The sequence below is a fragment of the Varibaculum cambriense DSM 15806 genome (assembly GCF_000420065.1).
Lineage (GTDB): Bacteria > Actinomycetota > Actinomycetes > Actinomycetales > Actinomycetaceae > Varibaculum > Varibaculum cambriense.
In genome coordinates this window covers 56286-99167 of record NZ_ATUF01000005.1, presented here as the reverse complement: position 1 = coordinate 99167, position 42882 = coordinate 56286, and the positions used below count along the sequence as shown (strand labels likewise).

Sequence of the window (42882 nt, the reverse complement as noted above, 5' to 3'; positions counted from 1 at the left end):
TCAGTGTCAGCCTTATTCGGGTCGGTACCAAGATCCTTCTTCTCTCGACCATCAGAAACCCCATCACCATCGGTATCAGCCTTCTTCGGGTCAGTACCATCCTTCTTTTCTTGACCATCATTTACCCCGTCACCATCGGTGTCAGGATTCTTCGGGTCAGTACCATTGGTGTTTTCGTCCGCGTCTGGGATGCCATCATTATCATCGTCATCATCAGTCACGTCCGGGATACCATCACCATCAGTATCAAGCTGGAAGACAGCATTGGTCTCATCGGTAACAGCCCCATCCGGGTAAGTAACCACCACCGGAACTTTAACTTCCTCAGCGGTCTGGCCATTGGGCTTCGCGGGTGCCTTAGCGGTTACCGCCCCAGAAGCCTCATCAATACTTACCGTCCAGCCCTCAGGAACAGTCCAACCATCCTCAATCTTATAGATGGTGCCCAAAGGAGGCACCGCACCGGCATAAACCGGCGAGGCAGTCTTAGACTCATCAGGCTTGACAATAACCGCATTACCATAGCCAGGGTTGTAATCCTTCACACCAGGCTTGGTAACAGTCACCTTGGAATCATCCAGTTTATTACCATCTTTATCCTTAACCGTCACCTTAATAACCGTATCCGGCTTAGCATCGCCAGGAACAGTGACCGTAATATTACCGTCCGTCCCAACCTTGCAAGTAGCACCCGCAGGATCAGTGGTACAAACCGTGCCCTCAGGCAACGGGCCATTATCCTTATCCTTGGTCAGCGTCACATCCGTACCCGGAGCGCCACTACCGTCACCCCAAGCCGGACATCCCTTATTAGAGGACGGACCAGCAATCTTCGGACACTTATCCTTAGAATCAGCAACCCCATCATTATCGCCATCAGCTTCAGCGCCAATAGTTGCTTTAGCAGAGCCAGTAACATCTCCGCCCTTATGCTGGTCAGTCTTATCGACGGGCTCATAGCTGACCTTAACAGTTACCTTTTGATCCTTGGCTTCCTCACTAGGAGTACCAGTAATCACGCAACCATCTTTTTGCTCATTCAAAGCAATAGCCAAACCAGCCGGCAAACCCTCAGCACTACAAGCAGTCAGTTTAGCCTTACCAGGATTATCCACCGGAACATTCACCGGAGTAATTTCCTTACCAACCTGACCAGTAATATCAGGAACCTTACCTACCGTAGGCGCAACCGAGCAGCCATTCTTGTCTACCTTCGCGTCCTTAGGAGTACCAGCACACTTATCCTTAGAATCAGCAACCCCATCATTATCAGCATCCGGCTCTTTGACGGTAACCGGAGCCAGAATCACCCTCTCAAAGGCGTCTTTCCCTTTTCCATATGTCAACTTGACCGGAATCAGGTAGCTACCTGGGGTCACGCTGCCAGTCGTCGGATTCAGAGCAATGGTGCCATCAGAGTTAACCTTCGCCCAGGGCTGAGCAGCCACTGTAACCTTAGTCTGATCCACTCCGTTAAGCAGGGAGGCAGGAACGTCACTGGCAGCAGCAGCCGCATAAGTCGTATCTGCAGGAGGCGTAGTGCCATTCTCCTTGTTAATCGGTGCCGCTACCGTGGCTGTCTTATCCAAATCGATGGTCGTTGCTTTATATTCAGGCGTAACTTTAGCAGCGAAACTGTCTTTCGCGATCGCCCGGTCACGGGTTTTCTCCGGGTAGATAGACGCCGTATAAATCTGATCTTTGTCAAGATTAGCCGGAACCGTTAACGAACAAGATTCCACAACCCCGAGGTTTGATGCCTGTGCTGTACAAGTCTTTACCTCTTTACCATCACCATCAGTCCAAACAATGTCATAAGTATTATTCGGAACGAACCCGGTAGCCTTGGTAGGAGCGGTATCGCCCGGTTTTGCCGGATTTGTGGTCTGGTCGTAGGTTTCAATATGGAAGTCTCGTTCCTCAATCCGGAGAGCAAGGTTCACGTTTTCAACGTTTGAAACCGAACCAGTAGTCGCATTTGGAGTCCAGTTCAAACCGTTTTGGTACATATTGTCGCGGAAGTTGTTGAGAGCACCCCCAACACCATCCGGGAGTACCGGAGCCACATACATATATTCTGTGTTTACGTGGCGACTGAGCAGGTTCGCCTTAGCCCAAGAAGCATTTGCACCCTCGGGAACCAACTCTCCCCAGGTACCGGCATTCATAATTCCTTTGGCACTGTAGCTATTTCCCCACAGCCCCTGGAACTGCAGATGATATTTACCATTTGCATCTGTGGTGTCATATACGGTTTCAGCAATCGCGGATTTTCCAGTTTCAGTCTCATAGGCTTTCATAATCTCGCGTTGCGCTTGCCGGAACTCCTCACGCTTATAGTTCTTATGGTCTTTTTTCCACGCGTCGAAACGGCGGGCAACTTCATCCTGAACATAAGCGCCAACTACCTTAACCCCAGGAACCATCACTTCACCGAAGGAAGGCCTAAACGTTGGAACGGCTTCAGAATTTCCTAAAGGTTCCCGCTCTTCATACCAGACTTTACCGACAACGTCGCCGCCTCCCCCTTTGCGGCTACTCTGCTTCCAGGTGTTTTCAGGCGGAAACATCTGCGCAAGCTGGGGACGTTCTTGGAAAGCGATATTGTAGTTTTCAACTAGATTAGCCCCAACCGCTCCATTCCAAGTACCCCGATAGCGATCCTTCGGACCGCCAAAGGTGGAATCGCCTTCGACAAAGGCAAGGGTGTACTTGCTGGGATCGGGATTACCTGCCCAAATCCGCAGCGTTTGACCCGACGTAGCCTCCCACTTGTGAACCGTCCCAAATGCATCTGTCCAATCTGGCAACTGAATAACGTAGGTACCGTCAGGACGAGCCTGGCTGTAGTAAACCGGCGACAATGCGCCCTTCTGCCTTCGATTGTTGTAATCAGTCCATTGCGCATAGACCTTAGCTCCGCCAAGACCTATGTCGCCATCGGAAGCGCCCTGTTTATCATCTGACTCCATGAATGAGCGGCTACCGCTGCGATCGAGGTAGACCCTACCGCTGACACTCTTTTTTTCTCCCAGGGCGTTGCCAGGGGAATAAATCGGGGCATCCGCGTGAGCGGTGCTGGGCGTCAACGCGGGCAAAAATACAATTACCAACGCCACAGCCGCTAAAATCGCACCAAATGTTTTCTGGAACCTAAGCGACCAGCTGGCCGCCTTCGAAGTGCTAACTTTTATCATTGCTTCTCCGTAACTCAGGTTTGTGCGTAAAGAAGCGACTCAACCAGCCTTTATTCAGCGGCAAGGACGCCCCCCCACGGTCTTTTTCCTAGCGTCAATTACGTACCATTATCAGCACGGTATTGACAGACAAAATGATTTCCCCGTTCCTACTTGCCACCCCTGCGCTAGGTCAGGCGGCGGGTTATGGTGGAGGGCAATAACCTTCCCTCCTACAAGGAGCAGCGATGACCCAGGTAAAAGCCTATGCGATAGATTCGGCCACCTCGCCCTTCCACCCCGTGACCTTAGAGCGGCGCGAACCAGAACCCACCGAAATCTACTTCGAGATCAAATACGCCGGGATCTGTCACTCTGATATTCACACCGGACGCGCGGAATGGGGAGAGGTAATCTATCCCCTCACCCCCGGTCATGAAATCGCCGGAATCGTCACCAAAATTGGCTCGAAAGTAACCAAGTTTGCCCTCGGTGACCGGGTAGGGGTCGGCTGTTTCGTGGACTCCTGCGGCAAATGCGAGGCGTGCCAGGCAGGAACCGAACAATTCTGTAATGGCGAGGGCGGGACTATCTGGACTTATAACTGCATGGGGCGCGACGGCGTTCCCACAGCCGGCGGTTATTCCACCGGGATCACCGTGGAACAAGACTACGTATGCCGGATTCCGGACGCGATTCCTCTGGAAAAAGCCGCCCCCATCATGTGTGCCGGGGTGACCTTATATTCCCCGCTCAAACGGCTCGGGGCAGACCCGGGCAAGAAAGTAGCCATCGTGGGCATGGGCGGGCTCGGTCATATGGGGGTACAGATTGCCGCCGCCCTGGGAGCCGAAACCCACGTCATTTCCCGCACTCGCGCCAAAGAAGAGGACGCCAAGCGATTTGGGGCAGTTGCGCTGCACCCCACTTCCGAGAACGGGTCTTGGGAAGGCCTGTACTCCCAGTTTGATCTGGTGGTATCCACCCTGTCTGACGGAGTGGAAATCGATCAGTTGCTAGATTGCGTAAAACCCGAAGGGATCGTAGGGATTGTGGGGCTACCCGAGAACCGTCAGTCCTTCGCCATGGGTAAGTTGGTGGGCAGCCAAAAGATGCTGGCCGGCTCTAATATCGGTGGCATCGCCCTCACTCAGGAAGTATTGGACTTTTGCGCCGAAAAAAATATCGCTCCGCAGATAGAGATCATTTCCGGTGAGCAAATCAATGAGGCCTGGGACAACGTGGTTGCCACTAAGGTGCGCTACCGCTACGTAATCGACACCGCTACCTTCTAAGGGTTATAGCTGTGTCGCTCTCAGGCGCGGCACAGGACGCCAGCAGCACACCCCTCGGATACTGATAGATCCCGCATTCAACAGCAGTAAATTTACCGACTCTTTGGGGGCCATAGAAAATACCAAAGCAAGACAATAAGCCAACATCAGAAACTTAAATAGCACCGGGTAAGGGATCCAAGTAGGAACGTACAGAAATATCCTGGCTGGTGTACTGATGATAAAATCTGTAATTAGATTCTGGATGCACTGGAGTCGTCCCCCAACCTGTTTCATCAAAGGCGTTGAAACTCAAGGAGTTTACAAATGACATATCTTGTTAATAACGAAGAAGAATTTGCAAAAGAGGCCATCGAAGGGTTCGCCGCAGCTTACGAGAGTTATGTTCAACCCGTGCATGGTGGGGTGGTACGCGCAACAACCAGTCCAGATAAAGAAGTCAGCATTGTTGTTGGAGGGGGTTCCGGTCATTACCCTGCCTTCGCCGGCTGGGTAGGGCCGGGAATGGCTCACGGTTCTGTGTGCGGTAATATTTTTTCTTCACCCTCGGCTTCACAGGCAAAGTCAGTTTGTAAAGCAGCCTCCAATGGTGGTGGCACCCTGATCCTTTTCGGTAACTACGCTGGCGACGTCCTCCATTTCGGTAATGCCGCTCAGCAACTTAGCGCCGAGGGCGATGACGTACGCATATTTGCGATTACTGATGACATTGCCTCCAGAAAACCTGAGAACCACCTCGAACGCCGCGGTATAGCGGGAGACCTGTTTATAGTTAAAATCGCGGGAGCAGCCGCCGCAGCGGGGATGAATCTTGATCAAGTCGAAGAAGTGGCTCGGCATGCCAACGACCGCACTCGCACCCTCGGGGTGGCTTTCACCGGCTGCACCTTCCCGGGCGCTAAAGAACCTCTTTTTGAGGTAGAACCGGGAACCTTCGGACTTGGGCTAGGTATTCATGGGGAACAGGGCATCTCTAGCCACGAGATGATGAGCTGTGATGAGATAGCTGAAATGCTTGTTAGCAAGCTGCTGGAAGAAGAACCGGAACGCAGTGAGGGTTACGAAGGACGAGTAGGCGTGCTGGTAAACGGCTTGGGTGCAACCAAATACGAAGAAATGTTCGTCTTCTATAGAGCAGTAAAGAAACTATTGGAGGGCCGCGATCTTGAAATCGTTGCCCCAGTGGTCGACGAGCAAGTCACCTCCTTAGACATGGCAGGCCTGTCGCTAACTCTGTGCTTCCTAGATGAAAAGCTGGAACAGCTCTGGTTAGCCCCTGCAGATACTCCAGCTTTTAAAGTGGGAAATGTGCAGGCATCAGGTGAAAAGCGCATGGTGGAAGCGGATGAAGAGAACACCATTACCGCAGGTAGCAAGGAATCAGCCACTCAAGCGAAGGTAGCTTCGCAAATCTTCGCTGCGTTTGAAAAGAAAGCTCGAGAGGCTGAAAAAGAGCTAGGAAAAATGGATGCGGTAGCTGGTGATGGTGACCACGGCCAAGGGATGGTATTGGGGACAACGGCGGCAGCTAAAGCCGCTGCCGAATGCGTGAAAGCCGGAGCCGGTTTGCGCACTACTCTCGCGCGCGCAGCTGCTGCCTGGTCAGAAGGTGCAGGCGGTACCGCAGGTGCGCTCTGGGGTGGAGCGATCGCTAAGGCGGCCAGCGAACTATCTGACACTGAAGTTGCGCGCGAAGAAGACATTGCCCGCGCCGCTGTTATTGCTGCCCGCACCTTCCAAACTATGGGTGAGGCAAAAGTTGGCGATAAGACAATCGTTGACGCAGCTACGCCCTTTGCCGAAAGCATGGAAACTGCAAAATCACAGTTAGCACTCGCTTGGAAGAAAGCCGCAGAAATGGCAGCCGGCGGTGCAGCCAAGACAGCAGATTTTGTTGCTAGAAAGGGTCGGGCACACAACCACGGAGAAGCATCCCTGGGAACCCCTGATCCAGGCGCTACTTCCTTCGCGTTACTAATGGGCACGGTTCCGGAATTTCTTTAAGGAAAGGAGAAATCATGCGGGCAGCTACTTTAAATGCACCTGAAGACCTACGGCTGGTCGAGAAAGACAAACCCACGCCAGGTAAAAATGAGGTCTTACTGAAAATCGAAGCCAACACGATGTGCGGCACCGACTATCGTCTCTATACCGGGGCGAAAACCTCCGGGATTGCCTATGGCACGGTTCCCGGACATGAGATTGCAGGCAGGATTGTAGAAATCGGCGAGGGCGTCGAGCAGATTCAACCCGACTTGCGCACTGGGCAACAGGCGACGGTTTCAATCGTGGTATCGTGCGGTCACTGTTCCAACTGTCTGCAAGACCGCGAGCACCTCTGCTCAAACCTAGAGCTGTTTGGCTACGCCATCGATGGTGGTCTCCAAGAATACATGCTGGTACCAGAACGGGCCCTGCGCAGAGGTAACCTGATCACTACCAGTAAAGAACTAGATCCTAAGGCTCTTTGCCTGGCCGAGCCTATCTCTTGCTGCTTAAACGGCCTCGATCAATTCAAAGTGAACCTGGGAGAGGTAGTGGCTGTTCTAGGAGCCGGCCCAATCGGACTAATCCACGCACAGCTGGCACTGGCCAGCGGGGCTAGACACGTTTTCGTATCTAACCGTTCCCCGCAGCGCCGCCAAGTGGCAGACCGGCTAGGCGCGATTGGGGTCAGCCCCGATGAACTTGAAGATCGGGTCAAGGAAGTAACCAACGGTGCGGGAGCCGACGTGGTGATCGTGTGTATCGGCGCCTCCCAGCTAGCCCAGGATGCCCTAGTGCTCGCCCGGGATGGAGGACGAGTCAACTACTTCGCGGGATTCCCGAAAGGCTCGATGACGCAGATGGAGCCTAACCTGATTCACTATAAAGAATTGCAGGTTACCGGAGGTTCCAATGCTCGCCGTCGGGACGTAGAACGGGCGATTCAAGTGCTGGAATCGGGGGCTATTAATGTGGAGGAAATCGTCACCCACACCTTCCCGCTTTCAAAAGTGCACGAAGCGTATCAGGCGGTACACGATCGGGTTGGCGTAAAAATTGCGGTAATACCCGACTAAATTCGAAGTAGTTTTAGCTCACGCTTCCGAGACTAGGCAGGTTGCTTTAGCGCTTTCGTTGCTGAATCGTCTGGGCCTTGTGGTATATATGGCAAGTGAATTTTTTGAATAGTTTCAAACGCTTGTTGCCCGGAGTAGCCTACGCGTGCCTAGTCGCTGGTATCGCCTGGCTGATTAACCTGTTTGTACCCTTGTTGTCATCAATGCTGGTGGCGATCCTACTGGGGGTAGCAGTCCGCAACACGAAGCTAATTCCGGCTGTCTGCGAACCCGGTATCGCTTTTTCCGCGAAGACTATTCTGCGCTCCGGGGTGGTGCTGCTCGGTTTCCGGCTTTCGCTACCGGCTATTGCCGCGCTCGGTACCGGCACCATCGTGACTATCATCTGCGCGGTGGCGGCCACTATGGTGGCAGGTTATCTGCTGACCTACTTTATGCGAGTCAGTCACGCCACCGGGATCTTAACTACCTCGGGTACGGCTATTTGTGGAGCTTCTGCCGTCGCCGGGATTTCCCCGGTGGTGTCTGCCCGCAACCGCGAGGATGCCGATGATGCGGTCGCGACCGCTATCGCTTGCGTTACCCTATTCGGGACGCTCTCCCTCGTCGCTTTGCCAGCTGCCGCCCACGGGCTACACCTATCCCCCACTCAAGCAGCTGTCTGGCTGGGAGCTTCTATTCACGAGGTCGGCCAGGTAGTGGCGGCCGCTAATATTTATGACCCGGCAATCTCGGATTTGGCCACGGCCACCAAGCTGGGGCGCGTAGCCTGCCTAGCGATCGTAGTGGCGATTGTAGGCATTATCGAGCGGAGAGTAGTGCAAGTACGCCATGAAAAAGCTGAAAAAGCCAGCTCCGGCAAGCGCCCGCCCTTGATCCCGGGATTCGTTGTGGGATTCCTGATCGCAGTAGCGCTGGCCTCCGTCTTTGCCGGAATTTCCACTGTCAATAGCATTTTCAGCACCCTAGGAGGCACGGTAGCTACTTTGCTCTTGACGGTAGCGATGGGCGCGATGGGAGCCGGGGTAAATCTACGCAACGTGATTAAGTCCGGAGGGCGCGCCCTCGTCCTGGGAGTAATCCTTAGTGTCCTAATCGCGGCAGTCTCGTTGGGATCAGTACTCCTTTTAGTTGACTAACATCCGACTGGAAGACAGCACTCATAGTTGCGATCCTCTCAGCTAAAAAATGCCAAAATTTTTGAGATTCACCCATGAAAAACCACTAGATAAGTACAGCAACTGTAGAGGAAAAGTCTTTTCCTGTTCACGATATCCCGGTGAATATTCTTACTCTTTGTTGGTTCGTAGACTATTAGTAAATGAACTCATCTCGTGATATTTCGCGAAGGAGACGCCGATGGTTCCTATCAACCAAACCCAGTATCTAGTCCTTCAATGGCTCTCAACAGGCATAGGCCAACCACCGAATGAAGCCTGGAAGCTATCCGCCAGGGCGCTCGCAAACCGAAAATTGGTCACGATCAGCAGAAAAGCAGGTATATATACCGCCACAGTAACTAATGAAGGAAAGCGGTACCTTCAAAACAATTCCCCTACCTCCTCGAGCCCAAAGTCACCTCGGCAGTCTTCTACTCCGAAAGTTCCAGCGGCCAGAAAATCAGCTAGGGGAAAAGCGCCGACGTCAACGACAATCAAGCGGACGAAGAAGAAATATCACCCTGCAGTGCGTTCGCTGTCGAATCACCGCGGAGCTCTCCCCCGTGACTGCGAAGCTCAACAACGCGCTATCGATGCCGCAGACGCGCTAGTTAAAGCGATAATTGCTGCCGGATTCAAGTTGGAGGGGCATGAGCAGCCAACTAAAAGTCCAATCACTAACCGGGATCCGTTCACGGGGTGCCCGCTTGTGACTATCAAGACCGAACACTTGGAACTCGTGGTTACTGTTGGTGAGCAGTTAAAGCGAATCCCTCATGAACTCACTGCAAAAGAGAAGGCCGATAACGCCAATAAAACGTGGTTCTGGGAACGTTCGTATGACTACATTCGTACGGGAAAAACATTTTTTCGGATCAAAAACTCCTATGATACGAAAAAATATCTTGAGACGGATCGAAAACCATTAGTGGAATACGTGCCAAGGCTACTTTCCTACGTTACAGAAATGGAGACACAGGCTCAAGAGCGCGAGGAGGCCGCAAAACGTGCGGCTATCGAGCGGGCGGAGCGAGAAGAACAGGCGCGGATCCTGAGCTCTCGACGTAAAGCTTACGATGTTTGGGAAAAAGAGTTAGTTAGTGGTTTTGACGATTGGGACAGACTCCAGCGACTACGCCAGTTCATCGACACGCTCGCTGCTGTTAACGATTCGGAGAATGCTCAGAGTTTCATTAAGTGGTCACGCGATTATGCAGATGCTTTAGACCCAGTCAAAAACTTCCAACCTCCCGCGAGTGAGTTGCCAGACTTATCTCATCAAGAACGAGCACGCTACGGGGAGTTTAAGGAGCAAGCCAGCAGATACGGTTACGGGTGGTGACTGCCCCGTCAACCTGCCGTCTGATTTTTAAATAGATCTGCTTCAATGCGTTCTATTAGTTTCGCATTCTCCATACGATAAGCGACCTCTTGGGCATAACCACGAGAGAACATGTCGCGGTGGTGCATCTTGTAAACCACGTAATCATCTGCTTGCTTTCTCGAGCTTATCTAACGACCCATGTGTGCCCCTATGCGACCTGGTCATTCAGGCGGCACCGAATAGGTCGCACTAGCTGGCAGTAATCTCAATCGTTTCCATATGGCGCAGCATTTTTGGTCCCCACTGTGAATAGATTCCAGAAAACGGTAAAGCCAATTCGGGCAGGTAGTATGGGGACATCGCCAAAGGCAGTTCTCCAGATGAAAGAATCGATGCCTGTTTATCTTTGCACGCGTATTTAACTGTTGCGCATTGGGCAATCGGGAGGGGATTATTTTCCCTGTTTTCGGCGATAAATCTTTCAAGATTCGCTTCACCGTTTCCTTTAGTAATCTTCGCCTTAACTGAATAAGGCTCACATACAACAGTTAGCTCCGTAACCGTGCATCTAGCTGTTCTTTTGAGCGTTTCTCCTAGGCACAAGAAAACCGCACTAAACGGGATGGAGGAATCACTGTCGCATAGCAGGTCTAGGCATAAACCTTTAGCTAGAAAATCACCTTCGAGAAGAGAATAGTCGTTGTAGACAAACTGGGTAGCCCATAAACCGGCATAGCTATCTGGGACTCCCTCAAACCCCAAAGAGCGGGAAAGACGGGCAAATTCGTCGGCAATATCCAACTCTTGCCCATCGCTGGCGATACCATCTTGTGCGCTCCCCTTTATCTGGAATTGCAAAGAATGAAAACGCATGAGCTCTCCCTCCCTTAGCCCTTATTTTAATTCCTTAGAAAAACTGTATTAACCTACCGTTGCGACACTCCCAGGTTTTCGAATTCCAGACGCAGATATTTTCCCGCAGACATTCATTTAACTATTGTTACTGCTCTTACCTACATATTTTGACCGCAGCTTTTCCTTTACCTTTGCTGCATCATATGGCTTTTCACTAATACCTATTGAGAGATCTGATCTTTTTTTGTAGCATGAGATCAGATCTCTTATTGCACGGGATCACACCTTAGATAAATACCACCAGTCAATGTCGACAAAGGAAGAAATCATGTTTATCCATCTATCTCACATTATCGATCCAGAAGATGGCGCTTTCCCGGGCGAACCAACCGCGAAAGTCCACGAAGATTCGGTTCACTCTGATACGCAGCCATTCAATTCCTACATGATCGATCTGCCAAACCATTGCGGAACACATATGGACGGCCCCCGTCACTTCAATAGCCACGGCACCAACTTTTCCGAACTGGGTATTGAAAAATTCGCTTTCATGGGCGATGAAATCGTCGTAATCGATCTCCCAGAGATGAACAAAGAAGGTGCAATTGTTAACAAAGCTGCAGTTGAGCCTTTCGCTGATCAGATCAAAGGAAAGCGTCTGCTGATCATCAGAACTGGGTTCGAGGAGCACAAGAAAGGAAACCCAGATCTCTACGAAAACCGCGGCCCTGCGCTGCACCCAGATCTTTGTGAATGGCTCAACAAGGACTTCCCCGAGTTGGATAGCATCGGTATGGACTGGCTTTCGGTAGCCTCCCCGCTTTACGACTTTGGACCGGAAGCCCACCACTGGCTATTGGGCAACTACACTGGTCACACCATCACTGCCATCGAGGACATGAGTCTGAAGGAACTCGGAGATAAAAAGATAAAGGTCTTGACTATGGGGCCGCTACGTATCAAAGGCGTTGACTCTGCACCTGTAAATATCATGGCACTGGTTGAATAAGGCTTAACGGCAAGCTCGGAAGATACTTGGGTTTCGTAAGTGGAGGAAAGATGGCAACAGGTCTAGTCGATCAAGCGGTAAATGACATTCTAGAAAAAATCCTTGATGGAGTGTTCCCGCCTCTATCCTCCATTCCCAAGGAATCTGAGCTTGCCGATTCACTCGGAATCTCTCGTCTTACGCTCCGCGAAGCGGTAAAGATTCTTCGTGATAGGGGGGTCTTGAAAGTAATGCATGGTAAAGGAACATTTGTAGCAGATCCGAACACATGGAACGACATGAGCACCCTTTTGGATTTTAAGTCAAGACGTACCAACCCTAGAGATTTCGGACTCAAGCTACTGGAAATTCGTTGTTTGCTTGAAGTAGGCGCTGCCGAACTGGCCGCCCTCAATCACACTCCAGAAGATCTAACTGCCATGACGGAAAAGCTAGACGCTTATGACCAGGCGATTTCTGAGGGAGACATACTGAAAGCAACGAAAGAAGACATCGAATTCCATAATGCTGTCTTTTCAGCAAGCAAAAATCCTTTCATCAAGGTTATTCTTCAGCCCCTAGAAAAAGCTATGACTCATAACCGCATTGTGACCACCAAAGATGCAGAAACTCAAGCTAAGGCGCGAATGTTTCATCATAAGATTCGAGACTCTATCGCTTCTGGCAACCCTATTTTGGCCAAAAATGCGATGCTTGCTCACATGGAACAGACTCGTGACTCCCTCGAGAAGGTTTAAGTTCACAGCTGACAACTAACTATAGGTACACACAAAGGAGTGTATTCATGGTCATTGACGACTTACTGAAAGGCAAGAAGCCAGAAATTAAAGTTGACCCAAACGAGGTCGTAGCTAAAAACCAACAGGCACCATTTTATGTAGTGCTAGATGATGATCCGACAGGAACTCAATCTATCTCGGATCTACCGGTAATTACCTCTTGGGATAAAGAAGACTTCCAATGGGCCTTTTCAACCGGCAAGCCAGCCGTATATGTCATGACTAACTCGCGTTCTCTTTCAGCTACAGAGGCAAAAAAAGTCAACGCAGAAGTAGTCCGCTCTGCATTATCTGCAGCGCCTAACGATGTATCTGTCTCATTTATTTCTCGATCCGATTCCACGCTTCGCGGACACTATCCTCTAGAACCCGACACAATTGCGGATGAAATCGAAAAGTTTGGCGCAAGTCATATTGACGGATTCGTGATCGTGCCGGCTTTCCCCGACGCAGGGAGAATCACCATAGACTCAACTCACTATGTGAAAGGCTCGGATGACACTTTCGAGCCTGTAGGTAACTCAGAGTTCGCTAAAGACGCGACCTTTGGTTTTGAGTCGTCGAGTTTGCCCGACTGGATCGAAGAAAAAACCCGTGGCAAAGTAGCTGCCTCGGATGTTATAACACTTGATCTGGATACTCTTCGTAGCAACATGGTCAAAAGCGTTAGCGCGCTACTTAAAGCAAAGAACCGTCAACCGATAGTCGTAGACATTGTTACTGAGAATGACCTACGTATACTCGCCTTAGCTTTGGCGGAAGCAGAAACAAAGGGCGCACATTTTGTCTATCGCGTAGGCCCGCCATTCGTCCGCGCCAGATTGGGGCAGGAAGAAAAAACTCCCCTGAGCGCTGAGGAAGTATTTGGAAAAGACGCTACCACGGTTGATGCTAAGGGAGGATTGATTGTTATTGGCTCTCACGTCGATCTGACCACACGACAACTTAATGCACTCAAGGAATCAGTTAACCCGAAGATACTAGAAGTCGACGTTCATCGCTGCCTAGATCCTGAAGAAAGAGATCAGCTGATAGCCGAGATTTGTGAGGAGGCGTGTAAGACGCTTCAAGAAGAAAATGTGGTGATTCAGACGAGCAGGGAGTTGATTAAGACTGATAATCCTGACGAGTCGTTAGAGATTTCTAGAAAAATCTCAGATTGCGTGGTTCAGATAGTTAACCAGATTGTTCGAAAGGTTAAGCCACGCTTTGTGATTGCCAAGGGTGGAATCACCTCCTCGGATGTAGCTTCCAAAGGATTAGAGATGAAGCACGCAACTGTTCTTGGCCCAGCACTGCCTGGAATCGTCTCTGTGTGGCTTGCCGAGGATGGCATCGGCAAAGGGATCCCCTACATAGTTTTCGCCGGAAATGTTGGCGACGAAAAATCTTTAAGCCTGGTAGTAGAAAAACTCTCCTAGAAAAGTTGAAAGGACTTAGATAAATGAAAATCGCTGTAATCGGATTGGGAGCTATGGGCTTGCCTATGGCTTCAAACCTGGCTAAAACGTTTACTGTAACCGGCTTTGATATTTCTCCTGCCCAGATTACAAAAGCCGAATCGCTTAACTGTTCTTGTGTTGGATCTGCTATCGAGTGCGTTGCTGAGGCAGATTGCACGCTCGTAGCAGTAAGAAACCAAGCTCAGTTGGAGAATCTTCTTTTCGGGGAAGCTGGAATTGCTTCAGCGATGAAGAAAGGCTCCGTGCTCTTGCTGACATCTACTATTGGCATTGAAGCCGTAAAAACTGTCGAAAAAATGTTGTTTAGTTACGAGATTGATATCGTGGACGCCCCGGTTTCTGGTGGTCCCGTTCGAGCCGGCGAGGGTGACTTACTTGTAGTTGTGGGCGCCAGTGAGTCTGCGTATGAGAAAGCACTGCCAGTTCTAAATGAAATGGCATCTACTCTAGTTTGGGTTGGTAAGGAAGCTGGACAAGGACAAGCGCTGAAGACAGTTAATCAGCTACTTTGCGGGGTACACATTGCTGCAGCAGGTGAAGCGCTAGCACTAGCCGGCGAGCTTGGTCTCGACCAGGAAGCCACTCTTAAGGCGTTAATGGGGGGAGCTGCCGCATCCTTCATGCTTGGCGATCGAGGCCCGAGGGCAATCGAGGCCTACGAGGGTAAAGACGCCGAGGTTAAGTCTCGTTTAGATATTTTCGTTAAGGACATGAATATCGTCACTACGGCGGCGAAATCCGTTGGTATGGCGGTTCCTTTAGCCGCAGCAGCTGAACAAGAATTCCTCCTCGGTTATGGAAACGGTCAGGGTAGCGCTGACGATTCATCAGTCATCAAAGTTGTTCAACCTAAATAAAATGCGGAGCTTTTAACTGCAGGACCTGATTTTCGGACTTCAAACAACTTTTAGCTATCGACGCGGGTTCGATCCTCGGGCTCGAAACACTGATGCCCCGGCACACGGCCGGGGCATCTTTTCGTGCATGGAGTCCCTGGCGAGATTACGCACGATTTCGTCGTCCTCACTAATAAAAAGCCCGAACGGCTTTTTCACCGTTCGGGTTCACCGTGCTAGCAACACTTCGTGTTGCGCACAACTTCCTCCGATTCACTAATGAAAAAACAAGTTTCTTGACCGTTCATCGTCGTCGTTGTGGAGCTAGCGGGAATCGGCGGCGCTACGCACCAGCAAGGGTTTTCGGAGCACAGCCCCCGAAAACCGGGTTAATACCTGAATCGTATGTATAAATTTGTTGTTTTGGGGGGGTGTTCAGAGGTTCTGGTGCTTTAAATATGCCCTGAAAGCATGGGGATTGAAGAGTTTTTTGACCTACGCCCCTGAGGCGCGGGGAAAGTTCCCCCCCTCCCTTACCATCCCTACGATAGCAATCGCACCCGCCATGACGCACCGCCACCGAAACCATCTAGCGCTAGCAGAGAAACCTTTTTAATTTAATTTTATACTGCGCGTCTAGCAGCCATATCGAAGCCGGAGAGGTGCAGATACCTATTGACTCTGGATTAAATATTAGCCATAATTTTGCTAAGTCAAAAAGGGGAATGTCGATGCCTGCATTTACAATGGGTCTAGCGGAAGCAAAAAATAATTTTTCCCGGGTCACGGCCGAAGTGAACAGGACGGGGAAACCCCTCACTATTTTGAAGAATAACCGGCCGTGGGTAATTATCCAACCGGCACACGGTGCAACCGAAGTAGCCGACGTTGCAGTCGACTTCATGGATGAATATGCCGACGTATTCCAAGAACTGGCCAAATGACCGGATTTGCGTTTTCGCAGCAGGATGTCCTCGCTATTCATGCTGCGGCAATCTCTCGGTTCGGCGGATTAATTTGTCTAATATTCAGATTAACTGCCAGCTAGGGTTCTTCGGCTATTAAACCACCCCACCTTAACCCGAAATTATGCTCTGATTTGTTCGCGGTAGCCCGCGTTCACTACCTCCCCGTAAATTCGTCACCCTCACTTCACCGCCCCGAAAAGTAAGGTTTTCAAAGGGTGGAAAGTGAGCGGTCAGAAAAAGACCGCTGGAGATTCCATGCCCTTCGATGCGTACGCGAGGATTTCCGCTATCTGGGGTGCGGAAGAAGTGAAGACAGAAAACCGCCGCCTGAAACAACACAGAAAACGGCTTCCACGCCGAAACCAGGGGTGCAGCACCAGGAGCTGCCGCCCACCTGCATCAAGTCTCCCCCTGCAGCTTTAGCATTGCTCCCGCTGGTTTACCTCCAACGGTGCTTTGATGACTGAGCATATACATTAGTCAGGGGCGCCGCTTGTGCTCGCACAAGCGGCGCCCCTGTCCCCCTCCAAAAAATCTAAGCGCTGCTACACCGGACTCCCTGAGGTGGGAAGCCAAACGCCGCGCTAGTCGAGATTCAACTCTTTTGCCGTTGCGTAGGACGTTTGCGTACCCCGCTTAGTTACTGCATCGCCCGCATAGATATTAGCCTTGCGAATCGACTCAGCGATGTCACCAGTCTGCGTCCAACAATGGCTAAAGCAACCAATGAAAGCGTCACCCGCCCCGGTAGTGTCAACTGCCCTGGCAGAGGTTCCTTCAATTAACTGTTCTCCGGCTTCACTAATCCACAAGGCGCCCCGTGAACCCAAAGTGACAATCACATTCGGAATTCCCGAGTGAGTGAGCACTTGCCCTGCAGCACGTATATCTTCTTCGGATTCTACCGGCATCCCAGTTAGTAAAGATAGTTCACTCTCATTTGGCACGATGAACTCTACGTTTTTTACCTGCTCTAACGATAGTGAGGGATCGGCTGGAGCTGGGTTCAATAGAATCGGAATACCCAATTCATTGCCTAATCGTATAGTCGCATATACCGTTTCTAACGGAATTTCCAGCTGCATCACGATCAGTTTACATTCGGCAATTTGTGCCTTGGCACGTTCCACATCACCGGGAGTTAACAATGCGTTTGCTCCCTTGACAATTATGATTGAGTTACGGGATTGGGGATCCACAAAAATTGGGGCGACCCCCGAGGTAGCCTCCGTACGCATAACAAATTTGGTGTCGATACCGTTCTCAGCAAAGTTTCTTATGGTGTTGTCTGCAAACATATCGTTGCCTACCCTGGTGACCATCAAAACTTCCGAGCCCATCCGAGAAGCTGCTATGGCCTGGTTTGCACCCTTACCACCACAACCCATTCGAAAATCTGGAGCCTCTACGGTCTCGCCTTCATGGGGCATTCGATTGATATAGGAGATTAAATCGACCATATTCGAGCCAACTACTGCAATATCCATTTCTAGTTCTCCTTAATGCCGGTAGTTACTTGGAAAGTGCGAGCTTCGCCAGGGGCAAGTTCAATTAACGTTCCAGCTTTACGAGCCGCTTCGCGCCCTTCTGGACGTGATGTCCCGGGAAGCGCAAACGCAGCAACTTTTTGATCTTCGTTATGCAATATCCACCGCGTTATCACTGGGAAACTCTCGGTACTAAAACGGGTTTCAAATACCGTTCCGTCCTGGCAGGTCATTTCTAAAATTGCTTCTTCGGTCAGTTTGTCTACTCCATCAGCGAAATACACAATCTCCGGATCGAACTCTTCAGCACCTTCCAAGGAATTCGCGTCCCGATTACCGGCTTTTATCTCTGCGTTCAACTTCAACCATTTTTCAGTTGGCTTAACATGCGCCGGCACAGATTCACGCAATTTGAACGCATCTCCAGGCAAGTTTTGGGTAATTTTTCCGCTTGGTACGAACGCGTAGTTCATATGGCACATATATTGCAGAGGCATAGAAGCGTACTTAGACATGTTTTGCACCCGTAGCTCAATATCGAACATGGATGAATTCTGGTGCAAAGTCACCGAGGGATTGGCTACGTAGTGATCACCAAAACCCTTCAAGTATTCGCGGCAAGAAACTACGCGAATGGCATTGTTTGAAATAATCAATTTCGCCGAGTCCATGGGAGCGCATGCAAATTCACCATGCAACGGATGGTTATCCCCCTCGCCGGGGCAACCAGCGGCAAGCAGCCCCGAATGGAAAGCAAAGCAGCCGTAGGTGTCCTCAATCAAGGTCGCCGGTTTAGGCTCTGAAAACATGTTTTCCATGCGCAGGCTGTGACCGCAAAACTCTGCGTCCCAGATAATTTGCCCCATGAAGGGTAGAACCTCAACATATCCGAGCGAGTTACGGATAGTTAGTGAAGCAACTCCAGATGAGTAAGTTTTCGTGGTTACCGACCACTGCTCTGAATGCAGTATTTCCGTCTCTAACTGCGTAAACAGGGATCTTGGTAAATTCATTTCATATTGCATTAGATTTCACCCTTTGGAGAAGTTTTATAAGAGGAATAGAAGTACATCAATACGGCACCGAAACAAAAGAGATTAACGGCAAAAGAAATCTGCATTGAGCCAGTCAGGTCAGAGACCAGCCCCTGTACTGCAGGAATAACCGCCCCACCAATAATCGACATGACGATTATCGCTCCGCCGGTTTCGGTATAGCGTTTATCTTCGATCGAATCTAGCGTGCGCGAGTAGATAGTTGCCCAACACGGCCCGAACAAAAACGAAACCAACACCGCAGCATAAACTGCTGTCATATTAGGAACCAAGATTACATACGCTAACGCACCCAATCCACAAAGAGAGTAGCCGACGAGGACTAAGTCTTGATTAAACCTGGTCATCAAAAGATTCGCTAGGAACTTTCCTAAAAAGAACCCAATAAACGCAAAGATCATGAAGTTAGAGGCTGTTCTCTCATTGAGAGAGTGATCCAGATTTAGCGCGAGCCTAATCGTAAAGGACCAAACCGCTGTCTGCATGCCAACGTAAAGGAACTGAGTCAGAATACCAGCTTTAAATCTGCGGTTTCCGGCCAAGTATTTTAGGGTCTGGAATATGGTTGCCTTCGTGGTCTCTTTCGCGTTATTTACCACAGGCTTACACTTTGGGAACTGCGTAATCATGACCAGAATTAGGATTACCAGCAAGATTAGAATGATTACCCGGTAGGGATGCAGAGTGCGTTGTAGCATTTCCCGAGCAAACTGTTGCGACTCTGCAGCAGTAAGATTTGCCATCTGCTCATGCAGCGCGGCACCTTCGGAAAATATCAAGTACTTGCCCAGCAAAATTCCCCCGATAGATCCGAGAGGATAGAAAGTTTGGGAGATGTTTAGTCGTAGCGTGGAATATTTTTTCGGTCCAATCATCGACGAGTAAGTGTTACAGGACGTCTCAAGGAATGATAATCCAATTGCAATCGCAAACAGTGAAAACAGGAATACTGAATACGTTGCCATGTGGGAAGCCGGGAAAAACAGTGAGCAGCCGATGATATACACACTCAGACCAACCATGATTCCAACTTTGTAGGAGGTGGAGCGGATTACTCGGGAGGCAGGAATAGCAATAATGAAATACCCACCGTAGAATGCTGACTGCACAAACGCGGAAGCAAAGTCAGAAAGAGTAAAAATTGACTTGAACTGTGTAATCAAGATGTCGTTGAGGCTGGCAGCTATCCCCCACATGGGGAAGCAAATCGACAGTAAGAGATACTGAAAAATAGGGGTTCGCGAAAGGTAACCGTCGGCTAACTGCTGCGTATTATCCTTTATCAACCCTCGGCTGTTATTTACTTGTCCTTCGGGTGTTTTTTGCCCAGGCAATGATTGCTTTGGCAAAGTTTCCACATCTATGCTCATTCGTTCCCCCCCAACAGTTTCATTCCGGCAGAGGCACCAATACGGTTAGCTCCTGCGGCGATCATTTCGTCCATGACGGCAGCGGTTCGAATCCCGCCAGATGCTTTAACTCCCATATTCGAGCCAACAGTTTTACGCATAAGCTCCACCGCATGCGCACTTGCACCTGATTGTGAAAAACCTGTAGAAGTTTTTACAAAATCTGCGCCAGCCCTTTGTGCGCATTCGCACGCATTCACGATTTCTTCATCCGTTAGCAGGCAGGTTTCCAAGATGACCTTCACTAGAACCCCAGTACCAGCTGCTTGGACAACACCAGCAATGTCCAGCTGGACCGCGTCCCAATTTCCATCTTTGACCGCCCCCAGGTCTATTACCATGTCGACCTCTTGCGCTCCGTCTGCTACGGCATGGGCAGTCTCAAATTTTTTTACCTCTGTGCAATGCGCACCAGAAGGAAATCCGATTACTGTACATACCTTAATATCACTACCGGAAAGCTCCCGATTCGCCAGCGAAACCCTATTGGGGCTTACACACACCGACCAGAATCCTGCGGTTTTAGCCTCTTCGCACAGCTTTTTTACCGCTTCAGCTGTTGCATCTGGCGCAAGCAGGGTATGATCAATTAGTTTTGCTTTGTTGGTCATGTCTACGTCTCCTTCGACTTCATGCAAGTCTTGGCTGACTTGTCACTGGTCTCACGCTACTTTGCTACCCCAGCCTACAGAACAAATTTTTGGCACATATGTGCCATTTTGGCTATTTTCCTTGTTTCTTTTTCGTCAAGGCGTGTAGCTTACGTGCCGTTACCGTGTCTATAACTAACCGGTTAGCATAACCACGTAACAATGCCGCATAGACCGCTTGCAGCTTATCGGATCCTCCTGCTACCAGGATCTTTTGCTCGTTATGCCGTAAATCCGGCAAAGAAATTCCCAAAGTGCGGTTGTTAAGATCCGGCAGACAGACCCTGCCGTCTTCATCGATGAAGTGCGCACATATTTCCCCCACCGAATGTTCGATCAAGAATTCTCTTTCGTCCTCATTAATGAGCGGACTATGCAGCAGAGTTGCCACGGAACTAACTGAGCCGACCGAATAAAGCACGATACGTGCTCGGCGCGCAAGTTCCATAACCCTACTTACACTCTCTTCTCGTTCAATCGCTAGCTTCGCACCTGCCGATTCCAACACGATTGGATGCCCTATCATGTGCACCTTAGCCTGCAGAGATTCTCGTAACTCCCGGAAACTGGTTAGAGTGGATAAATCCATGGACGGCATCATTAGATTGCCACCGACCTGGACTACATCGACCCGCTGTAAAGATTGCCGCTGTAAGCTCGCAGTCAATGCTTGAATGGTTCGAGACCAGTAAACTCCAACGGCGTCTCCATCACGCACCATCCCCATAAAAAGGTCTGCCCCCGCCTGTCCCAGAGCCTTGCGAATATCAATGTCGCGTCTTCTAGGTGGAGACACTAAACGTACCTCGTCAAGTGAAAAAGCAGACCGTAAAGAATCGATGAGCTCTCTGTCTTGCTCGCGTGGATCATCTATTCGAATTTTCACGAACCCGCGCGCCTTCGCATGAGTGAGCAATTTGGAAACATTTGGTCGTGAAACATGCAGTATATTAGCGATTTCACTCTGAGATAGGCCGCTATAGTAGAGCTTTGCCACATCCAGGGATTGCTGATCCCTGCGGGTCATTCCCAAGCGATCTTTTTTCACCATGAGACTATCTAATCAGTCTGGAGTCTAGTCTGAGGAAATCTGAAAATCAGCCTTTCAGAAAATACAGTTACAAAGTTTTTAAGAACTAAACGTTACACTCCTCGGAGTGAAGCTATCGTCAGGCGTTGAGCTAATCAGAAATGCTGCAGCAACTACAACACAAGCCGCATTAAACGCTTCGCGGAGGTACCACATACACCCGCCCTACAGCCAAAACCTCATACTCGCGTTACGCCCGGCGCCGTAGCAGCACCAACGCACCTAGAATGCTGCTGGCTCCTGCAAGCAACAGCACCCCTAAGGGCGAGGCGTCGGTATTTACCATTTCTTCTTTGGGGCTAGCTTTCGGCGTAGGAGTATTTTCGGAATCAGCAGGTTTAACCTTGCTGGTGTTAACAGGTTTCTCCCAGGTACCAGTGAAAGTAACTTTCAGCAGATTCAACCTGCCGGCGTACCTCGCTCTTGTTGGCAGTTCACATTGGTGGCACCTCGTTTAAGATGACCACTTGACGGATCCCAGGGGAAACGTCTTTGATCACCACCAGGCGACGCGCAGACGCAGCCATCTTCGCAAGGTGAGTCGAAAGCCTACTATCCTTCTTCGACTATTAATCTCTCCAGTTATTTAAGACTGGAAGGACTATTCACGTGACGGGTAAGGAAGCAATTCACGGTTACTGATAACAGTAGCCGCTACTAGATTCGTGAGACACTAGATTTACGCGGCATGGAGACGCAAAATCCGGGCGCTACTTCCTTCGCGTTACTTATGGGCGCGGTTCCGATATGTCTTTAAGGAGAGGAGAAGCCATGCGGGCAGCTACTTTAAATGCACCGGAAGATCTACGTCTGGTCGAGAAAGACAAACCCACTCCGGGCAAAAATGAGGTCTTACTGAAAATCGAAGCCAACACCATGTGCGGCACCGACTATCGTCTCTATACCGGGGCGAAAACCTCCGGGGTTTCCTACGGTACGGTTCCCGGACATGAGATTGCAGGCAGGATCGTAGAAATCGGCGAGGGCGTCGAACAGATTCAGCCAGGGATCCAGATTGGGCAACAGGCGACAGTTTCGATCGTGGTTTCGTGCGGTGCCTGCCCCAACTGTTTGCAAGACCGCGAACACCTCTGCGCAAATCTAGAGCTGTTTGGCTACGCGATTGATGGGGGTCTCCAAGAGTACATGCTGGTACCGGAACGCGCGCTACGCCGAGGCAATCTGATCACAACCAGCCAAGAGCTTACCCCCAAAGCTCTTTGTCTAGCCGAACCCATCTCTTGCTGCTTAAATGGCCTCGATCAATTCAAAGTTAATCTTGGGGAGGTAGTAGCTGTTCTGGGAGCCGGCCCGATTGGACTAATCCACGCACAGCTAGCACTGGCCAGTGGGGCTAGACAGGTTTTTGTATCTAACCGTTCTCCGGGGCGTCGCCAAGTGGCAGACCGACTGGGCGCAATCGGAGTCAGCCCCGATGAGCTTGAAGATCAAATCAGGGACGCAACCAATGGCGCGGGAGCCGACGTGGTGATCGTGTGTATCGGCGCCTCGGAACTAGCTCAGGATGCCTTAGTATTTGCCCGGGACGGAGGGCGAGTCAACTACTTCGCGGGATTCCCGAAAGGCTCGATGACGCAGATGGAACCTAACCTGATTCACTATAAAGAACTGCAGGTTACTGGGGGTTCCAATGCTCGCCGCCGAGATGTAAAACGAGCCATTCAAGTCCTCGAATCTGGCGCTATCAATGTGGAAGAGATTGTCACTCATACTTTCCCGCTTTCAAAAGTGCACGAAGCTTATCAGGCAGTACACGATCGCATCGGCGTAAAAATTGCGGTAATACCCGACTAAAAAGCAGTTCCGGTTAACCTGTGGGGAACGAGACAGACTTATCTCGTCTTCTTACTGCCGGATCGTTTTTACCTTGTGGTATATATGGCAAGTGATTTCTTTGAATAATTTCAAACGGCTCTTACCGGGAATAGCATATGCGTGCGTGATCGCCGGAATCGCTTGGCTAATAAACCTGTTTCTTCCCCTGCTTTCATCGATGCTGGTGGCAATCCTGCTGGGGGTAGCCGTCCGCAACACGAAGTTAATTCCTGCTGTCTGTGAACCCGGCATCGGTTTTTCGGCAAAGACTATTCTGCGCTTCGGGGTGGTGCTGCTAGGTTTTCGACTGTCGCTACCAGCTATCGCCGCGCTAGGAGCCGGAACCATCGTGACTATCCTCTGCGCGGTTGCGGTCACTATGGTGTCAGGTTACCTGCTTACTTACTTTATGCGAGTCAGTCACGCCACCGGGATCCTCACCACTTCCGGCACCGCAATTTGTGGCGCCTCTGCCGTGGCAGGTATCTCCCCGGTGGTTTCTGCCCGCAGTCGCGAGGACGCCGATGATGCGGTTGCGACTGCTATCGCTTGCGTTACTCTATTCGGGACGCTCTCCCTCGTCGCTTTACCGGCTGCTGCCCACGCCCTAAACCTGTCCCCTACCCAAACTGCTGTCTGGCTGGGGTCTTCTATTCACGAGGTCGGCCAGGTAGTGGCGGCCGCAAACATTTATGATCCGGCAATCTCTGATTTGGCTACCGCCACCAAGCTGGGGCGCGTAGCCTGCCTGGCGATCGTAGTGGCAATCGTGGGAATCATTGAGCGGCGAGTAGTAGAAGTACGCCACGAACAGACGGAGAAAGCCAGTTCCGGCAAGCGCCCACCCCTGATTCCCGGATTCGTGGTGGGATTCCTGATCGCAGTAGTGCTAGCCTCGGTGTTTGCCGGCATCCCCACTGTCAATAATATTTTCAGCACCCTAGGGGGCACGGTTGCTACCCTGCTCCTGACGGTAGCGATGGGCGCGATGGGAGCCGGGGTAAACCTGCGCAACGTGATTAAGTCCGGAGGGCGCGCCCTCGTCCTCGGAATAATCCTGAGTGTCGTAATCGCCGCAGTCTCGTTGGGAACGGTACTTCTGTTAGTCGACTAGGACGCAGCCGAAAGGACGCGGGCTAGGTTTTTTCGAGTAGGCGCGGTAAGTATCTGACTTCACGGTGCGAGCAAGGGTCGCGGCTGGTAAAAGACACGAGAGGGGCCTGACCTGCGGAAGCAGGTCATGGGGTCCCCGGAGTGCTTTTACCGAGCCAGACCCGCAGCGAACTTTAAAACCACGGGCGCGGGCGAACGCTCAGCCCGCGTTCGCTACCTCCCCGCGCCAGCCCTCACGGGTTCGATTCCCCCAGCTAAAAAATGTTGAAGCCCCAGGAAAAACCTGGGGCTCTTATTTAGTGCCAGTAATCCCTAACGGGACTACGCCAACGAAGTTACGGGATTGCTGGTATTGATACAAAGGTGAGCACTCAGAGCTCTTAGGAAATACGCCTGTTTTCCCTTGTTATCAAGCTAAAGTAGGGATTCGTGGTTTGGTCGACTACGCCTCCCGCTAACGCCAAATTAAGCCCCTGGAGACAGTTAGCTCAGAAAGCTGAAAACCTTGCGCGCATCTATGCGCTCAAACCTCGCTTTTGCGAAATAGTTGGTTTGAGCTGTAGTTTCATTCTCTAGAAGGGCGGAATACTGTCAAAAAGCTCGGGTAAGTTGTAGAAGATTTCGCTCGCTTCGTTTCTAACGTTGATATTCGGTGAGGATGTGAGCCCGAAGTCGAGATGGAGGCTTCCTCGTTCATCGATTCGCAGATAGTCTGGGTTATTTTTCAGGATATAGGTAGCTGATTCTCGAGAAAATCCGGAACGTTGCAGGGCGATGGCTTTCTCGTTGGTGCTGCCGTATTCGACATATTCGTACCAGTTGTTTGGAAAGCTCTCGACGTTGTGGATTTTCTTGTACTCGTTTGAGAAGCGTAGGAAGTAGTTCGAGAGGCTGAACAGGATCTGCTCTTCGATTGTCTTCAAGGTATTGGCCATGACGATGTTGCGGTGCTCTTTACTATCGGTGTAGCGCTCCATTAGGTAGTCCGTCACGAAGAAACGGTCTGGATGTTTCATTTGATACTGGATGGCTTGATTCATAATGAATTTAAGTCCTCTACCTTCCATCCAGCGGCAAAGTATGACGGCATACCAACGTAGTTTTGTGTGCTCTTGAGTCTTGGGATTTCGGTACCCAAGTTTTGAACTTTCGTAAATGTCCCAGTGGAAAATGCTGGCGAGTTTTTCGAGAAACTCTAGCACTTGACGATAATCGAAAGAGCTGCCTTCGACACGTTCAGGATATGTGAGGCCGTTTCTGATTGCGTGGGTGAGGTTTTCTACTTGATCTACGGAAATATTGAGGTCAACGTCCTGGGCGACCTCTCGCTTTGCGAACTGTTGTCTAATCGTGGCTTCTTTTTCTTTATCGAGGTGTTCAGTGAATTCTCGGCGCACGAGGCTTGAACGGTCTTCCATGATGTCGCGAAGCAATATGAGTTCGTAGCGACGAATCATCTCACGCTTGTCTTCACTCTCATTTTGCTTCTTTTCTGGAAGCGCGATTTTCCCTTGCATTAAAGTTTCTACGACCCGCTGTTTATCGATTCTTCTGAATAGGCCAGTGTCAGTTTCGATGGACAGTTTTTGCGGCGGGATCTCTTCATCAAGGAACTGTGTGAAATCTTCTCGGCTGGTTTCTTTGGGTAAGACGAGCATGATGACGTCGCCATAAAGGTTGTATTCAATGCGCCCTACTCTGCCGATCAGGTTATTGAAATCCACTGCGCTCATGGAGGCTCGGCCGTTTTTCTTTGAGGTGATGATGAGGTTATCGGCTGGTAGGTTCACTCCTTCGAGGAGCGTGCTGGTGCAGAATATGGTTTTGATTTTTCTTTGACGGAATAGATCCTCGATTCGCTGGCGTATTGCCGGCGGTAGATAGCCGATGTGGTATGCGAGGCCTTTGCGTACTAATTCAACGAGGTAGTACTGGTCGTGGACGTCACGACTAATGTCTTCGGCGAGTGCATCTAATTCATCATCAGCTAATATCGGCTGTTTTAGTGCCCAGTTTTTCGCGGCTTTTATGGCTTTTTCTTTCGAGGGAAAATATACGACGGTCTGGGCTGCTCTATCCTCGGCACTGGCTAGTTGTAGCGCGGCAAGGAGATTGTTGAGTGGATCTGCCCCTTGATACGGTGCAATTGTGGTGCTGTGGTGCGCGTGGTCGTTGTAGACGAGGATTTCCTGCTTGGATGCGTCCATGATGAATTTGAATTGAGTGACGGGCGAATAGGTGGTGGCGATAGCTGATTCGTCTCCGTCGATGGCTTCATCCACGAGCTGGAGGTAGGTTTGCGGATTTGGGATGTTGGGTGAGGCGAATATGAAGCGTGGTGGTTTTGGCCGGTCGTGAAGCATACTGACGACCTGGTAATAGAACGGTGCGCGAGTGTTCTTGCCTGAGAGTTTGTGTGCTTCGTCGATGAAGAGATAGTCGAGTTTGAGGTGCGGCTTGGCGACGAGTAGGTAGAGCAGACGTTCTGGGGTGAGCACATATATGAAGTTGTGTTCGCCTTCCAGGGCGATATCGCCAGCTGCGGAGATGACCCGGTAGTTTCTCTCTGCCAAGGTTTCTTTCAGGTCGTTGATGATTTTAGAGCGCGTCTCGTTGATGAGGGCTTTAGTGGGAACCAAGATGGCATAGCTGGCTGTGGCTCCTTGCTTGATTTGGTTGATGATGAAGGTTCGCATGACGAACGATTTACCCAAAGAAGTCGGTGCCGAGTAGCTGAACTCTGGATCTTTCAAGCGGTCGTAGATGCGTTTTTGCGGTGCGAAGAACGTCTGATCTTCAGTACCGGGTACGCGTAAATAGTCTTCTTGGAAACCGGAAAAAGCGCGCTCGAAAATGCTTAGGGGTACGTTGCCACCTCCGATGAGTTTCAATCCTTGATAGTTACCTACAGCCGTAAAGACGGAAGTGGCGTAGATGCGCACCAGCGGGTTTTCAGGGTAGAGCTTGTCACACAAGATGATGATTTCTTGTGCCCACGTGCGATGGTGCTCTTTCTCGTATGGATGGTTCGATTTGGATAGAAGGTCGGCAAAGCGTAGCGCTGCTTCTAAATCCACCGGTCTAGGTTCTCGCCTGGTTGGGAATTTTAATATCCCGTAATTGTAGAGCAGATCGTCGTAGAGCTCGTTCAGAAACTCGTTGTCGTTGATATCGCTGAAAATGACATCCCCGAGGGTATTCATGGCTGTACACCTTGGTCGAGAACATGGTTCATGATTTCTATGCGATCTGTCGAGGGAAGATTCAGTGGCAGCACGTAGATGTAGAACGAGTGGTTGGCAAGGTTCAGCTCATTGATTTTGCGCATAATCAGGCCAGCGTGCTGGGCGATATCGAGCCGCATTTTGTCAACCAATTGTGCATCAAAGCTACCGGAAGAATAGGCAGAGGGGTTGAGGCCGAGCTTATAGCCGAGGAAAATACCGTAGCCGATGTCGCGTTTAGTTCCTCTGCCTTTCGTCGGGATCAGGAGGTCTTTGATGTGGTGGGTGGTTCGATCATCGAAGGTTTTCTCAAAAACCGTATTCTCTGCCATCAGCACTTCGTTGCGCTGGTTGGTTTGAATGCGGTTGATTCGCTCGAAGGCATCATCGATAGCATCTTCGATGTCGTCAACGATTTCGGAAGTGCCGAAAACAATCGTGTTATATGGCAGGTTTCCTGCCAGGTTCGGTGGCCGAAGATGGATCGCATCGCAACGGCTCAGCTGAGCTCCTCCTGCCCGGTTGAGTTCGATTTTGCTCATGATTTTCGGTGCCCCAAGTATTTTCTCGAGGAACACGAACAGCAAAATTTCACCTAAGTCAGACCCTGAACCAATCTGCCCTGCGGTTTGCTGCTGCCTTAACCTGCGTAGCGCATACAAACTAATATTTCTGGTTTTACCTCGCTGTATATAGTCTTCTATTTCGGCTCGTGAAAACACATAATCACCGAGACAATCAAGGATGAATTCTTCTAGCCCTGCATAGTCAAACAAACCGTTAATGGTGTCCAAGTAGAACAGGCGTAACTGGCTAGGGTTCACGAGTTGCAGGGATGACGAGTGCGAGCATTCAGTGAAGATGGCATCAAAATCTGCCCCTGCCAGTGTTGGGGTGATTGTTGCTGTCATCTCGCTGCCCTCCATTGCTAACCCCGCGCTCACGTCAGCTCAGCGCATCCAAGATCCGGTCGAAGCTTGAGAGCGTGTGCGCACCAGATGGCGGCTCGACTCCTTCGTCAAAGACCATGAAATAGTGGAAAAGCGGCCCGGCCATGCGAGCCCACTCGGTTCCCAGCTTGAGCTTGATTCTCGTATCCTCCGTGTTTTTCAGATGCTCGCCCTTTGTCTCGACCAGCACGATATGGCCGCTAGTGGTTTCCACCATGAAATCTGGATAGTGATTGCTCGGACCGTTGATACAGAATCCGCGCCGCTCGATAATCCTGTGCCACCATTTCACAGAGCTCTTATCCGATAGCGACATAGCCAGGTCATATTCGAGACCGTTCACCGAATCTTCTGCCTCGTACAAAGATCCTCCGATAAAGCTCGTCGCATCTATGGGCTGAATATGGTCAGGAAGCACGTAGGTTGCTTGTGTGGTAATCGTGCCGATCTCAATGCCGCGCATGAACTGCTCGAGCCGGTAGCTATCCAGGTAGGTGCGAATCTTTTCCTCAATCCGGCTTGCCGCTGTCAATGGAGCGGTGACAGCGGTCTCGAGCTGGCCACCATCAAGACCTTCAATAACGCTAGTGATGTAGGCTTCTAGATCGCTAGATGCGATCTCGTCGAACTTCTTCTCAAGCCTCATATGCACAGTGGCGATAGCGTTACGCACTTTACCCTCGGGCGGTAGCGAAGCAATATATTCACGCATGATCTGCTGATCTTTAGCATTCATCCGATACGCTTTGGGCACGTCGGCATCGCCGCGTTTCACATCGATACGCGCCATATCTGCGCTCGCTCTACCCAGATCTATACGTGAATCATGGCCGCGAAGTTTAAACTCTTTCGTCAGGCTCTCTTTGTGCAACAGAACAAGCTCGTCGTCATCGGTGTCACCGAAAAGCTGGGAACCTGGAGTCTTGATATAGAACTGTGGAATTCGTAAACGTTTCACCTCATCAGCGAACTCAAGCTTTATGCCATCCATTTCAACCTTGTCTGCTAAATCCGTGGGCACCAGATTCTCAATGTCTTGTGCCGCCTGCTCTGCTGCCGCCTCATACTCGCTACCTTGCGTTGCCGCGCTCTCCAACAACTGCCCTAGCCCACTAAGTTGCTCGCCATCTTCAGCATCGGCAACGGTTGTATCGGTTGCTACCTGGACGGGATCAAAATCAAGGAACTCTTCCTCCGGCGCCTCCTCCGACGAAGAAGTACCAGACGATAGCGGCGCTTGAGGCGAGGTTGGTGGTTGTTCTTTCTCTGGTGCAGCAGGGAGGGTTTCTGCCACTCGATAGTCTTTCCCAGTGAAGCCCGCCTCATTCAAACCCTCTACGATTCGCTGCAACGTGGACGCAAAATCTGCCGATGAGGTCAGCACATAGCTCATGTTCAACAGCTGTTCACGGTGATGACGGGTATAGGGCTGGCGCAGAATACGCCCCAGAATCTGTTCCACATCCACGCTGCTCGTCTTATTCGCAAGAGATGCGAGCACGTAGGCGAATGGGCAATCCCAGCCCTCTTTGAGAGCGTTCACGGTGATGATGTACCGCACCGGGCACTGTTCAGAGAGCAAATCAACATTCTTGAGTTCGTTGGTATTGGCTGTCTTGATCGCGATTTGTTCTTCAGGGATGCCCACCTCGACCAGCTTGCTCTTCAGCTTCTCAAACGAGGTTGCATCCTCTTTCGCTTTTGGCTGTGCCTGGAAGAGCACGATCGGGCGAATATACTCCCCGCCCTGCTCCTGACGCTTTATCGCTAGTTCCTCGAGCTTGTTACGAAGACCAATAGCGTCAGTGAGCACATCGGTTTGCGAATCCCGGTTATAAGCGATCACGGGCAGCTTCACCATGTTCTCGCTTTTCAGCTGGAGCGCATCCACATAAGAAATAATGTTGGCTTCCTTACGCGGAGTAGCAGTTAAATCCAGCACGAATGCAGGATTGAAATTCTTGAGCATCTCCAAACTCAACGTCGAGCGAGCATGATGGGACTCATCAACCACCACTACCGGGTTGAGCTGGTTAATCACCTGGAACAGTGCGGTATCATCTGCCTTATCAATCGGTAATTCAGGAGCGCCAAAAGCCGTATGGAATGGCGCAAGATTACCGTTAGCCTGATACGCCTTCAGCCCTTCTTTTCCCGAGGAACGGAACGAATCATACGAAAGCACCATCACCGACAACTGATCAGTGACCGTCGCGGGGCTAAAATTCTGACCAGCTAGCAGCTCAGCCTTCTCATAGACTTCTACACGGCCATGGAAATCAAGATTCAACCGTTGCCGATACGGGTGCGCTGGGTTCTTCAGCGCGGCCAAGGTTTGGCTCAAAATCGCATCCGATGGCACCAACCACACCAGTGCTTTCACTTTGCGTTGATGCAGCGAATCAAAAATCGGCTTGACCGATGCGCACGCCAAGAACGTCTTGCCACCACCCGTGGGCACCTTGTAGCACACGTGCGGTACCTGATCGATAATGTTTTGATAGCGCGGGATCCCGTTCACGCCCACCTGGACTTGGCGATTAGCCCAATAACGAGAAAAAGCCCCAGAAAGAGAGCCCTCCTCTTCCAAAATGGCAAGATAGTCAGTCAGGTCAGAGATGACCTTCTGCTGATATTTCTTCAGTTCCATCTGGTCACCTCATAGCCTCGTAATATCGCGCGGAATCTTCTTAAACACAATGCCAAGCTTCGTCATCTCCTCCGCGCTCAACTCACACAAGTCGGCATAAACAATGTAGGACTCACCCCGATGATTCGGATCCATTGTCGCCAAGAAAGCACGATCCAGCACAGTCACAGCATCGGGCTCATAAATGAAGTAGTAAACGGCTCCGTTCGCGCTCCCCAGATAGTACGGGTTCGAGGACGAATCATCAGGTATCGCCCGCCTTGTTTCAGTGAACCAGATATAGTCGCGCACCTGCGCTACCGGCACATCCGGGTTCAAGTTACCCTCGGCGATAAGCTCCGGGCCGAGCTCATAGAAGCTGAAATCGCCGCCTAATCCTGGAACGTCTTCTTTCGCGCTGGTTTGGGCTACCACCTGGAGCTGCCCATCTTTCACCGACGGGCCGGTCACCTTCTCGTATTGGTCTTTGGCTCCATCTGCGATTGCTTTTGCTTCAGCGAAGACTTTTTCGCCTTTCTTCAGCATTGCTGTTGTTAGCTTCTCGTCATAAAGAGTTGTCTTGACCGACTTGGTTGCCGTATAGCCTCGAGCGACTCTCTTAACTCGCTCTGCCGTCACACTATCCGCATAATCACCCAGCTCCACCAAAATAAACTGCCGATTACCGCCATCTTTCTTGTTCAGACTAAGCACAGCATGAGCAGTCGTCCCAGAGCCAGCGAAAGAGTCAAGGACAATCGAAAGCGGCGAACTGGCCACCTTCAATACCCTTTCGATAAGGCGCGTTGGCTTCGGAGTATCGAATGCTACCGCACCGTCAAAAAGCTCCTGAATCTCCTTCTTAGCCTCATCCGTATGGCCAGCCTCTACATGAGACCAATAATTCGTGGGTAGCAGACCTCCAACACTATCAAGGTAGGTTTTACGAGCAATACCACCTTCACCATTCTTCGTGAAAAAGAATCGCGGCCACTGCCCACGGGCGAGAACCGCCTGAGCATCAAGACGCGCCTGCTCCAGAGGCTTAGCAAGCATGATAGCTTTGACGCCCTCACGAACCTCTTCAGCTTTTACTCCACACACCTTCGCGCGCTCGGCTTCATCGTACAAATCCACTAGTTCATAGTCCGTCCATCCGGACATTATTGAGAACATTTCGTCTTGCTGATATCGCCAGCAGTTGTTAATGGCGGGATAAAGCAGCTCACCTGTGAACGGATGCTGGATGGCATACACCATGCCTTGGTGCGTGCGCGCTCCAGGAGCAAAAGCATTGTCTGTTCTCCACGGAGATCTGTCATTATCGGGATTCTTGTACTTTGAATCCATTTCAGCTGTGCGCTCGAGCTTGTTGGGTTGCCAATCTGGCTGCTTCGAGAAGACCAGCAGATGCTCGACTTCAGCCGGGATACCCTTGGAGTCGTTTCGGGTTGAGTACGTGCGCTGCCAAGAAATATCCGCAACGAAGCAGCGAGCACCGAAAATCTCGTTACCAATGAGGCGCAGGTTCGCGGCTTCATTGTCATCAATGCTGATAAAGATTGCACCAGTTGGCGCTAGGAGACGTTGGAGCAGCCGCAGGCGTGGGTACATCATGCATAGCCATTTGTCGTGGCGGGATAGGTCTTCGCCTTCTTTGCCGACGACTTCGCCGAGCCATTTCTTGATTTGTGGGTCGTTGACGGCATCGTTGTAGACCCAGCCTTCGTTTCCTGTGTTGTAAGGAGGATCGATGTAGATGACGTCGACTTGGCCGTCGTAGCGTGGCAGCAGTGATTTGAGTGCTTCGAGATTATCGCCATGGATAATCATATTGTTGGAGCCGTTGTCGACCTCGTGCTGACCGTCTGTATCGAATGAGTATTGGCGCTCGAGCACGCGATAGGGCACGTCAAGGTGGTGGTTGATCACCTTGTTTTTGCCAACCCAGTTCAGTTCAGGCATTCGCGCTCCTTTGCTTAGTCATTGTTTCAAGTCCATCTCCGGCTTGACCTGATCGCACCCATTCGTCGATTTCTGAGATTTTGAACTTCCAGAATCTGCCGACTTTGTATGCGGGCAGGTTACGGTGTTGTATCCACGAGACAAGAGTGTCTCGGCCGATACCGAGGTATTCTTGCACCTCTTTCGAGGTTGACCATTTTTCGATCTGCATCTCGTTCACGCTGCTCCTTCTGCCGCTACTTGCTGGAGGTTCGGATTGATTACATCAATAACGATATTGAAGGCAGATTTTTCATTTGGGAAGCAATTCACACCATTCGAATCAACCATGATCCAGTGGCTTGTGAATCTGCCTTCTTCTCCACGCGCCTTAATCACAGTCGACAGCTTGATAAATCTGTTTTGATCTAGATGTTCGATAGCAATTATCCGCTTGTCTGGTCGTAGTTGATATCGTTCGGGGTCTTCACAGCGCAACGCGCGCCCATCCCAGCTGACTTTGCCAGTGTTTTGAATAGTCCACGTATGCTCAATCTCGTTGTAAAACGGCAGTCGATACTCTTGCAGTGCCGGTGGCACTGATACCAGCACGCGATCTCCTTTGATGAGGGGCTGCGTAATGCCGGAGAAAGGCTTATCTGGAGTTTCGGTGTAATGCTCGTAGGCAGCAGTGATGACTGGAGCATCGTTGTCGGGATTGAAGAGAATCTCCTGGAGCTGTTCTGCTAGCGCCTGTGCGAGCACTTGAATATCTATTTCTTGCTCCTTTGGGAATCCATAAAGGAGACACGTGTCTGTGAACTTCGTTTGGCTTAAATTCCGCTGTTCTTCAAGGCTTCTTTGTAACCATGGAATGAGAGTCTGCCGGTTGATCGTGCCCTGAAAAGATTCACGTATCGGCTCGCTAAGAGTTCGTTCGCCTCTAAAGATTTTTGCTGCGTAGTCACGGTCAGTTTGGCTCTGAGCTTTGAGATATGTGGAGCCGGCTTTAGTAAGCACCGTGATGACGAACGTGCCCTGACCATGATGCTTTTTCTTGTCAAAAAGAGGGGCTACAAGTTCTGAAAACTGCACTGTCATCTGCCCTTTCCTTTTGTCCGTGTTTTTGTCTCTCTTGTCCGTCTTCTGCACTGTTTTTTCCGCCATGCTGTCCGTTTTTCCTTGCGTAGTTTCTAAGTGTGAGGCGGGCGGACTGACGATTGGTTGGCTTGAGTACCAGTTTAACCCACGTTATTCGACATTAGTCTGTTCAACTCGGCTTTGAAAACGAGTTTCCCGCACACATATATCTGTGAGGCCGGTGAGCGCCGGGGCCCAAATGGTGCTCGCTGGTTTCGCAACCGAAAAGAGTCAAATTTTCGGGAGGTCTGCAGGGACGCGAGCGCTGGGGCGATTCTTCGGAGTTGTCCTAGCTGTCTCGTTTGTTTTTGCAGACCGGTCGCATAACTGAATATCCCTGCGGATCTCCCCAGACAACTGAGGAGATTCGAGATGCGTATCAAGGTGCGCTACGAAAAGCAAAAGTTCGATGTCAAAAAGCCAGCAGAGTATGTGGAGGTTGAGGTGAGTGATGGCGAGGTGGTCTCGATGATTGAGGCTGATTATCGTCAACGCCGCGATATGGTACAAAGCCTTGAATTGGTGCAGCGGCGTTCTATTGAGGAGATTGTCCGGGAGGAGATTAATAAGCCGGAGTATAACCAGGCGAAACAGTGGGTACGCAATACGGATTCGTGTTGGCGTGCTCCTTTGGCTGGTGGCGGCAATATTTTTGATGAGCTGGTCGACCAGTATGGTCACATGAAAGCGTTCGATGATCCGTTTGATGACGTAGATACGCGGTTGACGGTTGAGAGTGCTTTGGCTGGCTTGGATGAGCGTGAGCGCTTCATCGTTATCCAGAATCGTTTGAATCAGGTGCCTTTGACTGCGGTGGCGGCTGAGCTTGGAATTACTCAGCCTCGTGCCTCGCAATTGTTGAAATCTGCGCGGGCGAAGATTGCCGCCGAAATTGGTCTCAAACTTTGATTTATATTTCGACCCCCTGGAAGCCCTCCTAGTGAAGGAACACAGCGTGAAGGCAGTGGGTCTCACTGGGAGGGTTCTTTCAGGAAGGAGCCGGTGATGAGCCGGAAACTACGTGTGAAGGTCAGTAAGCATTCTGACCCGGATGCTGTGGCATCGGTGGGTATGCGCCGCCTGTCAGGAAGGGTTTTGCGCAAGCTCACGGGTCAGAGTGGACGGTGTGCAGTGTTACTGCAGGGGCGGGATGTGCAATCCATTGAAATCATTGACAACGACCAGTCGAAGATATCAGGTAAGCGGCGTGGTTCGTTTGCGGATGAGGATTTCGAGTCGTTCATGAAGGCCGTATTTGGTCCTGATCAGGCAGATGAGGTGGCGTGATGACTCCAGCGAACCATGTAGCCAATATGCGTCAAATTTTCGTCAATCTTCGCCAAGATTTGAAAAGCCTGCAAGCCGAAATAGAAGCAACCGAGAACGACCTGCTGTATTGGATGGAATCAGGTATCGAAGCGGACTATATGCTCACGGGCGGGCCGGGTGAACCCGAAACCGTCGAGAATCAACAAGCAGAATCTGTCAGCGAACCTCAGCCGCAGGTCAAGCTGCTGCCACTGGAGGAAGTGCGCGGCGTGTTGGCGGATTATGCACGCTCGGGCTTAAACGATTTCATCAAAGCCAAGATTCGCTCGTTTGAGCATACGAAGCTTTCACAGTTGACGGTGGAGCAAGCCAACGCGGTGCTCGCTGCAGCTGAGGCTGAGGCTGGTGGTGCATGATGCCACCGCAAAAACACGCACTCTTGAGCGCCTCGTCGGCGCATCGTTGGTTGCACTGTCCCCCATCAGCGAAACTCACGGCTGGGGTGACAGAGGCTCCAAGTGAAGCTGCACTTCAAGGCACGGCGGCTCACGCGTTGGCAGAACATAAGCTGCGCCGAGCACTCAAGCAGCAATCTAAACGCCCCGTCTCCAAATACGAAGATGACGAGATGAATACCCACACCGACGATTACGTCTCCTACGTGCTCGAACAATACGAGCAAGCCAAACAGGTGACGTCTGGCGCGGTGATCTACATCGAACAACACTTGGATTTCTCCAACGTTGTGCCTGGTGGCTTCGGCACTGGCGACTGCCTCATCGTGGCTGATGGCACCTTGCACGTTATCGATTTGAAATATGGCTTGGGCGTGCTGGTAGAAGCTGAGTGGAACCCGCAAATGATGCTCTACGCGATCGGTGCACTTGCCTTGTTCGACGCTCTTTATGACATTGAGCAGGTGGCATTAACGGTTTTTCAGCCACGGCGCAAAAACGTATCCACCTGGACGATTAGCGTCACTGAGCTGAACAAGTGGGCCGAGCACACCCTCAAGCCTGCCGCCGAACTAGCAGCGAAAGGCGATGGCGAGTTCTGCGCCGGTACCTGGTGTCAGTTCTGCCGCATCGCCTCCACCTGCCGGGCAAGAGCTGAAGCGAACCTTGAGCTGGCTAAATTCGAGTTCGCACCGCCAGCCGAACTCAGCCCAGCTGAGGTGGCTGAGGTGTTGGCGCAAATACCAGGACTCACGCGGTGGGCGTCAGATGTGCAGGACTATGCCCTCAGTCAAGCCCTAAGCGGTGAGCGGTACGAGGGTTTCAAGTTGGTTGCTGGCCGCTCGATCCGCAAATACACAGATGAGACTGCGGTGGCTGAGGCTGCGAAAGCTGCAGGCTACCGCGATATCTATAAACGATCACTGCTCACTATTACCGCGATGGAAAAGCTCATGGGAAAGAAACAGTTCTCTGAGATTCTCGGGGATCTGGTGGTCAAGCCCGAGGGGAAACCCACCCTGGTTCCCGTCACTGACAAACGCCCCGAGCTGCAGATCAGCACGGCGGCTGACGATTTCACAAACATCGACAAATAACGAAAAGAAAGAAGGTAACGAAAATGTCGAACCGCGTGAACACCAAGAATAAGAAGAATAATCCGACCAAGGTTATTACCGGCGAAATACGTTTGAGCTACGCGAACGTGTGGGAAGCAAAATCTATTAACGGCGGCAAACCAAAGTTCTCAGTATCGCTTCTTATCCCTAAAGATGATGCTGCTACTATCGATGCGATTAATGCTGCTATCGAGGCAGCAATCACCGAGGGTATTGGGAAGTTCGGCGGGAAGATCCCGCCACGCGCATCACTGAAGCTGCCGCTACGTGATGGAGATGCTGAGCGTGACGATGACGCTTATGCCGGACATTATTTCGTGAATGCCAACAGTATTAATGCTCCGCAGATCGTGGATCAAGACGTAAACCCCATCCTCGACCGCTCCGAAGTCTATTCTGGCTGCTACGGGCGAGTTTCCATCAATTTCTACGCTTTCAACACCAACGGGAACCGTGGCGTGGCCTGCGGTCTTGGCAATATTCAAAAGACCCGTGATGGTGAGCCACTCGGCGGGCATGTGAGCGCATCCTCCGAGTTCGATACCTGGGATGCAGACGAGGACTTCCTCGCCTAAAGCAAACCAATCCACTCAAGGGGCGGAGTCAAGTCGGTTGGCTCCGCCCCACTCACTCGTTAAGGAACCTTATGCGCACGCTCAGTATCGACATCGAAACTTACTCGCCAATCAGCCTCGCCAAAGCCGGAGTTTACAAATACTGTAACCACCCTGACTTTCAGATTCTCCTTTTCTCCTACGCGATCGACAGTTGCACGGTGCGCACAGTGGATCTAGCATCTGGAGAGCAACTCCCAGCAAAGATTCTTAGAGCACTTGATGACCCTGCCGTGGTTAAGTGGGCTTACAACGCCGCTTTTGAACGCACCTGCCTCTCCGCCTATCTAGGAAGACGTCTTGACCCTGCTGGGTGGCGTTGCTCCATGGTGTGGGCGGCAACCCTTGGCCTGCCACTTTCTCTTAAAGATGTCGGCAAAGTGCTGAATCTCGATGCTCAAAAGATGGATGAAGGTAAAGATCTCATCAAGCACTTCTGCGTACCGGATGACAACAGCCAGCGGCGGCTCCCCAGCAGCGACCCGGCTGGCTGGAGGCTCTTTAAGAGCTACAACGCCCGCGATGTCCAAGTAGAAACAGCAATCCGACACAAGCTCGCCAACTTCCCAGTACCCGAGTACGTGTGGGAACAGTATGAAGTGGATCAGCGGATTAATGACCGCGGTATCCGTATCGACACCACACTGGCCGCAAACGCTATCACTATTGACGAAAAACACCGGGCGCAAGCACTCGCCCGTGCGCAAGAACTCACCGGTCTGGATAATCCTGCTTCGCCATTGCAGCTACAAGAATGGCTGAAACAGCATGGCTGCCCGATAGAGTCGATGGCTAAAGAATCAGTCGATGATGCCCTGGTATCTGCCAGTGGTGAGGTGAAAGAAGCTCTCGAACTGCGTCAGGAGTTATCGCGCTCGTCCGTGGCGAAATACCGGAAGATGATGGATGCCGCCTGCATCGACCAAAGGGCGCATGGTCTGCTCCAGTTTTATGGGGCTAACCGTACAGGGCGGTGGGCAGGACGTCTTGTGCAAGTACAAAACCTACCTCGGAACTATCTGCCCGACCTTACCCAAGCACGTGGCTTGGTGCGTGACAGTAACGGTGAGGCGCTCGATATGCTTTATCCTTCCGTGCCCGATACTCTCAGCCAGCTGATTCGCACCGCATTCATCCCCTCGGAAGCTCACCGGTTCATCGTCGCCGATTATTCAGCAATTGAGGCGCGAGTGCTGGCGTGGCTTGCTGGTGAGGAAACCACGCTCGCCGCGTTCAAGAACGGTGAGGATCTTTATTGCGCGACTGCGTCCGCGATGTTTGGTATGCCGGTGGAAAAGCACGGAGTCAACAGTGAGCTTCGGCAGAAAGGAAAAATCGCTGTTCTTGCTTGTGGCTACAACGGCTCTGTGGGTGCGCTCAAAGCTATGGGCGCTTTGAAGATGGGGCTAAGCGAGGACGAGTTACAGCCCATTGTGGACGCTTGGCGGCAAGCCAACCCTAATATTGTGCAGCTGTGGCACAAGGTCGACAATGCCGCTACCAGAGCAATTAGCACCAGCAGACCGGTCACGCTGCGCAACCTGGGTTTCGAGAAGAAATCCGGGATGCTCTTCATCACCTTGCCAAGCGGTCGGTGCTTGGCATATGTAAAGCCAGGTATTGGCGTGAACAGGTTCGGAGGCACCTCGATTACTTATTGGGGTCAGGGAGTGGCTCGGAAGTGGCAGAAACTAGAGACTTACGGTGGAAAACTGGTCGAGAACATCGTTCAAGCCACCGCCAGAGACCTCCTCGCCGAAGCCATCACCCGCATTGAGAATGCCGGTCACCAGATCGTGATGCATATTCACGACGAAGTCGTCATCGACGAACCCATCAATTCCGGCACCACCGCTGCTGACATATGCACCCTCATGAACGAGCTACCCCAATGGGCTGAGGGTTTACCGATTGATGCAGCCGGGTACGAATGCGGCTTCTATCAGAAGGATTAGTTGATACTCCAGAGCGGGTTCTGCTGCCAGTTTTCTGGAATACCGAGATGGCTCGGTGGTAGTGGCTCAAGAATTGGGTAACTAGCTATCACACTAGGAAGCAGAGCCGCGTCACCGATATTAAGCTTTATGAGCAAGTATTGGACAATTGTGAGCTGACCAAACAGACGGTTCATCACCGAAGCTACAGCATCCAATTCAGGATGTGCCCCAATCTTCGGTAGGCGCGGCTTGAGAGCATAAACCCTGTTAAACATACGCGCATGGTGAGCCGAATAGTTACGCAAAATATTGAGACTTTTCAGCCAGGAACCAAACTGTGCCCCGTTCAAACCCACCCGGCCAGCAATAGTCTCGCGCACCGGTATTGGCGCTAGCTGAAACAAGTATGACAGTGAGCCCCAGTCCATCACTTCTACCGCTGCCCAAATCGGCAACTGGCCACCATATTTCTGGTTATGGTGCATCACGAAATCTTCTCGTGACCCCGTTAATTCTTTACGATACCGCTTCAGCCACTGCTCATATTTCACTGACGGGCGCGGTTTTGGTTTCGTCTCATAAGCCACTGGACCGAGCAGCTCTGGATGCAGATGGGCAAGCGGATCAATACGACCAAGCTCGTGGCCAAGCATAGAACGCACCGAGAGTTCTATATGAGCGAGCGCACTAAACACTGCTTCCCGCAGCCGCCAATCAAAATCATAAACAGCATCAATATCAGCAAGATTCGTGCCAGGAATAAACACATCACGGCGCGCACCATCTGCCCCTATCTCACGCCACGAGTACCAATACCCGGAAAGCCGATAATAATTCACTCGTTCCAACAGATGCCGTGCCAACTGATCGGAATCAATCACCATCCCGCGAGAGCGTAACAAGTTGATCTGCTCGCCATGCGTCTTGAACGCCTTACCGCTCCCGGTAGCGCTCTGCACTTGTCGGCTCTGCTGCGGGCTCACGACGGCACCTCCCTCGAGCCTAGAAATGATGAGGACCGGCCCTGGACCCTCGCGGGCGGAACCGGTCTTGATGCATCAATCATAACCCATATCCCGTTAACAGCCAAGCAAATTTCTCGCCTGTCCCATCAGGTTTTACCTGCCTATTTTCAAAGTCACGTTTATATTTCGCTCTTCTCAAAGCCCTCCTTTTAGAGGGTCAGCTCATGGCTCTCACCTACAAACTATGGGAAGGAGAGCTAATGACCGGCTCCACACTACAAGTGTTCACCAACAGCCAATTCGGCCAAATCCGCACCATCACTAACGATGGAACCATCATGTTCTGCGGCCGTGACGTCGCGAGCGCGTTGGGATATACAAATCTGAATAAGGCAGTGCAAGATCATTGCAAGGGGGTTCCATTTCGTTACCCCCTTGAAACGTCAGGTGGGATTCAACAGATTCGTTTCATCACTGAAGGGGATGTTTATCGCCTGATTGTCTCAAGTCACCTGCCGGGCGCGGAACGTTTCGAGAAATGGGTGTTTGATGAGGTTCTGCCATCGATTCGTAGGACCGGTTTGTACGCGATTGATGAACTACTCAAAAACGATGAGCTGCTCGAACAAGCCCTCACACGTCTACGTGCCGAGCGTGTCAAGCGTCTTGCTGCTGAGCAGGCGTTGCTCGAGGCAGCACCGAAGCTCTCGTATTACGACATCGTGCTGCAGTCACCGTCGTTGATGCCGATTACTGCTATCGCTAAAGACTACGGGCTATCCGCGAAGAAACTTAACCGCCTGTTAGCTGATGAACATATCCAGTTCAAGCAGTCAGGCATCTGGTATCTGTACGCCGAGTATGCGAAATGCGGCTACACCCAATCCAAAACCCACCTGCTGGAAAGCGGCAAGACGGTGATGCACACGTATTGGACGCAGAAAGGCCGCCTGTTCATCTATGACCTGTTGAAAAACCGCTGCCACATCTTGCCGGTCATCGAACGACAAGCAGGTGAAACCAAATGAACACACTCCAAAAAGACCGACCACTAATCAGTGATCTAACACCGTGGCGTAACTCCAAAGGCTACGCAGACCCGACTGCATATAGGGCACTGCGGGCTCTGGAAATATCCGAATTCGGCCACCGTCCCTTGACCTATATCTGCTCACCTTACTCCGGGGACGTGCAGATGAATGTGGAGTTGGCAAGGAATCTCTCAGCTTATGCGGTGCGCTGTCGCCGTATCCCACTCGCACCCCACCTGCTGTTTCCACAGTTTATGGATGATACCGATCCGTGGGATCGCGACCTCGCCATGATCTTTAATCGCGTGCTGCTTTCTAAGTGCGAGGCGATGTGGGTATATACCCCGCGCGTCTCTCCAGGCATGAAAGCCGAAATTTCCTGGGCACACCAACTCGAACTACCCATCACCTACTTTGACCACAACTTCGCGGAGGTAGAACTACATGACTGACTTCATTTTGTGCACGACTAACCTGGTGAGCGCGCAACGCAACCTCAAATACCCGAATCACCGGCACATCACGAGCGCGGCTGATTTGAAAAACGCTGTGGCACGTGACCATGTGGCGGCCGAATATGAGGGCGATATCCGTTCCACCGACAAGTTCATGCAATCCACGTGTGTGGTGATGGACATCGATAACGACCATTCTAATTCACCGGCTGATTGGGGGACACCGGAATCGCTTGCTCTCATCTTTCCGGGCGTCGCTTTGGCGACCGCGACCTCGCGGAATCATTTGAAACCCAAGGGTGAAAAGACCGCCAGGCCGCGCTTCCACGCCTACTTCCCAATCAAGCCGGTAACTGACGCTGCAGTCTATACGGGGATCAAGAAGAAGCTGGCCTCCTACACCGGAATCTTTGACCGCAACGCTCTCGACGCTGCCAGATTTATTTACGGAAACCCCGCCGCCGAGGTCACCTGGGTAGACGGTTCCCTATCCATCACCGATTTCCTCGATGCTGACGCGTTCGCCGCACTCGAAATGGCTACTGGTGAGATTCGGGAAGGCGCACGCAATGCGACCATGAGCG

36 protein-coding genes (1 of these 36 cut by a window edge) are annotated in these 42882 nt (G+C 51.2%); 21 read left to right on the top strand and 15 right to left on the bottom strand.

Going from position 1 to position 42882, the window contains the following annotated elements:
* A partial coding sequence (locus F605_RS0108020) for a Rib/alpha-like domain-containing protein (protein ID WP_162138281.1) occupies positions 1-3119 on the bottom strand: 3119 nt, incomplete at its 3' end.
* Positions 3120-3424: 305 nt separating this feature from the next.
* Between F605_RS0108020 and F605_RS0108015 the strand changes: the two genes are divergently transcribed.
* From F605_RS0108015 to F605_RS0107995, 5 genes are all read left to right on the top strand, one after another.
* Positions 3425-4471: an NAD(P)-dependent alcohol dehydrogenase gene (locus F605_RS0108015; protein ID WP_022865366.1), complete on the top strand. Its 1047-nt coding sequence runs from the start codon at positions 3425-3427 to the stop codon at positions 4469-4471.
* A gap of 306 nt (positions 4472-4777) precedes the next feature.
* The gene (locus F605_RS0108010) at positions 4778-6475 is read left to right on the top strand and encodes a dihydroxyacetone kinase family protein (RefSeq protein ID WP_022865365.1); all 1698 of its coding nucleotides are present in this window, start codon (positions 4778-4780) and stop codon (positions 6473-6475) included.
* Between the two features lie 14 nt (positions 6476-6489).
* Positions 6490-7533 (top strand): alcohol dehydrogenase catalytic domain-containing protein, encoded by a 1044-nt coding sequence (locus F605_RS0108005; RefSeq protein ID WP_022865364.1) that lies wholly within the window; start codon positions 6490-6492, stop codon positions 7531-7533.
* 104 nt (positions 7534-7637) lie between these two features.
* Positions 7638-8672 (top strand): YeiH family protein, encoded by a 1035-nt coding sequence (locus tag F605_RS0108000; protein ID WP_040765520.1) that lies wholly within the window; start codon positions 7638-7640, stop codon positions 8670-8672.
* A gap of 220 nt (positions 8673-8892) precedes the next feature.
* Positions 8893-10035 (top strand): hypothetical protein, encoded by a 1143-nt coding sequence (locus F605_RS0107995; RefSeq protein WP_022865362.1) that lies wholly within the window; start codon positions 8893-8895, stop codon positions 10033-10035.
* A gap of 231 nt (positions 10036-10266) precedes the next feature.
* On the opposite strand, the gene F605_RS0107985 is transcribed toward F605_RS0107995, so the two are convergent.
* Positions 10267-10890, bottom strand: coding sequence for a hypothetical protein (locus tag F605_RS0107985; RefSeq protein WP_022865360.1), 624 nt, complete (start codon positions 10888-10890; stop codon positions 10267-10269).
* A 310-nt stretch (positions 10891-11200) separates the two neighbouring features.
* Here F605_RS0107985 and F605_RS0107980 point away from each other — a divergent pair, with 310 nt between their 5' ends.
* From F605_RS0107980 to F605_RS0107960, 5 genes are all read left to right on the top strand, one after another.
* Positions 11201-11881, top strand: a complete 681-nt coding sequence (locus F605_RS0107980; protein WP_027723713.1) for a cyclase family protein — start codon at positions 11201-11203, stop codon at positions 11879-11881.
* Between the two features lie 50 nt (positions 11882-11931).
* Entirely contained in the window at positions 11932-12618 is a 687-nt protein-coding gene (locus F605_RS0107975; RefSeq protein WP_022865358.1) for a FadR/GntR family transcriptional regulator, read from the top strand.
* A gap of 47 nt (positions 12619-12665) precedes the next feature.
* A complete protein-coding gene (locus F605_RS0107970; RefSeq protein ID WP_022865357.1) occupies positions 12666-14081 on the top strand; it encodes a four-carbon acid sugar kinase family protein in 1416 nt (471 codons plus the stop codon).
* A gap of 23 nt (positions 14082-14104) precedes the next feature.
* The gene (locus F605_RS0107965) at positions 14105-14980 is read left to right on the top strand and encodes an NAD(P)-dependent oxidoreductase (RefSeq protein WP_022865356.1); all 876 of its coding nucleotides are present in this window, start codon (positions 14105-14107) and stop codon (positions 14978-14980) included.
* Between the two features lie 710 nt (positions 14981-15690).
* A complete protein-coding gene (locus tag F605_RS0107960) occupies positions 15691-15903 on the top strand; it encodes a type II toxin-antitoxin system prevent-host-death family antitoxin (RefSeq protein ID WP_022865355.1) in 213 nt (70 codons plus the stop codon).
* Between the two features lie 608 nt (positions 15904-16511).
* On the opposite strand, the gene rbsK is transcribed toward F605_RS0107960, so the two are convergent.
* The 6 genes from rbsK to F605_RS0107930 form a co-directional block, all read right to left on the bottom strand.
* On the bottom strand, positions 16512-17414 hold the full coding sequence (gene rbsK, locus F605_RS0107955) for a ribokinase (protein WP_022865354.1): 903 nt from the start codon (positions 17412-17414) through the stop codon (positions 16512-16514).
* 2 nt (positions 17415-17416) lie between these two features.
* On the bottom strand, positions 17417-18427 hold the full coding sequence (locus F605_RS0107950) for an aldose 1-epimerase family protein (RefSeq protein WP_231725823.1): 1011 nt from the start codon (positions 18425-18427) through the stop codon (positions 17417-17419).
* A gap of 11 nt (positions 18428-18438) precedes the next feature.
* Entirely contained in the window at positions 18439-19839 is a 1401-nt protein-coding gene (fucP, locus tag F605_RS0107945; RefSeq protein ID WP_022865352.1) for an L-fucose:H+ symporter permease, read from the bottom strand.
* Entirely contained in the window at positions 19836-20489 is a 654-nt protein-coding gene (gene deoC / locus F605_RS0107940) for a deoxyribose-phosphate aldolase (protein ID WP_022865351.1), read from the bottom strand. Before deoC ends, fucP begins: the two co-directional genes overlap by 4 nt.
* Positions 20490-20601: 112 nt before the next feature.
* Positions 20602-21579 carry a sugar-binding transcriptional regulator gene (locus F605_RS0107935; protein ID WP_022865350.1) on the bottom strand — a complete coding sequence of 326 codons (978 nt, stop codon included), beginning with the start codon at positions 21577-21579 and terminating at the stop codon, positions 20602-20604.
* Between the two features lie 229 nt (positions 21580-21808).
* Positions 21809-22021: a hypothetical protein gene (locus F605_RS0107930; RefSeq protein ID WP_022865349.1), complete on the bottom strand. Its 213-nt coding sequence runs from the start codon at positions 22019-22021 to the stop codon at positions 21809-21811.
* Positions 22022-22389: 368 nt separating this feature from the next.
* Between F605_RS0107930 and F605_RS0107925 the strand changes: the two genes are divergently transcribed.
* Together F605_RS0107925 and F605_RS0107920 are read left to right on the top strand one after the other, a co-directional pair.
* Positions 22390-23433: an alcohol dehydrogenase catalytic domain-containing protein gene (locus tag F605_RS0107925; RefSeq protein WP_022865348.1), complete on the top strand. Its 1044-nt coding sequence runs from the start codon at positions 22390-22392 to the stop codon at positions 23431-23433.
* Positions 23434-23533: 100 nt separating this feature from the next.
* On the top strand, positions 23534-24568 hold the full coding sequence (locus tag F605_RS0107920) for a YeiH family protein (protein ID WP_040765519.1): 1035 nt from the start codon (positions 23534-23536) through the stop codon (positions 24566-24568).
* Between the two features lie 571 nt (positions 24569-25139).
* Here F605_RS0107920 and F605_RS0107915 read toward each other — a convergent pair.
* The 6 genes from F605_RS0107915 to F605_RS0107890 are packed head-to-tail and all read right to left on the bottom strand — an operon-like array spanning position 25140 to position 34481.
* Complete coding sequence (locus F605_RS0107915) at positions 25140-27770, bottom strand: DEAD/DEAH box helicase (RefSeq protein ID WP_022865346.1); 2631 nt, start codon at positions 27768-27770, stop codon at positions 25140-25142.
* Positions 27767-28735, bottom strand: a complete 969-nt coding sequence (locus F605_RS10535; RefSeq protein WP_051132154.1) for a HamA C-terminal domain-containing protein — start codon at positions 28733-28735, stop codon at positions 27767-27769. The genes F605_RS0107915 and F605_RS10535 overlap by 4 nt, the downstream gene beginning before the upstream one ends.
* Position 28736: 1 nt before the next feature.
* Entirely contained in the window at positions 28737-31391 is a 2655-nt protein-coding gene (locus F605_RS0107905; protein WP_022865344.1) for a DEAD/DEAH box helicase, read from the bottom strand.
* A gap of 9 nt (positions 31392-31400) precedes the next feature.
* A complete protein-coding gene (locus F605_RS0107900; RefSeq protein WP_022865343.1) occupies positions 31401-33335 on the bottom strand; it encodes a site-specific DNA-methyltransferase in 1935 nt (644 codons plus the stop codon).
* Entirely contained in the window at positions 33328-33546 is a 219-nt protein-coding gene (locus F605_RS0107895) for a helix-turn-helix domain-containing protein (RefSeq protein WP_244865198.1), read from the bottom strand. The genes F605_RS0107900 and F605_RS0107895 overlap by 8 nt, the downstream gene beginning before the upstream one ends.
* A 5-nt stretch (positions 33547-33551) precedes the next feature.
* A complete protein-coding gene (locus F605_RS0107890; protein WP_022865341.1) occupies positions 33552-34481 on the bottom strand; it encodes an NBR1-Ig-like domain-containing protein in 930 nt (309 codons plus the stop codon).
* Between the two features lie 345 nt (positions 34482-34826).
* Here F605_RS0107890 and F605_RS0107885 point away from each other — a divergent pair, with 345 nt between their 5' ends.
* The 6 genes from F605_RS0107885 to F605_RS0107860 all read left to right on the top strand — a co-directional run bounded on the left by F605_RS0107885 (position 34827) and on the right by F605_RS0107860 (position 39865).
* Complete coding sequence (locus F605_RS0107885) at positions 34827-35363, top strand: sigma factor-like helix-turn-helix DNA-binding protein (RefSeq protein WP_022865340.1); 537 nt, start codon at positions 34827-34829, stop codon at positions 35361-35363.
* 96 nt (positions 35364-35459) lie between these two features.
* Positions 35460-35741 (top strand): hypothetical protein, encoded by a 282-nt coding sequence (locus F605_RS0107880; RefSeq protein ID WP_022865339.1) that lies wholly within the window; start codon positions 35460-35462, stop codon positions 35739-35741.
* Positions 35741-36139, top strand: a complete 399-nt coding sequence (locus F605_RS0107875; protein ID WP_022865338.1) for a hypothetical protein — start codon at positions 35741-35743, stop codon at positions 36137-36139. The genes F605_RS0107880 and F605_RS0107875 overlap by 1 nt, the downstream gene beginning before the upstream one ends.
* Positions 36139-37275 carry a DUF2800 domain-containing protein gene (locus tag F605_RS0107870; protein WP_027723708.1) on the top strand — a complete coding sequence of 379 codons (1137 nt, stop codon included), beginning with the start codon at positions 36139-36141 and terminating at the stop codon, positions 37273-37275. Before F605_RS0107875 ends, F605_RS0107870 begins: the two co-directional genes overlap by 1 nt.
* A 23-nt stretch (positions 37276-37298) precedes the next feature.
* Positions 37299-37871 carry a DUF2815 family protein gene (locus F605_RS0107865; RefSeq protein WP_022865336.1) on the top strand — a complete coding sequence of 191 codons (573 nt, stop codon included), beginning with the start codon at positions 37299-37301 and terminating at the stop codon, positions 37869-37871.
* Between the two features lie 71 nt (positions 37872-37942).
* Positions 37943-39865: a DNA polymerase gene (locus tag F605_RS0107860; protein WP_022865335.1), complete on the top strand. Its 1923-nt coding sequence runs from the start codon at positions 37943-37945 to the stop codon at positions 39863-39865.
* Here F605_RS0107860 and F605_RS0107855 read toward each other — a convergent pair.
* Positions 39862-40830: an Abi family protein gene (locus F605_RS0107855; RefSeq protein WP_022865334.1), complete on the bottom strand. Its 969-nt coding sequence runs from the start codon at positions 40828-40830 to the stop codon at positions 39862-39864. The two genes, F605_RS0107860 and F605_RS0107855, sit on opposite strands and share 4 nt — an antisense overlap.
* 242 nt (positions 40831-41072) lie before the next feature.
* On the opposite strand from F605_RS0107855, the gene F605_RS0107850 reads away from it, so the two are divergent.
* The 3 genes in view from F605_RS0107850 to F605_RS0107840 are tightly spaced (each overlapping or abutting the next) and all read left to right on the top strand, a layout consistent with a single transcriptional unit that may run on beyond the window.
* Positions 41073-41840 carry a phage antirepressor gene (locus F605_RS0107850; protein ID WP_022865333.1) on the top strand — a complete coding sequence of 256 codons (768 nt, stop codon included), beginning with the start codon at positions 41073-41075 and terminating at the stop codon, positions 41838-41840.
* A complete protein-coding gene (locus F605_RS0107845) occupies positions 41837-42295 on the top strand; it encodes a DUF7768 domain-containing protein (protein ID WP_022865332.1) in 459 nt (152 codons plus the stop codon). The genes F605_RS0107850 and F605_RS0107845 overlap by 4 nt, the downstream gene beginning before the upstream one ends.
* A protein-coding gene (locus tag F605_RS0107840; protein ID WP_022865331.1) for a phage/plasmid primase, P4 family crosses the window boundary here: on the top strand, positions 42288-42882 show its beginning. 1649 nt of this gene lie beyond the right edge of the window; 595 of the gene's 2244 nt are visible here — the first part of the coding sequence; it begins with the start codon at positions 42288-42290; its stop codon lies off the right edge, out of view. Before F605_RS0107845 ends, F605_RS0107840 begins: the two co-directional genes overlap by 8 nt.

What these genes read in the sequence shown, in the direction of transcription:
- F605_RS0108015 (WP_022865366.1), top strand. Translation starts at nt 3,425, where the DNA reads ATGACCCAGGTAAAAGCCTATGCGATAGATTCGGCCACCTCGCCCTTC.
- F605_RS0108010 (WP_022865365.1), top strand. Translation starts at nt 4,778, where the DNA reads ATGACATATCTTGTTAATAACGAAGAAGAATTTGCAAAAGAGGCCATC.
- F605_RS0108005 (WP_022865364.1), top strand. Translation starts at nt 6,490, where the DNA reads ATGCGGGCAGCTACTTTAAATGCACCTGAAGACCTACGGCTGGTCGAG.
- F605_RS0107995 (WP_022865362.1), top strand. Translation starts at nt 8,893, where the DNA reads ATGGTTCCTATCAACCAAACCCAGTATCTAGTCCTTCAATGGCTCTCA.
- F605_RS0107985 (WP_022865360.1), bottom strand. Translation starts at nt 10,890, where the DNA reads ATGCGTTTTCATTCTTTGCAATTCCAGATAAAGGGGAGCGCACAAGAT.
- F605_RS0107980 (WP_027723713.1), top strand. Translation starts at nt 11,201, where the DNA reads ATGTTTATCCATCTATCTCACATTATCGATCCAGAAGATGGCGCTTTC.
- F605_RS0107975 (WP_022865358.1), top strand. Translation starts at nt 11,932, where the DNA reads ATGGCAACAGGTCTAGTCGATCAAGCGGTAAATGACATTCTAGAAAAA.
- F605_RS0107970 (WP_022865357.1), top strand. Translation starts at nt 12,666, where the DNA reads ATGGTCATTGACGACTTACTGAAAGGCAAGAAGCCAGAAATTAAAGTT.
- F605_RS0107965 (WP_022865356.1), top strand. Translation starts at nt 14,105, where the DNA reads ATGAAAATCGCTGTAATCGGATTGGGAGCTATGGGCTTGCCTATGGCT.
- F605_RS0107960 (WP_022865355.1), top strand. Translation starts at nt 15,691, where the DNA reads ATGCCTGCATTTACAATGGGTCTAGCGGAAGCAAAAAATAATTTTTCC.
- rbsK (WP_022865354.1), bottom strand. Translation starts at nt 17,414, where the DNA reads ATGGATATTGCAGTAGTTGGCTCGAATATGGTCGATTTAATCTCCTAT.
- F605_RS0107950 (WP_231725823.1), bottom strand. Translation starts at nt 18,427, where the DNA reads ATGAATTTACCAAGATCCCTGTTTACGCAGTTAGAGACGGAAATACTG.
- fucP (WP_022865352.1), bottom strand. Translation starts at nt 19,839, where the DNA reads ATGAGCATAGATGTGGAAACTTTGCCAAAGCAATCATTGCCTGGGCAA.
- deoC (WP_022865351.1), bottom strand. Translation starts at nt 20,489, where the DNA reads ATGACCAACAAAGCAAAACTAATTGATCATACCCTGCTTGCGCCAGAT.
- F605_RS0107935 (WP_022865350.1), bottom strand. Translation starts at nt 21,579, where the DNA reads ATGGTGAAAAAAGATCGCTTGGGAATGACCCGCAGGGATCAGCAATCC.
- F605_RS0107925 (WP_022865348.1), top strand. Translation starts at nt 22,390, where the DNA reads ATGCGGGCAGCTACTTTAAATGCACCGGAAGATCTACGTCTGGTCGAG.
- F605_RS0107915 (WP_022865346.1), bottom strand. Translation starts at nt 27,770, where the DNA reads ATGAATACCCTCGGGGATGTCATTTTCAGCGATATCAACGACAACGAG.
- F605_RS0107905 (WP_022865344.1), bottom strand. Translation starts at nt 31,391, where the DNA reads ATGGAACTGAAGAAATATCAGCAGAAGGTCATCTCTGACCTGACTGAC.
- F605_RS0107900 (WP_022865343.1), bottom strand. Translation starts at nt 33,335, where the DNA reads ATGCCTGAACTGAACTGGGTTGGCAAAAACAAGGTGATCAACCACCAC.
- F605_RS0107895 (WP_244865198.1), bottom strand. Translation starts at nt 33,546, where the DNA reads ATGCAGATCGAAAAATGGTCAACCTCGAAAGAGGTGCAAGAATACCTC.
- F605_RS0107890 (WP_022865341.1), bottom strand. Translation starts at nt 34,481, where the DNA reads ATGGCGGAAAAAACAGTGCAGAAGACGGACAAGAGAGACAAAAACACG.
- F605_RS0107885 (WP_022865340.1), top strand. Translation starts at nt 34,827, where the DNA reads ATGCGTATCAAGGTGCGCTACGAAAAGCAAAAGTTCGATGTCAAAAAG.
- F605_RS0107880 (WP_022865339.1), top strand. Translation starts at nt 35,460, where the DNA reads ATGAGCCGGAAACTACGTGTGAAGGTCAGTAAGCATTCTGACCCGGAT.
- F605_RS0107875 (WP_022865338.1), top strand. Translation starts at nt 35,741, where the DNA reads ATGACTCCAGCGAACCATGTAGCCAATATGCGTCAAATTTTCGTCAAT.
- F605_RS0107870 (WP_027723708.1), top strand. Translation starts at nt 36,139, where the DNA reads ATGCCACCGCAAAAACACGCACTCTTGAGCGCCTCGTCGGCGCATCGT.
- F605_RS0107865 (WP_022865336.1), top strand. Translation starts at nt 37,299, where the DNA reads ATGTCGAACCGCGTGAACACCAAGAATAAGAAGAATAATCCGACCAAG.
- F605_RS0107860 (WP_022865335.1), top strand. Translation starts at nt 37,943, where the DNA reads ATGCGCACGCTCAGTATCGACATCGAAACTTACTCGCCAATCAGCCTC.
- F605_RS0107850 (WP_022865333.1), top strand. Translation starts at nt 41,073, where the DNA reads ATGACCGGCTCCACACTACAAGTGTTCACCAACAGCCAATTCGGCCAA.
- F605_RS0107845 (WP_022865332.1), top strand. Translation starts at nt 41,837, where the DNA reads ATGAACACACTCCAAAAAGACCGACCACTAATCAGTGATCTAACACCG.